The 56,239-nt window shown below is 71.6% G+C and carries 56 protein-coding genes (2 of these 56 only partly in view); 20 read left to right on the top strand and 36 right to left on the bottom strand.

Features of this window, described 5'->3' with window-relative positions:
- Positions 1-6, top strand: partial view of a transcriptional repressor LexA gene (gene lexA, locus BIV03_RS09165; RefSeq protein WP_070416502.1) — the 3' portion only. Its footprint begins 639 nt before the window's first position; only the last 6 of its 645 coding nucleotides appear in the window; its start codon lies beyond the left edge, outside the window; the stop codon is at positions 4-6.
- A 184-nt stretch (positions 7-190) separates the two neighbouring features.
- On the opposite strand, the gene hflX is transcribed toward lexA, so the two are convergent.
- Entirely contained in the window at positions 191-1,729 is a 1,539-nt protein-coding gene (gene hflX, locus BIV03_RS09160) for a GTPase HflX (protein ID WP_070419127.1), read from the bottom strand.
- 61 nt (positions 1,730-1,790) lie between these two features.
- On the opposite strand from hflX, the gene BIV03_RS09155 reads away from it, so the two are divergent.
- Positions 1,791-2,405, top strand: a complete 615-nt coding sequence (locus tag BIV03_RS09155; RefSeq protein ID WP_071295435.1) for a class I SAM-dependent methyltransferase — start codon at positions 1,791-1,793, stop codon at positions 2,403-2,405.
- Between the two features lie 369 nt (positions 2,406-2,774).
- On the opposite strand, the gene dapF is transcribed toward BIV03_RS09155, so the two are convergent.
- The 17 genes from dapF to BIV03_RS09070 form a co-directional block, all read right to left on the bottom strand.
- On the bottom strand, positions 2,775-3,665 hold the full coding sequence (gene dapF, locus BIV03_RS09150) for a diaminopimelate epimerase (RefSeq protein ID WP_070416504.1): 891 nt from the start codon (positions 3,663-3,665) through the stop codon (positions 2,775-2,777).
- Positions 3,662-4,612: a tRNA (adenosine(37)-N6)-dimethylallyltransferase MiaA gene (gene miaA, locus BIV03_RS09145; RefSeq protein ID WP_175475782.1), complete on the bottom strand. Its 951-nt coding sequence runs from the start codon at positions 4,610-4,612 to the stop codon at positions 3,662-3,664. The genes dapF and miaA overlap by 4 nt, the downstream gene beginning before the upstream one ends.
- Positions 4,599-6,098: a tRNA (N6-isopentenyl adenosine(37)-C2)-methylthiotransferase MiaB gene (miaB, locus tag BIV03_RS09140; RefSeq protein WP_071295434.1), complete on the bottom strand. Its 1,500-nt coding sequence runs from the start codon at positions 6,096-6,098 to the stop codon at positions 4,599-4,601. The genes miaA and miaB overlap by 14 nt, the downstream gene beginning before the upstream one ends.
- Positions 6,099-6,127: 29 nt before the next feature.
- The gene (locus BIV03_RS09135) at positions 6,128-6,994 is read right to left on the bottom strand and encodes a regulatory protein RecX (protein ID WP_083403319.1); all 867 of its coding nucleotides are present in this window, start codon (positions 6,992-6,994) and stop codon (positions 6,128-6,130) included.
- Entirely contained in the window at positions 6,991-8,058 is a 1,068-nt protein-coding gene (gene recA, locus BIV03_RS09130) for a recombinase RecA (protein WP_070416506.1), read from the bottom strand. Before recA ends, BIV03_RS09135 begins: the two co-directional genes overlap by 4 nt.
- A 262-nt stretch (positions 8,059-8,320) precedes the next feature.
- Positions 8,321-8,545, bottom strand: a complete 225-nt coding sequence (locus BIV03_RS09125) for a DUF3046 domain-containing protein (RefSeq protein WP_022907383.1) — start codon at positions 8,543-8,545, stop codon at positions 8,321-8,323.
- 100 nt (positions 8,546-8,645) lie between these two features.
- Complete coding sequence (locus BIV03_RS09120) at positions 8,646-8,954, bottom strand: helix-turn-helix domain-containing protein (protein ID WP_058742950.1); 309 nt, start codon at positions 8,952-8,954, stop codon at positions 8,646-8,648.
- A 154-nt stretch (positions 8,955-9,108) separates the two neighbouring features.
- The gene (locus tag BIV03_RS09115) at positions 9,109-9,684 is read right to left on the bottom strand and encodes a CinA family protein (RefSeq protein ID WP_302847417.1); all 576 of its coding nucleotides are present in this window, start codon (positions 9,682-9,684) and stop codon (positions 9,109-9,111) included.
- Positions 9,657-10,310, bottom strand: a complete 654-nt coding sequence (pgsA, locus tag BIV03_RS09110; RefSeq protein ID WP_083403317.1) for a CDP-diacylglycerol--glycerol-3-phosphate 3-phosphatidyltransferase — start codon at positions 10,308-10,310, stop codon at positions 9,657-9,659. Before pgsA ends, BIV03_RS09115 begins: the two co-directional genes overlap by 28 nt.
- Entirely contained in the window at positions 10,307-13,249 is a 2,943-nt protein-coding gene (locus BIV03_RS09105) for a DNA translocase FtsK (RefSeq protein ID WP_071295432.1), read from the bottom strand. The genes pgsA and BIV03_RS09105 overlap by 4 nt, the downstream gene beginning before the upstream one ends.
- An 83-nt stretch (positions 13,250-13,332) precedes the next feature.
- Complete coding sequence (locus BIV03_RS09100) at positions 13,333-14,565, bottom strand: ABC transporter permease (RefSeq protein WP_083403316.1); 1,233 nt, start codon at positions 14,563-14,565, stop codon at positions 13,333-13,335.
- On the bottom strand, positions 14,562-15,308 hold the full coding sequence (locus tag BIV03_RS09095; RefSeq protein WP_071295431.1) for an ABC transporter ATP-binding protein: 747 nt from the start codon (positions 15,306-15,308) through the stop codon (positions 14,562-14,564). Before BIV03_RS09095 ends, BIV03_RS09100 begins: the two co-directional genes overlap by 4 nt.
- Positions 15,305-16,306, bottom strand: a complete 1,002-nt coding sequence (locus tag BIV03_RS09090) for an HlyD family efflux transporter periplasmic adaptor subunit (protein ID WP_071295430.1) — start codon at positions 16,304-16,306, stop codon at positions 15,305-15,307. The genes BIV03_RS09095 and BIV03_RS09090 overlap by 4 nt, the downstream gene beginning before the upstream one ends.
- A 176-nt stretch (positions 16,307-16,482) precedes the next feature.
- Positions 16,483-18,159: a ribonuclease J gene (locus BIV03_RS09085; RefSeq protein ID WP_070416509.1), complete on the bottom strand. Its 1,677-nt coding sequence runs from the start codon at positions 18,157-18,159 to the stop codon at positions 16,483-16,485.
- 48 nt (positions 18,160-18,207) lie between these two features.
- A complete protein-coding gene (gene dapA, locus BIV03_RS09080; RefSeq protein WP_071295500.1) occupies positions 18,208-19,185 on the bottom strand; it encodes a 4-hydroxy-tetrahydrodipicolinate synthase in 978 nt (325 codons plus the stop codon).
- Between the two features lie 150 nt (positions 19,186-19,335).
- Positions 19,336-19,854, bottom strand: a complete 519-nt coding sequence (locus BIV03_RS09075) for a dihydrofolate reductase (protein WP_071295429.1) — start codon at positions 19,852-19,854, stop codon at positions 19,336-19,338.
- Positions 19,854-20,684 (bottom strand): thymidylate synthase, encoded by an 831-nt coding sequence (locus tag BIV03_RS09070; protein WP_071295499.1) that lies wholly within the window; start codon positions 20,682-20,684, stop codon positions 19,854-19,856. Before BIV03_RS09070 ends, BIV03_RS09075 begins: the two co-directional genes overlap by 1 nt.
- A 58-nt stretch (positions 20,685-20,742) precedes the next feature.
- Between BIV03_RS09070 and BIV03_RS09065 the strand changes: the two genes are divergently transcribed.
- Positions 20,743-21,654 (top strand): TIGR01777 family oxidoreductase, encoded by a 912-nt coding sequence (locus BIV03_RS09065; RefSeq protein ID WP_175475781.1) that lies wholly within the window; start codon positions 20,743-20,745, stop codon positions 21,652-21,654.
- A gap of 53 nt (positions 21,655-21,707) precedes the next feature.
- Here the strand turns inward: BIV03_RS09065 and BIV03_RS09060 are convergent, their stop codons facing one another.
- Both BIV03_RS09060 and BIV03_RS09055 read right to left on the bottom strand, forming a co-directional pair.
- The gene (locus BIV03_RS09060) at positions 21,708-22,121 is read right to left on the bottom strand and encodes a tetratricopeptide repeat protein (RefSeq protein ID WP_071295427.1); all 414 of its coding nucleotides are present in this window, start codon (positions 22,119-22,121) and stop codon (positions 21,708-21,710) included.
- Positions 22,122-22,174: 53 nt separating this feature from the next.
- Positions 22,175-22,921 carry a 4-hydroxy-tetrahydrodipicolinate reductase gene (locus BIV03_RS09055; RefSeq protein ID WP_070419133.1) on the bottom strand — a complete coding sequence of 249 codons (747 nt, stop codon included), beginning with the start codon at positions 22,919-22,921 and terminating at the stop codon, positions 22,175-22,177.
- A 23-nt stretch (positions 22,922-22,944) separates the two neighbouring features.
- On the opposite strand from BIV03_RS09055, the gene BIV03_RS09050 reads away from it, so the two are divergent.
- Both BIV03_RS09050 and BIV03_RS09045 read left to right on the top strand, forming a co-directional pair.
- Entirely contained in the window at positions 22,945-23,421 is a 477-nt protein-coding gene (locus tag BIV03_RS09050; protein ID WP_071295426.1) for a GNAT family N-acetyltransferase, read from the top strand.
- Positions 23,422-23,454: 33 nt separating this feature from the next.
- A complete protein-coding gene (locus BIV03_RS09045) occupies positions 23,455-23,946 on the top strand; it encodes a DoxX family protein (protein ID WP_071295425.1) in 492 nt (163 codons plus the stop codon).
- On the opposite strand, the gene BIV03_RS09040 is transcribed toward BIV03_RS09045, so the two are convergent.
- Together BIV03_RS09040 and BIV03_RS09035 are read right to left on the bottom strand one after the other, a co-directional pair.
- Positions 23,934-24,536 (bottom strand): histidine phosphatase family protein, encoded by a 603-nt coding sequence (locus BIV03_RS09040; protein WP_070419134.1) that lies wholly within the window; start codon positions 24,534-24,536, stop codon positions 23,934-23,936. The two genes, BIV03_RS09045 and BIV03_RS09040, sit on opposite strands and share 13 nt — an antisense overlap.
- An 8-nt stretch (positions 24,537-24,544) precedes the next feature.
- Entirely contained in the window at positions 24,545-25,879 is a 1,335-nt protein-coding gene (locus tag BIV03_RS09035) for a pitrilysin family protein (RefSeq protein WP_070416515.1), read from the bottom strand.
- A gap of 249 nt (positions 25,880-26,128) precedes the next feature.
- Between BIV03_RS09035 and BIV03_RS09030 the strand changes: the two genes are divergently transcribed.
- Both BIV03_RS09030 and BIV03_RS09025 read left to right on the top strand, forming a co-directional pair.
- Positions 26,129-26,776, top strand: coding sequence for a TetR/AcrR family transcriptional regulator (locus tag BIV03_RS09030; protein ID WP_071295424.1), 648 nt, complete (start codon positions 26,129-26,131; stop codon positions 26,774-26,776).
- Positions 26,777-26,903: 127 nt separating this feature from the next.
- Positions 26,904-27,431 (top strand): YbhB/YbcL family Raf kinase inhibitor-like protein, encoded by a 528-nt coding sequence (locus BIV03_RS09025; protein WP_071295423.1) that lies wholly within the window; start codon positions 26,904-26,906, stop codon positions 27,429-27,431.
- A gap of 70 nt (positions 27,432-27,501) precedes the next feature.
- Here BIV03_RS09025 and BIV03_RS09020 read toward each other — a convergent pair whose 3' ends face one another.
- Positions 27,502-29,775: a polyribonucleotide nucleotidyltransferase gene (locus BIV03_RS09020; RefSeq protein WP_071295422.1), complete on the bottom strand. Its 2,274-nt coding sequence runs from the start codon at positions 29,773-29,775 to the stop codon at positions 27,502-27,504.
- 279 nt (positions 29,776-30,054) lie between these two features.
- Here BIV03_RS09020 and BIV03_RS09015 point away from each other — a divergent pair, with 279 nt between their 5' ends.
- Positions 30,055-31,248 carry a hypothetical protein gene (locus tag BIV03_RS09015; RefSeq protein WP_071295421.1) on the top strand — a complete coding sequence of 398 codons (1,194 nt, stop codon included), beginning with the start codon at positions 30,055-30,057 and terminating at the stop codon, positions 31,246-31,248.
- On the opposite strand, the gene BIV03_RS09010 is transcribed toward BIV03_RS09015, so the two are convergent.
- The 5 genes from BIV03_RS09010 to BIV03_RS08990 all read right to left on the bottom strand — a co-directional run bounded on the left by BIV03_RS09010 (position 31,249) and on the right by BIV03_RS08990 (position 34,207).
- Positions 31,249-32,169, bottom strand: coding sequence for an FAD:protein FMN transferase (locus BIV03_RS09010; protein WP_217637363.1), 921 nt, complete (start codon positions 32,167-32,169; stop codon positions 31,249-31,251).
- Positions 32,166-32,492, bottom strand: coding sequence for a hypothetical protein (locus BIV03_RS09005; protein WP_071295419.1), 327 nt, complete (start codon positions 32,490-32,492; stop codon positions 32,166-32,168). The genes BIV03_RS09010 and BIV03_RS09005 overlap by 4 nt, the downstream gene beginning before the upstream one ends.
- Before the next feature lie 107 nt (positions 32,493-32,599).
- Positions 32,600-33,250, bottom strand: coding sequence for a CE1759 family FMN reductase (locus tag BIV03_RS09000; protein ID WP_071295418.1), 651 nt, complete (start codon positions 33,248-33,250; stop codon positions 32,600-32,602).
- 138 nt (positions 33,251-33,388) lie between these two features.
- The gene (gene rpsO / locus BIV03_RS08995) at positions 33,389-33,658 is read right to left on the bottom strand and encodes a 30S ribosomal protein S15 (protein WP_070416523.1); all 270 of its coding nucleotides are present in this window, start codon (positions 33,656-33,658) and stop codon (positions 33,389-33,391) included.
- 102 nt (positions 33,659-33,760) lie between these two features.
- Entirely contained in the window at positions 33,761-34,207 is a 447-nt protein-coding gene (locus BIV03_RS08990; RefSeq protein WP_175473608.1) for a VanZ family protein, read from the bottom strand.
- A gap of 112 nt (positions 34,208-34,319) precedes the next feature.
- Between BIV03_RS08990 and BIV03_RS08985 the strand changes: the two genes are divergently transcribed.
- From BIV03_RS08985 to BIV03_RS08975, 3 genes are read left to right on the top strand one after another with little or no spacing between them, the layout of a single operon-like run.
- Positions 34,320-35,366, top strand: a complete 1,047-nt coding sequence (locus BIV03_RS08985; RefSeq protein ID WP_083403315.1) for a glycoside hydrolase family 6 protein — start codon at positions 34,320-34,322, stop codon at positions 35,364-35,366.
- A 34-nt stretch (positions 35,367-35,400) separates the two neighbouring features.
- Entirely contained in the window at positions 35,401-36,450 is a 1,050-nt protein-coding gene (locus BIV03_RS08980) for a M4 family metallopeptidase (RefSeq protein WP_071295417.1), read from the top strand.
- A gap of 28 nt (positions 36,451-36,478) precedes the next feature.
- On the top strand, positions 36,479-36,751 hold the full coding sequence (locus BIV03_RS08975; RefSeq protein ID WP_071295416.1) for a protealysin inhibitor emfourin: 273 nt from the start codon (positions 36,479-36,481) through the stop codon (positions 36,749-36,751).
- Positions 36,752-36,904: 153 nt separating this feature from the next.
- Here BIV03_RS08975 and BIV03_RS08970 read toward each other — a convergent pair whose 3' ends face one another.
- Genes BIV03_RS08970 through BIV03_RS08960 form a run of 3 tightly spaced genes read right to left on the bottom strand, consistent with a single transcriptional unit; the run spans position 36,905 to position 40,415 of the window.
- On the bottom strand, positions 36,905-39,148 hold the full coding sequence (locus BIV03_RS08970; protein ID WP_175475780.1) for an ATP-binding domain-containing protein: 2,244 nt from the start codon (positions 39,146-39,148) through the stop codon (positions 36,905-36,907).
- Positions 39,149-39,207: 59 nt separating this feature from the next.
- Positions 39,208-40,044 (bottom strand): aldo/keto reductase, encoded by an 837-nt coding sequence (locus BIV03_RS08965; RefSeq protein WP_071295414.1) that lies wholly within the window; start codon positions 40,042-40,044, stop codon positions 39,208-39,210.
- Positions 40,044-40,415 carry an FKBP-type peptidyl-prolyl cis-trans isomerase gene (locus BIV03_RS08960; RefSeq protein ID WP_092094011.1) on the bottom strand — a complete coding sequence of 124 codons (372 nt, stop codon included), beginning with the start codon at positions 40,413-40,415 and terminating at the stop codon, positions 40,044-40,046. Before BIV03_RS08960 ends, BIV03_RS08965 begins: the two co-directional genes overlap by 1 nt.
- 79 nt (positions 40,416-40,494) lie before the next feature.
- On the opposite strand from BIV03_RS08960, the gene BIV03_RS08955 reads away from it, so the two are divergent.
- Positions 40,495-41,817, top strand: coding sequence for an MFS transporter (locus BIV03_RS08955; protein ID WP_083403314.1), 1,323 nt, complete (start codon positions 40,495-40,497; stop codon positions 41,815-41,817).
- A 102-nt stretch (positions 41,818-41,919) separates the two neighbouring features.
- Positions 41,920-43,011 carry a YihY/virulence factor BrkB family protein gene (locus tag BIV03_RS08950; RefSeq protein WP_070416528.1) on the top strand — a complete coding sequence of 364 codons (1,092 nt, stop codon included), beginning with the start codon at positions 41,920-41,922 and terminating at the stop codon, positions 43,009-43,011.
- Between the two features lie 146 nt (positions 43,012-43,157).
- On the opposite strand, the gene BIV03_RS08945 is transcribed toward BIV03_RS08950, so the two are convergent.
- The 3 genes from BIV03_RS08945 to BIV03_RS08935 all read right to left on the bottom strand — a co-directional run bounded on the left by BIV03_RS08945 (position 43,158) and on the right by BIV03_RS08935 (position 46,381).
- Entirely contained in the window at positions 43,158-44,630 is a 1,473-nt protein-coding gene (locus tag BIV03_RS08945) for an aspartate ammonia-lyase (protein WP_070419138.1), read from the bottom strand.
- A 198-nt stretch (positions 44,631-44,828) separates the two neighbouring features.
- On the bottom strand, positions 44,829-45,125 hold the full coding sequence (locus tag BIV03_RS08940) for a hypothetical protein (RefSeq protein ID WP_070416529.1): 297 nt from the start codon (positions 45,123-45,125) through the stop codon (positions 44,829-44,831).
- Positions 45,125-46,381 (bottom strand): inorganic phosphate transporter, encoded by a 1,257-nt coding sequence (locus BIV03_RS08935; RefSeq protein ID WP_083294992.1) that lies wholly within the window; start codon positions 46,379-46,381, stop codon positions 45,125-45,127. The genes BIV03_RS08940 and BIV03_RS08935 overlap by 1 nt, the downstream gene beginning before the upstream one ends.
- Before the next feature lie 116 nt (positions 46,382-46,497).
- Here BIV03_RS08935 and BIV03_RS08930 point away from each other — a divergent pair, with 116 nt between their 5' ends.
- The 3 genes from BIV03_RS08930 (at position 46,498) to BIV03_RS08920 (ending at position 50,391) form a co-directional block, all read left to right on the top strand.
- Positions 46,498-48,186 carry a sodium:proton antiporter gene (locus tag BIV03_RS08930; RefSeq protein ID WP_071295413.1) on the top strand — a complete coding sequence of 563 codons (1,689 nt, stop codon included), beginning with the start codon at positions 46,498-46,500 and terminating at the stop codon, positions 48,184-48,186.
- A gap of 61 nt (positions 48,187-48,247) precedes the next feature.
- Positions 48,248-49,858, top strand: a complete 1,611-nt coding sequence (locus tag BIV03_RS08925; protein ID WP_071295412.1) for an ABC transporter permease — start codon at positions 48,248-48,250, stop codon at positions 49,856-49,858.
- Between the two features lie 242 nt (positions 49,859-50,100).
- Entirely contained in the window at positions 50,101-50,391 is a 291-nt protein-coding gene (locus tag BIV03_RS08920) for a hypothetical protein (protein ID WP_071295411.1), read from the top strand.
- 25 nt (positions 50,392-50,416) lie between these two features.
- Here BIV03_RS08920 and BIV03_RS08915 read toward each other — a convergent pair whose 3' ends face one another.
- A complete protein-coding gene (locus BIV03_RS08915) occupies positions 50,417-50,941 on the bottom strand; it encodes an 8-oxo-dGTP diphosphatase (protein WP_175475779.1) in 525 nt (174 codons plus the stop codon).
- A 64-nt stretch (positions 50,942-51,005) separates the two neighbouring features.
- On the opposite strand from BIV03_RS08915, the gene BIV03_RS08910 reads away from it, so the two are divergent.
- Entirely contained in the window at positions 51,006-51,356 is a 351-nt protein-coding gene (locus BIV03_RS08910; RefSeq protein ID WP_070416534.1) for a tryptophan synthase subunit alpha, read from the top strand.
- 34 nt (positions 51,357-51,390) lie between these two features.
- A complete protein-coding gene (locus tag BIV03_RS08905; protein WP_071295410.1) occupies positions 51,391-52,281 on the top strand; it encodes an aminodeoxychorismate lyase in 891 nt (296 codons plus the stop codon).
- A 72-nt stretch (positions 52,282-52,353) separates the two neighbouring features.
- Here BIV03_RS08905 and BIV03_RS08900 read toward each other — a convergent pair whose 3' ends face one another.
- Positions 52,354-53,553, bottom strand: a complete 1,200-nt coding sequence (locus tag BIV03_RS08900) for an amidohydrolase (protein ID WP_071295409.1) — start codon at positions 53,551-53,553, stop codon at positions 52,354-52,356.
- 190 nt (positions 53,554-53,743) lie between these two features.
- Here BIV03_RS08900 and BIV03_RS08895 point away from each other — a divergent pair, with 190 nt between their 5' ends.
- Together BIV03_RS08895 and BIV03_RS08890 are read left to right on the top strand one after the other, a co-directional pair.
- Positions 53,744-54,952: a Fic family protein gene (locus BIV03_RS08895; RefSeq protein ID WP_071295408.1), complete on the top strand. Its 1,209-nt coding sequence runs from the start codon at positions 53,744-53,746 to the stop codon at positions 54,950-54,952.
- On the top strand, positions 54,949-56,239 hold the 5' portion of the coding sequence (locus tag BIV03_RS08890) for a S9 family peptidase (protein ID WP_071295496.1). The gene runs 854 nt beyond the window's last position; only the first 1,291 of its 2,145 coding nucleotides appear in the window; it begins with the start codon at positions 54,949-54,951; its stop codon lies beyond the right edge, outside the window. The genes BIV03_RS08895 and BIV03_RS08890 overlap by 4 nt, the downstream gene beginning before the upstream one ends.

Genomic DNA, 56,239 nt, shown 5'->3' with positions numbered 1-56,239 from the left:
ATCTGACGGCGCAGGCACCGCGTGCCTCTGCGCTGAGCACAACCAAAGCCGGTTCGAACCACACGATCACGTGGTTCGAACCGGCTTTCGTTGTGCGGCGCCGAACGGAACCGCGCAGCCGCGGTGGGTGCGGCGCGGGCGTGCGCCGCGCCTCCTGGACCGCACGCCGCGCGTCAGCGCAGGGCGCGCCTCAGGACGCGACGGGCGCGACCACGAACGGGTCGAGCTCCGCGACCTGCCGCTGGAACACGCGCACCCGCAGGCGCGTGCCGTCCTCGACGTAGTCCACGGTCTCGACCGCGCCTGCGTCGTGCAGCGACGACACCAGGTCACCGCGGTCGTACGGGACCACCACGGTGAGCTCGACGTCGGGTTCGGGGAGACGTGCCTCGATCACGTCGAGGAGGTCCTGGATGCCCTCGCCCGTGCGCGCCGAGACGAACACCGCGTCCGGCACGAGGCCGACGAGCACGAGCCGCTGCGACTCGTCGATGAGGTCGGCCTTGTTGAAGGCGACGATCTCCGGGATCTCGCGGGCGCCGACGTCGCCGATGACCTCGCGCACGGTCGCCAGCTGGGCGGCCGGGTCGGGGTGCGAGCCGTCGACCACGTGCACGATGACGTCGGCCTCGCCGACCTCTTCGAGGGTGGAGCGGAACGCCTCGACGAGTTGGTGCGGCAGGTTGCGCACGAAGCCGACGGTGTCGACGAAGGTGAACTCGCGGCCCTTCGCGCTCTCGGTCCGGCGGACCGTGGCGTCCAGCGTCGCGAAGAGCTGGTTCTGGACGAGCACGCCGGCGCTCGTCAGTCGGTTCAGCAGCGAGGACTTGCCCGCGTTGGTGTAGCCGGCGATCGCGACGCTCGGGACGTCGTTGCGGTGTCGGTCGGCCCGCTTCGCCTCGCGCGCGGGGCGGAACCCGGCGATCTGGCGACGGAGCTTCGACATCCGGGTGTGGATGCGACGACGGTCGAGCTCGATCTTCGTCTCACCGGGACCACGCGAACCCATGCCCGCACCGCCGGAGACCTGGCCACCGGCCTGGCGGGACATCGACTCACCCCACCCGCGGAGTCGCGGCAGGAGGTACTCGAGCTGGGCGAGTTCGACCTGGGCCTTGCCCTCGCGGCTCTTGGCGTGCTGGCTGAAGATGTCGAGGATCACGGCCGTCCGGTCGATCACCTTGACCTTCACCACGTCCTCGAGCGCGCGGCGCTGGGACGGGGCGAGTTCGGTGTCGGCGATGACCGTGTCGGCGCCGGTGGCCTTGACGACCATCGCGAGCTCTTCGGCCTTGCCCTTGCCGAGGTACGTGGAGGGGTCGGGGTTCGGCCTGCGCTGCAGGAGCCCGTCGAGCACCACCGCACCCGCGGTCTCGGCGAGGGCGGCGAGCTCACGCAGGGAGTTCTCGGCGTCCGAGGCGTCGCCGTGCGGGTACACGCCGATCAGGACGACCTGCTCGAGCCGGAGCTGCCGGTACTCGACCTCGGTGACGTCCTCGAGTTCGGTGGAGAGGCCGCCGACGCGGCGGAGGGCAGCCCGGTCTTCGCGGTCGTATTGGTCGCCGTCGCCCGTCCAGGCGTGGTCGTCGACCGATCGGGTCTGGATCGCCTGCGCGGGGGCGAAGATCGAGGAGCTCGCGCGGGAGTCGGCGTTGCGCAGGACCCGCTCGACGACACCAGCAGCGCTGTCGTCGGTGGTCTCTGCGTCTCGGTTCGTGGTGTCCGTCATCTTCTCCACAGGGTACCGCTCGGGGCCTCGGGACACACGGGGTTGCCGGTACGGTTCATCCATGGCGAACGACCACTACTTCTCCGCGAACCCGTCGTCGGACACCCGCGAACGCCAGATCCACGTCACCCTCGCCGGTCGCCCGCTCACGCTGACCACCGCCGCGGGTGTCTTCAGCCCGGACGGGCTCGACCGTGGCACGCGGGTGCTGCTCGGCTCGGTGCCGCCGCCCGCGCACGAGGGGGCGCTGCTCGACGTCGGCTGCGGCTGGGGTCCGATCGCCATCACCATGGCCCTCGACTCCCCGGCCGCCCAGGTGTGGGGCGTCGACGTGAACGAGCGGGTGCTCGGTCTCGCCCGGGCGAACGCTGCTGCTGCGGGGGCCGACAACGTCACCGTCGCACTGCCGGACGAGGTACCGGCCGACCTGCGGTTCCGGACGATCTGGTCGAACCCGCCGATCCGGGTGGGCAAGGACGAGCTGCACCAGATCCTGCTGACGTGGCTCCCCCGGCTCGAGGTCGGTGGGGACGCGTGGTTGGTCGTGTCGAAGGACCTCGGGGGCGATTCGCTGCAGCGGTGGTTGCGGGAGTCGCTGGACGCGGGGTTCCACGTGTCGCGGGCGTCGACGGACAAGGGGTTCCGGGTGCTGCGGGTGGACCGCGCAGCCGAGTAGGCGACGCGGGCCGCGTGCCGCGTGCAGCCGGCCGCCGGCGCGCGGGGCGCACGGCTGGCGCCGTCGCGCGAAGCGCGCGGTCCGAGTCGAACCACGGTTCCGACATCGAACCAGCGCAAACGGGCAGTTCGATGTCGGGAACGTGGTTCGACACGTCACGCGACCGGCCAGCGCGGCCAGCACGCCGCAGTCAGCGTGCCGCGACCGGGCAGCGCGGCCAGCACGCCGCGGCCGGCGCGCCGCTACCGGGCAACGCGGCCAGCGCGACCGACCCGCCCGTCCGCACCGCGGCAGTGGCCAGGAGGCGCGACCCACGTGACGAGCGTCGGCGCGCCGAACCGCGCCTCCTGGCCGGAAGCCCCGCCCGGCTCAGACCGTCAGGTCACCCGAGAACACGAGTTCCGCCGGCCCGGACAACGCGACGTGCTCGCCGTCCTCCGCCGCGAAGATGCGCACCGTGACGACCCCACCCGGCACGCGCACGCGCCACGTGTCCGGCGCCCCGTTGCCCGCCCAGTACCGCGTCGCGAGGGCCGCGGCGACGGCCCCGGTGCCGCACGACAGGGTCTCGCCGCTGCCGCGCTCGTGGACGCGCATCGTGATCTGACCGACGCCGTCCTGCACGAGCGGGTCGCCCGGCAGCACGAACTCGACGTTCGCGCCGGCCGCGGGGACCGGATCGAGCACCGGCACGTACGTGAGGTCGACCTCGGCGAGTTCGTCCTCGGTCGCGACGGCGACCACCACGTGGGGGTTGCCGACGTCGATGCCGAGCCCGGGGCGTGCTCCGTCGAGGTTCTTCGCCCGCACGAGCACGTCGTCCGCGCCGCCGCCCTCGATGCCGAGCCCCCAGCGCCCGAGGTCGGCGGAGAAGCCGTTGGTCGTCCGCTGGATGTCGACGAGTCCCTTGCGGCTGCCGACCGTCAGGGTCTCGCCGGGGGTGAGGTCGACGAGCCCGGACTCCGTGAGGTAGCGCGCGAACACGCGGATGCCGTTCCCGCACATCTCGGCGACCGTGCCGTCGGCGTTGTGGTAGTCCATGAACCAGGTCGCCGCGGGGTCCTCGGCGACGAGCGCCTGCCCTTCCGGCAGCGCCTCGGACCGGACCGCCCGGATGACGCCGTCGCCGCCGACACCGAACCGGCGGTCGGCGATGGCGCGGATCCGCTCGGGGGTCAGGTCGACCGACGCGTCGGGGTCGGCGAACAGGACGAAGTCGTTGCCGGTCCCCTGGCCCTTGGTGAAGTGCAGCTCGGTCACGGGACGATCCTACGGGCAGCCGCTGTCAGAGCCACTCGATCGGCGCCGGTGACGTCGAGGAGCTCCGCGTCGGCGTACCGCCGGAACCACGACACCTGCCGTCGGGCGTACTTGCGCGTCGCGATGCCCGTCGCCTCCACCGCATCTTCGACGGTCGCGTCCCCGCGGAGCACCTCGAGCGCCTGCGAGTACCCGATCGCCGCCCGCGCGGTCCGCCCCGACTCGAGGCCCTGCTCGCGCAGCCCACGGACCTCGTCCACGAGACCGGCGTCGAACATGCGCGCCGCGCGCTCGTGCAGCGCGGCGACGAGCTGCGCTCGGTCGCGGCGCAGGTGCAGGATCCGAGCGGGTCGCCAGGCGCGGGGCGCGGACGGGAGGCTCGGCGTGACCACCTCGGATCGGCTCGCGATCTCGAGTGCACGGATCAACCTCCGCGGGTTGCGTGCGTCGATGGTCGCCGCGGCCGCCGGGTCCAGACCGCGGAGTCGTTCCAGCAGGACGCCCGGCCCGAGTTCCTCGTGCTCGCGCTCGAGGTGGGCGCGGAGCTCGGGATCGGTGCCGGGGAACGCGAGGTCGAAGAGCACGGCCGAGACGTACAGCCCGCTGCCGCCGACGAGCAGGGCGACGTTCCCGCGGCCGTGGATGGCCTCGATCTCCGCCCGCGCATCACGCTGGTAGGCGGCGACACTGGCCTCGTCCGTGACGTCGAGCACGTCGAGCTGGTGGTGCGGGATGCCCCGGCGCTCCTCGACGCTGAGCTTCGCGGTGCCGATGTCCATGCCTCGGTAGAGCTGCATGGCGTCAGCGTTGACGATCTCGGCGGGGCGGCCTGCGGCACTGAGGCGTTCGGCGACCGCGATCCCGAGGTCGGACTTGCCGGTGCCGGTCGCCCCGACGACGGCGATCAGGTCGCCGGCGCCGGCGCGCTCCTCGTCAGCGGCCGACACGGATGCTGGGCAGACCGAGCGACACCGGCCGCGGGCCGTCAGCGGCCCCGGCGGAGGCCGGCGTCGGGACGCCACAGATCTCCGCCTGGGCACGGTCCCACGCGTCGCCGGCACGGGTGCGCCGGATCCGCAACGGTGCGTCCCCGTCGGCGATCAGGAAGTGCGGTGCCGAGCGGGTGACCTCGACGGTGACGACGTCCCCGGGCCGCGGGACGTCCGATCCGCCCGGCACCGAGAAGTGCACGAGTCGGGAGTCCTCGGCGCGGCCCGACAGCCGGTGCGTGGCGTCGTCCTTCTTGCCCTCACCGGTGGCGACGAGGACCTTGACCGTACGCCCGACCTGCTTCGCGTTCTCCTCTGCCGTGATGTGCTCCTGCAGGGCGACGAGGCGCTCGTACCGTTCCTGCACGACGTGCTTCGGCAGCTGCTCGTCCATCGTCGCCGCGGGCGTCCCCGGCCGGATCGAGTACTGGAACGTGAACGCCGAGGCGAACCGCGACTGCTCCACGACGCGCAGGGTGTCCTCGAAGTCCGCGTCGGTCTCGCCGGGGAAGCCGACGATGATGTCCGTCGAGATCGCCGCGTGCGGGATCTTCGCCCGGACGCGGTCGAGGATGCCGAGGAACCGTTCGCTCCGGTAGCTGCGGCGCATCGCCTTGAGGACGCGGTCCGACCCGGACTGGAGCGGCATGTGCAGCTGGGGCATCACGTTCGGCGTCTCGGCCATCGCGTCGATGACGTCGTCCGTGAAGGCGGCGGGGTGCGGGCTGGTGAATCGGACCCGCTCGAGGCCCTCGATCTGACCGGCGGCACGGAGCAGCTTGCCGAACGCCTGGCGGTCCCCGAACTCGACGCCGTAGGAGTTGACGTTCTGCCCGAGCAGGGTGACCTCGATCGCGCCGTCGTCGACGAGTGCCTGGATCTCGGCGAGCACGTCACCCGGGCGGCGGTCCTTCTCCTTGCCGCGCAGCGACGGCACGATGCAGAACGTGCAGGTGTTGTTGCAGCCGACCGAGATCGACACCCAGCCACTGTGCGTCGAGTCGCGCTTGGTCGGGAGGGTCGACGGGAAGACGTCGAGCGACTCGAGGATCTCGATCTGCGCTTCGTCGTTGTGCCGGGCACGCTCGAGCAGCGTCGGCAGCGACCCCATGTTGTGCGTCCCGAAGACGACGTCCACCCACGGCGCCTTCTCGAGGATGACGTTCTTGTCCTTCTGCGCCAGGCACCCGCCGACCGCGATCTGCATGCCGGGGTGCTCGCGCTTGATGCCCGCGAGCTGCCCGAGGTTGCCGTACAGACGGTTGTCGGCGTTCTCGCGCACGGCGCACGTGTTGATGACGACCACGTCCGCCTGCTCGCCGTCGGCGGCGACGTACCCGGCGGCCTGGAGCGACCCGCTCAGCCGCTCGGAGTCGTGCACGTTCATCTGGCACCCGTAGGTGCGGACTTGGTAGGTGCGGGGGCGCGCTGCGACGGTGGCCATGGTCGTCCCAGTGTAAAACCGTCGCGACGCTACTCGAAGCGGACGGAGCCGCGAGGTCCCGCCGGCGGACGCCCACCGCCGTCGAGCGCACGCTCGACCGCGATCCGCACGATGCCCCCGTTGTAGCCCTTGCGCATCAGGAAGCCCGAGAGCCGTCGCTCCGCCGTCGCTCGGTCGAGCCCGCGGAGCTGCCCGGCACGCTTCTGCGCGAGGTCGATCGCCCGGACGAACTCGTCGTCCTCGTCGTCGGCGGCTGCCTCGAGCGCCGCGTCGATCGCGACCTGGTCGATGCCGCGGCGCCGCAGTTCGGCGACGACGCCCTGGCGCCCCAGACCCTTGCGGTCGTGGAGGCGGTCGACGAGGTCGGTCGCGAGCGCCACGTCGTCCACGAGTCCGACGCGGGTGAGCCGCTCGATCTCGTACTCGACGACGTCCGGGTCGAGGTCGTTCTTGGTCAGCATCGTGCGCAGCTCGGACTCGCTGACGCCCTTGCGACCGAGCGCCCGCATGCTGAGCCGCTCGGCGTCGGCACGCTGTTCGTCGATCGGCCGTGGGGCGTCCGCGGGGTCGAGTTCGGCACCGCCGTCGATCGCGAACACGGACGCCGTCGTGGCGTCCGCCGTCCGGTCGTCGTCGTAGCCGTCCTGCTCGGCACGGGCACTGCGGCCACTGCCGTCCCCGACGACGGGCGAGAGCCACTCCGCCTGTGCCCGAGCGCCCTGGATCGGCAGCGGGACCGGTGCGTCGGCATCGGCTCCGCCGCCATCAGCCACGGCATCCGTGTCGCCCGCCGTCTCCGGCCCAGCCGCGGATCGGCGACGGGACCGCGCACCGCGCGCACCGAACAGGTCGGTGACCGGTGCGAGGTCCTCGTCGCCGTCGTGGTCGGTCGTCACGCGCCCTTGCGCTCCGCGATCTTCGGCGCGATCGACTCGACGGGAGCCTCGACCGCCTCGGCCGACGCGCCGCCGACACCGAGCTTCGCGAGGATCTTGCCCTCGATCTCAGCAGCGATCTCGGGGTTCTGGATCAGGAACGACCGCGAGTTCTCCTTGCCCTGCCCGAGCTGGTCGCCGTCGTAGGTGTACCAGGCACCGGACTTCTTGACGATGCCGTGATCCACGCCGAAGTCGAGCAACGAACCCTCGCGCGAGATGCCCGTGCCGTACAGGATGTCGAACTCGGCCTGCTTGAAGGGCGGGGCCATCTTGTTCTTGACGACCTTCACGCGGGTGCGGTTGCCGACCGCGTCGGTGCCGCTCTTGAGCGTCTCGATGCGACGGATGTCGAGGCGGACCGACGCGTAGAACTTGAGCGCCTTACCGCCGGCGGTGGTCTCGGGGCTGCCGAAGAACACACCGATCTTCTCGCGCAGCTGGTTGATGAAGATCATCGTGGTCTGCGTCTGGTTCAGGCCACCGGCGAGCTTGCGGAGTGCCTGCGACATGAGGCGGGCCTGCAGACCGACGTGCGAGTCACCCATCTCGCCCTCGATCTCGGCGCGGGGCACGAGCGCCGCGACGGAGTCGATGACGACGAGGTCGATGGAGCCGGAACGGACGAGCATGTCGGCGATCTCGAGCGCCTGCTCACCGGTGTCCGGCTGGGAGACGAGCAGCGCGTCGATGTCGACGCCGAGCTTCTTCGCGTACTCGGGGTCGAGCGCGTGTTCCGCGTCGATGAAGGCCGCGATGCCGCCAGCGCGCTGGGCGTTGGCGATGGCGTGCAGCGTCAGGGTCGTCTTACCCGACGACTCCGGGCCGTAGATCTCGATGATGCGGCCACGCGGGAGCCCGCCGATGCCGAGCGCGACGTCGAGGGCGACCGAACCGGTCGGGATGGTGGCGACGGGAGCGCGCTCGTCAGAGCCGAGGCGCATGACCGTGCCCTTGCCGAACTGACGGTCGATCTGGGCGAGAGCGGTCTCGAGAGCCTTCTCGCGGTCCTGGGGTGAGGGCATGGTGTGCTTCCTTCGTGCTCGGTGTCGGCCGCCTGTAGGCTGTCGCGTCCACCCGGCCGGTGGTGCAGGGCCGGTGCTTCAGCGACAAGGCTTCGGGCTGTTCCCGTTGACTCGAACCTAGGGCGGGCCACCGACATCACTGCCGACGACCGCGCGATCTGTGGACGAACTCTCCGGACAGCGCCGCTGTGGAGGAAGCTACCACCGATCGAACACCCGTTCGAGCAACACGCCGAACAGAGTTTCGGACGGAGACCGCGCGTCAGTCCCGCGGTTCCGCCAGCCCCTTGCCGTGCCGCTTCTCGAGCGGGACGTCCTGCGACTCGCACAGCGCCTCCCACACGCGGCGCGCATCGATGCCCGCGTCGAGCGCCTCGGCCGCCGAGCGTCCGCCGAGTTCCTCGAGCACCACGTCACGACTGACGACGGCACCGTAGGCATCGCCGAACACCTGGTCGACGGCCCGCCAGAACTCACTCACGCGCATCATCCCAGCGTAACCGCGCCGCCTCGCCGCCAGAGCACGGCCCCGGAACGCCGAACGCCCCCGCTGGCGGACCAGCGGGGGCGTTCGGGAAGCGGTGGTGTCAGCGCACCGCGAGGTCGTTGTCGAACTCGGCGACGAGGTCGTCCGGGAGCGTGTCGGGCACCGGGGTGAGCCCCTCGACCACCGCGAGACGGTCGCCGACCTCACGCATGATGGTCGAGATGGGGGTGTCCAGCGCGTCCGCGACGGACGCGAGGATCTCCGAGCTGGCTTCCTTCTGCCCACGCTCGACCTCGCTGAGGTACCCGAGAGCCACGCTGGCCTTGGACGCGACCTGACGGAGGGTCCGGCCCTTCTGCAAGCGGAAGTCCCGCAGAACGTCGCCGATTTCCTGACGAACGAGAACCATGAGAACTCCTCCTCTCTGTCGTCTCCGCGCCCGCTCGGTCCTGATGGCCGAGTTCGGGTTCAGCAACAGTAGCGTTGCCGGTTGCAGCATGCTAACCACGCCGGCTGCTCTACTGCTGGAGATTGCGTGAGATGTAACCCAGTGGAAACGGGACCTATTCCCGGGCCCGGATCGTGGACGACATCCGTGCCAGGAGTTCGGAGACGGTCGCCCAGCGGATTGCATCGCGATCGCCGTCGAGGTGCAACTCGTACGCCTGGGCACCGTCGGCGTCCGCGATGCCGACGAAGACCGTCCCCACCGGCTGACCGTCCTGCGGGTCGGGTCCGGCGACACCGGTCGTGCTGATGCCCCAGGTCGCGGGTGCTCCGTCGACCGCGAGTGCTGCTCGCACGCCCGAGGCCATCTGCCGAGCCACCTCGGGGTCGACCGCACCGTTGGACGCGAGCAGCGCCGACGAGACGCCGAGCACGGTGTGCTTCACGGGCGTCGCGTAGGCCACGACTCCCCCGCGCACCACGGCGCTGGCGCCCGGCACGCCGACGAGGGTCGCGACGACGAGTCCACCGGTGAGCGACTCCGCCACGGCGACGGTGTCGCCCCGTTCGGTCAGGCGCGCGACGAGGTCGCGAGCGGACGTCCGGACGTCGGGTCCGGTGTCGTGTCCTGGAGGCGCGGTGCCGGTGACGTCGTCGGCCGCCGTCACGCGGTGGTCCGGTTGTGCTTCCACGCCTGGTACACGTAGTCGATGCCGCTCAGGATGGTCGCCAGGAAGGCCGCGGTCATCAGGATGCCGTTCACCCAGTGTGCCCAGTCCCCCACGAGGTTCCACCACGGGAAGAGCGCGGCGGTCAACGCGACGGCCTGCAGCACGGTCTTGATCTTGCCGCCCCGGCTCGCCGGGATCACCCGGTCCGAGAGCACCGCGAACCGGAAGACCGTGATGCCGATCTCGCGCACCATGATCAGCACGGTCACGTACCAGGGGAGCTCGCCGAGGATCGACAGCGCGACGAGGGCGCCGCCGATGAGGACCTTGTCCGCGATCGGGTCGACGAGCTTCCCGAAGTCCGTGACGAGGTTCTGCCGGCGGGCGATGATGCCGTCGGCGCTGTCCGTGACGATGGCGACGACGAACACGACGGCCGCCCAGATGCGCAGCGGCCCGTCGGTGCCGGCGTCCGTCAGGAGCAGCACGAAGAACAGCGGCGCCATGAGGATGCGCACGACCGTGATGATGTTCGCGACGTTGCCCGTCGACGCCGGGCCGGGGCCCTTGCGCAGGAGTCGTCCGCGCCACGGGAAGCGTGCGCCGTGCGTGGTCTCCGTGCTGTCCGAGGCGGTCATCGCACTCACTCCCTGCCCGTCAGTCCCCACGCGTCCTCATCGGGCTCGTCGTCTGCTTCATCGTACCCGCGCGTCATGTCCGCCACCGGGTCGGCACCGTAGCGGTCGCCGTCGTCGGTCGGGGCCGACGCCGGAGCCGGCGCCACGGGAGCCGGACCGGCAGCGGGGGCTGCCGGGGCAGCACCCGCTGGTGGCTCCTCGCCCCGGAGCTTCGCGAGCACGGCCGGCAGCTGGTCGGTCGTCACGAGGACGTCGCGCGCCTTCGAGCCCTCGGACGGCCCCACGATGTCGCGGGACTCCATGAGGTCCATCAGACGGCCGGCCTTGGCGAACCCGACGCGGAGCTTGCGCTGGAGCATCGAGGTCGACCCGAACTGCGTCGACACGACCTGCTCGACCGCCGCGAGCAGCAGCTCGAGGTCGTCGCCGATGTCCGCGTCGATCTCCTTGCGCTCGACCACGGCCTGGACGTCCTGGCGGTACTCCGGACGGGCCTGGCGGGTGACGTGCTGGACGACCTCGGCGACCTCGCTCTCCTGCACCCAGGCACCCTGGACGCGGAGCGACTTCGACGACCCCATCGGCAGGAAGAGCGCGTCGCCCTGCCCGATGAGCTTGTCGGCGCCCGGCTGGTCGAGGATGACCCGGGAGTCGGTGACGCTGGTCACCGCGAAGGCGATCCGCGACGGCACGTTCGCCTTGATGAGCCCGGTGATGACGTCGACCGACGGACGCTGCGTCGCGAGCACCAGGTGGATACCGGCGGCACGGGCGAGCTGGGTGATGCGGACGATCGACTCCTCGACGTCACGCGGCGCGACGAGCATGAGGTCGGCGAGCTCGTCGACGACGACGAGCAGGTACGGGTACGGCTTGAGCTTCCGCTCGCTGCCGGCCGGAAGGACGATCTCGTTGTTCGCGATCGCCTTGTTGAAGTCGTCGACGTGCCGGAACCCGAACGACGCGAGGTCGTCGTACCGCATGTCCATCTCCTTCACGACCCACTGCAGCGCCTCGGCCGCCTTCTTCGGGTTCGTGATGATGGGCGTGATGAGGTGCGGGACGCCGGCGTAGATCGAGAGCTCGACGCGCTTCGGGTCGACGAGGACCATGCGGACCTCGGACGGCTTCGCGCGCATGAGCAGCGATGTGATCATCGAGTTGATGAACACCGACTTGCCGGACCCGGTGGAGCCGGCGACGAGCAGGTGCGGCATCTTCGCGAGGTTGGCCACGACGAAGCCGCCCTCGACGTCCTTGCCGACGCCGATCGTCATCGGGTGCTTGGACTTGCGAGCGGCGTTCGAGCGCAGGACGTCACCGAGGGAGACGGTCTCGCGGTCGGTGTTCGGGATCTCGACGCCGATCGCGCTCTTGCCCGGGATCGGCGACAGGATGCGGACCTCGTTCGAGGCGACCGCGTACGACAGGTTCTTCGACAGGGCGGTGACGCGCTCGACCTTCACGCCGGGGCCGAGCTCGATCTCGTACCGGGTCACCGTCGGCCCACGGGAGAACCCGGTGACCTTCGCGTCCACCTTGAACTCGGTGAGGACGCTCGTGATGGCGGCGACGATGTCGTCGTTCGCCTGGCTGCGTGCGACCGACGGCGTGCCGGAGCTCAGCGTCGTGGCGGCCGGCAGCCGGTAGGGCGCGGCCGGGTCTTCATCGGGGCCGGCCACCGGGGGCAGGCCGTCCGTGTCGTCGGCGGCGTCGACGGAGAGGTCCTCGGCCGGGAGCGACGGCGAGACCACCGGCGACACCGAGGCGTCCGGACGGACGACCTCGGCCGGCGCCGGGCGTTCCGGCACCGGGGTCCCGAAGTCGCGCAGGGCCTGTTCGGCGATCTGCAGGTCCTGCTCGACCGAGTCGTTGAGGTTGACCGAACCGGGCTCGGCCGGCGTGTGGTCGACCAGACCGGCGGCGGCACCGGCGTTCCGGCCGGGAGCCGGCGCGGCTGCGGCGGCCGGGGGCACGGTCGACGTCGCACCGCTGATCATGGGGCTGTCGTACGCCGGGTCCTCTTCGCGACCGGACTTGTTCCGGCGCCACCACGGGATGGTCCCGCCCTCGGCGTCGGACTCGGCGGCCTTGTCGTCCTCGAAGCCGAGGTCGTCGAACAGCTGGAAGTCGGTGTCGCCCTTCGCGCCGCGCTTCTTCGTCGGCTTGGTCCGTGCGGCGGGCGCCTCGGCGACGGGCTCGTCCGTCTCCGTCGCGGGGGCCGGCGCGCCGAACAGGTACGCGTAGAGCTCGTGCAGGCGCCGACCGATCTTGTTCGGCGGCGTCTTGGTGATGATGAAGAGCGAGAGCACGAGCAGCAGCACCGCGACCGGCACCGCGACCCACTCGGTGGCGACCGCGACGAGCCAGGCGATCACGACCCAGCCGATGACACCGCCGGCGGTCGCCAGCGCGGGCATGCCGTCCGAGGCGCTCGGCTGCCCGCCGAACACGTGGCAGAGCGCCGCGATGGACACGAGCAACAGGCCGAGCCCGATCCCGATCCGGGTGTTGTCGTGCACGGACGCCGGGTGCCGGAAGAGCCACCCGGCGAAGACGACCATGATGACGGGCAACGCGAAGGCCAGCCGGCCGAACAGCCCGCCGAACGTGTACGCGTCGAGCGCCACCGAGACGGCGTTCGACGGGTTGAGCCACTCGACCACCGCGCCGGCGACCGCCAGCACGAAGAGCAGGAACGGGAACCCGTCGCGCCGCTGGTCCTTCTCGAGCGTCTCCGTGCCGAGCAGGCGGAAGACCGCGCCGACGCCGTGCGCCATCGCGAGCCAGAACGTCACGAGGGGGTTCTGTTCGCGGAAGACCGGGGTCGGTGCGGCCTGCGGCAGCTTCTTCGTCGTGGCCTGGGTGCGCGACGAGCCACGCGTCCCGCTTCCACGGGACGACGAGGACGCGCGCGAGCGCGTGGTCGACTTGGTGCCTCCGGCCATGGGCAGAACCCTAATCCCCCCTCAGGACAAACCGAGCGCGGCCCGCCGCAGCATCCGCGACGGATGCCACGGCGGGCGCGGTGTCAGTACCGGATCGCGTCGATGACCTTCACCCGGACCGCGAGCACCGCGGGCAGGAAGCCGGCGAGCGCGCCGACGAACACGGCCGACCCGACGCCGATGAGCGCCGCCTCGAGCGGGAACGGCGCCCCACCGACCTCGACCCCGCTCGTGATCAGTCCGCGCACGGTGTCGTTCCCGAGGACCGCGGCGCCGACCATCACGCCGATGCCGCCGGCCACCGCGGTGCCGAGGACGTTCTCGAGCAGGACTGCCACGAAGATCCGCCCCGCCGAGGCGCCGACGCCACGACGGATGCCGATCTCACGGATGCGCTGGCGGACGCTCACGAGCGACACGTTGAGCAGGCCGAGGCCTCCGAGCACGAGGACGAGCACCGCGACGCCAGCGATGACGTAGCGCATCGCGCCGAGCGGGTCGCCGTCCACCGAGCCCGCGGCGTCCATGCGGCCGGCGTCCACCGACACGTCGCCACCGACCGCACGCTCCGCGTCGCTGGCGATCCGGTTCGCGAGCGCCTTCGCTCCGTGCTCGGGGATCCAGACCTCGAACGTCCGCTGGTTGCCGTCGTCCGCACCGGGCGTGACGCTCGCCGTCGCGACGGAGTTCGCCAGCTGGTAGAACATCGGGTCAGTGTCGTACTCCGACGACACGTACTGCCCGATGACGACCGCGGTGACGCCGGGGGTGCCCGGCATCCGGACGGTCGGGTGCGTGACCACGTCCGCGCCACCGAGCCGGTCGAGGAACGCCTGGTTGACGACGATCGCCGGTGCCAGGCGGTCCCGGTCGGACTCGGAGAACCAGTCCCCCGCGGCGATCCGCAGCCGGTGGATCTCGGCCCACGGCGGGTCGACCGTCATGCCCTGGACCTCGGCGACACCGTCCGGGAACTGGATGCGACGGGACGTGTACGACGCCTCGGTCGCGTACTGCACGTCGTACCGGTCCGCGGCCGCGCGGAGTTCCCGGTCGACCGCGTCCGCCGTGGCCGCCGCGGCCGCACCGGTGCCGGGCGTCCCGGTGATGCTGTAGGTCGCGGGACGTCCGCCGTACTGCTCGTTGAACGCCGCCGTCACGCGCTCCGCGAGCGACCCGAACCCGACGACGACGGCGAGCGAGGCCACCGCGATCGTGACGCCGACAAGGCTGAGCACGACCCGGCCACGGTGGACCCGGAGTTCCTGCCAGGACTCGACCAGCGTGCCGACGACGGTCGTCACGACCCGGTTCACGGCGTCACCCCGACGACCTCGGCGGCGATCCCGGCGACGGACACGTCCGTGGGGTCGACGACCAGGCCGTGGTCGATGCGGTGGACGACGTCCGCTCGTGCGGCGACTGCGGCGTCGTGGGTGATCGTCACGAGCGCCGCCCCGGTCTCGCCGGCGACGGTCTCGAGGAGCTCCATCACGACACGACCCGTGTCGACGTCGAGTGCACCCGTCGGTTCGTCCGCGAGGATCAGGCGCGGTGCACGCACGAGGGCACGTGCGATCGCGACGCGCTGCTGCTCACCACCCGAGAGGCGGTGCGGCTGCGTGTCGGCGCGGTCCGCGAGTCCGACCCGGTCGAGCATCTCGAGCGCGAGCCGACGCCTGGCCCAGAAGGCGCGTCCGGTCGCGTAGAGCAGGGGGACCTCGACGTTCTCGAGCGCGGTGCGCCCCTGCAGGAGGTTGAACTGCTGGAACACGAACCCGACGTCCTCCCCGCGGATCCGGTCCCGCCGGAGCGACCCGGCACGACCGACGTCGACACCGCCGAACTCGTGGACGCCGTCGGTCGGGGTGTCGAGCAACCCGAGCACGTTGAGCAGGGTGGACTTGCCCGACCCCGAGCGCCCGACGATCGCGACCCGGCTGCCCGCGTCGACGTCGAGGTCGACGCCACGCAGGATCTCGAGCTCGGACCCGTCCGGGAGCTCGACCGACTTGCGCAGCCCGCGCACCCGGACGAGGGACGCTGCCCGCGCGCTCATCCGACCACCACGGAGCCGTCGTCGGCGAACTCGTCGCCCTCGACCTGCTCCTTGCCCGGGACGAACTGCAGGACGGTGTCGCCCTCCGACAGCCCCGACCGGACCTCGACGCTCTCCCCGTCGTTGAGGCCGAGCGCGACGGTCTTCTCGGCACGCTTGCCGTCCTCGCCCACGACCGTGACGACGCCCTTCTGCGCCGTGCCCTGCACCGCGGTCGTCGGGAGCGTCAGGACGCCCTCCGCCTTCCCCGCGGGGACCGCGACCGTGACCTCGAGTCCGGGGAACACGGTGACCCCGCTCGGCACGTCGCACGCGAGTTCCGTGCCCCCGGCCGAGGCGTCACCGGAGCCGTCGTCGCCGGCGTCGCCGTCGTCCGCGGAGGACGCCGCAGCACTCGTCAGTGTGAGGTGGGTGCAGGTGAACGGCGCCGGGCCGTCGGTGACGGTGACGGTCGCCTCGGACGGACGCGAGGTGAGGCGGTAGAGCTGGGCGGCATCGAGGGTCGCGGTCGCCCGGTAGGCCTCCGGTGCCACGCGTGCCACGGTGTCACCGATGGCCACGGGCTGCTTCGTGACGAGGTCGAGTCCGGACACGGTGCCGGACGCCGGCGCGACGACGGTCGAGAAGGTCACGGTCGGGGGCAGCGGTTCGCCGTCGTCGGTCGTCCCCGTCGACGGGGTCTCGACCCGGACGTCGATCACCGGGGCGCCCTGCTCGACGTGCGCGCCGTTGCCGGCGAACACCTTGTTCACCGTGCCCTCGACCGAGGAGCGGACGGCCGTGGCGGCCACCGACCGGATCGTGCCGGTCGCCTCGACGTCGTTCACGATGTCGCCGGTCGCGACCGTGACGGTCGGGTCCTCGATCGCGCCGGTCGGGACGGTCTCCTCGCCCTCGGGCTGGGCTGCGAAGAACGCGAGGCGGACGAGGGACACCGCGATGGCGGCGAACACGAGGAACTTGAGGCCGGGCCACACCCAGCGACGCAGGACAGTCACCCCGGAACACTATTGTCTGACATACCGACAGAAGATCATCCTGTGGGATGAAACCGGTCAGCCGACAGGCCGGAACGTACCAGGAGGCGCGGTGCACGTCCGTCAGGAACGTGCACCGCGCCTCCTGGACACGGCCACTGCGACCACCGCGACGTCCGCGGTGGTCGCGACGAGCACTACGCCTCGATGACCACCGGCACGATCATCGGACGACGACGGTGCTTCGTGTTCACCCAGCGACCCACGGTCCGGCGGACGACCTGCCCGAAGGCGTGCCCGTCGCGCGTGCCGTTCGCGGCCGCCTCGGCGAGCGCCTTCGCGATCTGCGGACGGACGTCGTCGAAGACCGAGTCGTCCTCGGCGAAGCCGCGCGACTGGATCTCCGGGCCGACGACGCACTGGCCGGTGGTGAAGTCCACCGCGGCGAAGATCGAGATGAAGCCCTCTTCCGCGAGGACCCGGCGGTCCTTGAGGTCGGCGTCGGTGATCTCGCCAACGGTCGACCCGTCGACGTAGACGTACCCGATGTCGAGCTGGCCGGCGACCCGGACCTCGCCGTCCTTCAGGTCGACGACGATGCCGTCCTGGCCGAGGATGACGTTCCGCGGCGGCACACCGGTCTGGATCGCGAGGTCCGCGCTGGCGTACAGGTGGCGGTGCTCGCCGTGCACGGGCAGCACGTTCTTCGGCCGGAGGATGTTGTAGCAGTAGAGCAGTTCGCCGGCCGACGCGTGTCCGGAGACGTGCACCTTGGCGTTGCCCTTGTGCACGACCTTCGCGCCGAGCTTGGTGAGCCCGTCGATGACGCGGTACACGGCGTTCTCGTTGCCCGGGATCAGCGACGAGGCGAGGATGACGGTGTCGCCCTCGCCGATCTCGATCTGGTGCTCGAGGTTGGCCATGCGCGCGAGCACGGCCATCGGCTCGCCCTGCGACCCGGTCGACATGTAGACGATCTGGTCGTCGGGGACGTTCTTCGCCTTCTTCGTGTCGATGAGCACGTTCTCGGGCACCCGGAGGTAGCCGAGGTCGGCGGCGATCGTCATGTTGCGGATCATCGAGCGGCCCATGAACGCGACCTTGCGGTTCGCGGCGGCAGCGGCGTCGAGGACCTGCTGCACACGGTGCACGTGCGACGAGAAGCTCGCCACGACGACCTTCTTGCGGGCGCGCGTGATGATGTTCTCGAGTACGGGTCCGATGTCGCGCTCGGGCGCGGTGAAGCCCGGCACGTCGGCGTTGGTCGAGTCCGGCAGGAACAGGTCGACGCCCTGCTCCCCCAGGCGTGCGAAGGCACGGAGGTCGGTGATGCGGTCGTCCAGCGGGAGCTGGTCCATCTTGAAGTCGCCCGTGTGCAGGACACGACCGGCGGGGGTCGTGATCGCGACGGCGAGGGCGTCCGGGATGGAGTGGTTGACGGCCACGAACTCGAGGTGGAACGGGCCGAGCTGCTCGGTCTGGTCCTCGGCCACGACGAGCGTGTACGGCTTGATCCGGTGTTCCTTGAGCTTCGCCTCGACGAGGGCCAGGGTCAGCGTGGAGCCGATCAGCGGGATGTCGTCGCGGAGCTTCAGCAGGTACGGGACGGCGCCGATGTGGTCCTCGTGGCCGTGCGTGAGCACGACGCCGAGGACGTCGTCGAGGCGGTCCCGGATCGGCGCGAAGTCCGGCAGGATCAGGTCGACCCCGGGCTGGTGCTCCTCGGGGAAGAGCACGCCGGCGTCGACGATGAGCAGCTTGCCCTCGTACTCGTACACGGTCATGTTGCGACCGATCTCGCCGAGTCCCCCGACGGGGATGACGCGGAGGGTGCCGGCTTCGAGCGGCTGCGGTTCGGAGATCTGTGTGGGCATTCGGTCCTACGGATTCGGGCGACGCGCGTCCTGCGCGCCGCGTGTTCGCTAGCGGGTGGTGCCTGGCACCTTCGGAAGAGCACCGCCGGCCGCTGCGTTGCGGTCGGGGCGGAAGTTGGAGAAGTCGGCGCCCGGGATGTCCCGGACGGCTTCGAGCGAGGTCTCGATGGCGTACGCCTCGGAGTCCTCGGGGCCGACGAGCGGCAGCCGGACGCGCGGGCTGCCGATGCGGCCGAGCCCGTGCAGGATGTACTTCGCCGCCACGGTACCCGGCACGTGCGTCATCACGGCACGGACGAGGGGTTCGACGCGCTTGTGCTCGGCGGTCGCGGTGGCCAGGTCGCCCCGGTTCACGGCGTCGACGATCGTGCGGTACGGCGTCGACGTGATGTTCGCCGTGACGCCGATGAGCCCCGTCGCGCCGATCGACAGGTGCGGGAGCACGTTCGTGTCGTCGCCCGAGAAGTACATGAGGTCGGTGTTGTTGAGCACCCGGGACACCTCGGCGAAGTCGCCCTTGGCGTCCTTCACCGCGAGGATGTTCGGGTGGTGCGAGGCCCGCACGATCGTCTCGTACGTGATCGGGATGCCCGTGCGACCGGGGATGTCGTACAGGATCACCGGCAGGTCGGTCGCGTCGGCGATCATCCGGAAGTGGGTGAGCACACCGGACTGCGTCGGCTTGTTGTAGTACGGCGTGACGATCATCACACCGTCGGCGCCGGCCTTCTCGCTCTGCTTGTACAGGTGGATCGCGTGTGCGGTCTCGTTCGACCCGCCACCCGTGATGATCTTCGCGCGCCCGGCGGCGACGGACTTGCCGACCTCGACCAGCCGGAGCTTCTCGGGGTCGGTCAGCGTGCTCGTCTCACCGGTCGTGCCGGTGACCACGATGCCGTCGGCGCCGGCGGTGATGCAGTCGTCGATGTGCTGCTCGACGCCGGGCCAGTCGACCTCGCCGTCGGCCGTGAACGGGGTCACGAGGGCGACGAGGACCTGACCGAAGGGATTCTCACGCGGGGACACGGGCACCAGCGTACCGGGGATGCGCGCGAGGGCTGCCGTCCGCGTGGACGGTGCGTGCCCGGAACGTGTCGAACCAGGTTTCCGACGTCGAACCATCGCCGATGCCTGGTGCGATGTCGTTTCCGTGGTTTGACGCCGCGGCGCACGGCGCTACGCGCGCCGGCGCCACTCGAGGAAGCGGTAGCGCGTCCCGTCGACGCGCGACTCCTGCCACGGCCCCTCGTCGACGAGCGACCACCCGGCCACCCCGGCGAGCGTCGGCGCCACGGTGTCCCCCGGCACCTCGACGTCGATCACCGTCTCGGAGACCCGGTCGGCGAAGGGCACCCCCGCCGCGTACACCTGCCCGCCGCCCATGATCCACACGGGCTCGTCGGTGTCCAGCGCGGTCGCCAGGTCGTGCACGACCTCGGCCCCGTCGGCCGTCCACGAGCCGTCACGCGTCAGCACGACGTTCCGCCGCCCGGGCAGCGGCCGGAAGCGCTCCGGCAACGACTCCCACGTGCGGCGCCCCATCAGGACGGTCGCGTCGCCGGTGACCTGCCGGAAGTGCGCGAGGTCCTCCGGCACGTGCCACGGCATCCCGCCGTCGGCCCCGATCACGCCGTTGGTCGAGCGCGCCCAGACCATCCCGACACCACGGACGGGTTCGGTCCACGAGGACGACATCAGACGGCGACCGCGGCCGTGATCGCCGGGTGGTGGTGGTAGCCGACGACCGTGAAGTCCTCGTACTCGTAGTCGTCGATCGAGTCGCGCGGCGCGAGCTCGAGTGTGGGGAGCGCGTACGCGGTCCGGGACAGCTGCTCCTCCACCTGCTCGACGTGGTTGTCGTAGACGTGGCAGTCGCCGCCGGTCCACACGAACTCGCCGACCTCGAGCCCGGTCTGCGCCGCGATCATGTGGGTGAGCAGCGCGTACGAGGCGATGTTGAACGGGACGCCGAGGAACATGTCCGCGCTCCGCTGGTAGAGCTGGCACGAGAGCTTGCCGTCGTTGACGTAGAACTGGAAGAACGCGTGGCACGGGGCGAGCGCCATCTCGGGGATGTCGGCGACGTTCCACGCCGAGACGATCAGGCGGCGGCTGTCCGGGTTCGTCGTGATCTGCTCGATGACCTGGGAGATCTGGTCGACGTGCTCCCCCGACGGCGTCGGCCACGAACGCCACTGCACGCCGTACACCGGGCCGAGGTCGCCGTCCTCGTCCGCCCACTCGTTCCAGATCCGGACGCCGTGCTCCTGCAGCCAGCGGGCGTTGCCGTCGCCGCGCAGGAACCAGAGCAGCTCGTAGGCGACGGACTTGAAGTGCACCCGCTTCGTCGTGACGAGCGGGAAGCCCTTCGACAGGTCGTACCGGAGCTGTGCGCCGAACAGGCTGCGGGTCCCCGTCCCGGTGCGGTCGCCCTTCGGAGTCCCTTCGGTGAGGACACGCCGCAGCAGGTCCTCGTAGGGGGTCGCGACGGTGGGGTCGGGCTGCACGGTCTCGCTGTCGGTCACGACCACGAGCCTACGACGAGCCGGAGACATCCACGGGCAGTTGAGTAGCGTGAGCGACATGACGACAGCGCCGCTCTCGATCCTGCTCGCCGGTGCGTCCGGCTTCATCGGTACGCCCCTCGTCCACGCCCTGCGCGAGGCCGGGCACCACGTCACCACCCTCGTCCGACGCGAGCCGCGCACGGCGAGCGAGTTCCGCTGGTCCCCGGGCACCCGGAAGCTCGACCCGGCGATCCTCGACGGCGCCGACGTCGTGATCAACCTCGCCGGCGCGAACATCGGCAAGCTCCCCTGGACCGAGACCTACAAGCAGGAGATCCTGCAGTCGCGGGTGTCCGCCACCGAGACCCTCGTCGAAGCCATGCGCCACGCGACGAACCCGCCGCCGCTGTTCCTCTCGGGGTCGGCCTCGGGGGTCTACGGGGACCGCCCGGCCGACGTCCTGCAGGACGACGCGGCCGCCGGCACCGGCTTCCTCGCCGAGGTCTGCACCGCGTGGGAGGCCGCCGCGAGCGCCGCTCCCGAGGGCGTCCGCGTCGTGACGCTCCGCACCGGCATCGTCGTCGGGAAGGGCGGCGGCGCGCTCGCACCACTCGTCCCGCTCACGAAGACCGGGCTCGGCGGCCGCCTCGGCACCGGTGGGCAGCACTGGCCGTGGATCGCCCTCGAGGACGAGGTGGGCGCGATCGTGCACCTCGCGACCAGCCCCGACGCCGCGGACGTCGTCGGGCCGGTGAACCTCGCCGGCCCCGAGGCCGCCGTCGCCGACCGCATCACCAAGCGCGTCGCCGAGGACCTGCACCGGCCCTACCTCTTCCGGATCCCGGAGTTCGCGCTCCGGCTGCTCCTGCAGCAGGCGGCCGACGAGATGCTCCTGTCGAGCCAGCAGATGGTGCCGACGAAGCTGCTCGAGTCCGGCTACGCGTTCCGGTGCCAGCGCGCCGAGGACGCGGTCGACGCCGCGTTCTGACGCGACCGGCTGCGGGCCCGGAGGCGCGGTGCGGGCCTGCACCGCGCCTCCTGTCAGGACACGCGTGCCCTGCTGAGCGCTTCGCGCATCGCGGCCCGCGCCCGCTTGCGGTCACCCGCGGCGTCGTAGACGACGCCGAGTCGGTACCACCCGCGCCAGTCCGCCGGGTCGGACTCGACCGCGGCCTTGTACTCGGGGAAGAGCTCGTCGGCGGCCTCGCGCGTGGGACGCCCCGAGGGACGGACCGGGACGACGTCCGAGGGAGCGCCGCCCTCCTGCTCGAGTCGGGCGCCGAGCCGGGTGATGCGCAGGCCGAAGCGGAACTCGAGCACGAGCAGCAGCGCACCGATCGCCGCGACGACGAAGAGCGCGACGCCGATGCCGATGCCGATCGGGATGCCCGTCGCGATGAACGCCACGGCACGCTGCCCGACGAGCACGATGTACAGCGCCAGCAGCACCGCCATGAGCGCCGCGCCCCAGAAGGGCGAACGGAGGGACCGGGTCAGGCGCACGACGGTCAGCCGATGCCGAGGACGCTGCCGAGGCCGACCGTGAGGCCGCGCATCGACCCCACGGCGGACAGGGCTGCACGGATGCCGGCGACGTAGGCGACGTCGTCGTTCGTGTCGTGCCGGATGGTCAGGGTCTCGCCGGGGCCGCTCAGCACCACGTCCTGCACGGCCGTGACGCCCGGCAGACGGAGCGAGTGGATCGGGACGCTCGCGACCTGCTGCCCCCGCGCGCGCTGGTCGACGTGGGGTGCGTCGACCGGACCGACCTCGCGCCGGGCGTCGGCGATGAGCTCGGCCGTGCGGACCGCGGTGCCCGACGGGGAGTCGATCTTGCCGGCGTGGTGCGTCTCGACGATCTCGACCGAGGGGAACCACGGCGCGGCGATCGTCGCCAGGTGGGTGCCGAGCACGGACCCGATCGAGAAGTTCGGGACCACGAAGACGCCCTGCTCCGGACGCGACTCGAGCCCCGCGCGGAGCGTCGCGAGTCGGTCGCCGGACCACCCGGACGTGCCGACGAGCACGTTCGCGCCGCTCACGAGGGCGTTGTCGACGATCGCGGGGCTGAGCGCCGGGACGGTCACGTCCACCACGATCGCCGCGCCGCCGAACACGTCGGGACCGGCCTCGTGCGCCCCGTCCTTGGAGGACAGGCTCGCGACGAGCTCGAAGTCGGGCAGTTCCTCGACCACGGCGGCCACGAGGCCCCCGAGACGACCGGTGGCGCCGACGACGGCGACGGGAGTGACCATGTCCACCATCCTAGGATCGACGCATGACGCTCGAGGTCAGGACCGTGCCGGCAGACATCCCCGAGGTCGACGCCCTGCTCGACGCGTACCTCGACGAGCGCGAGGCCACGTTCCCGAGCGCGCAGGGGTCGTACTCGCGGAAGCGCACCCCGGCGGCCGAGTTCACGCCGCCGGTCGGCACCTTCGTCGTCGCGTACGACGGAGGTCGCGCGGTCGGGTGCGGCGGCCTCCGTCGGCTCCCCGACGACGGCGACGACGTCCGGTTCGAGGTGAAGCACGTCTTCGTGACTCCGGAAAGACGTGGACGCGGCGTGGCGACGGCGGTCATGGACGCGCTCGAGGCACGCGGTGCGCAGCTCGGCGCGACGGCGATCGTGCTGGACACGAACGACTCCCTCGTCGCCGCCGGTGCGATGTACCGCGGTCGGGGCTACGAGCGGGTACCCGCGTTCAACGACAACCCGAACGCGACCGCCTGGTACCGCAAGCCGGTGCGCTGAGGCGATCCGCGCCTCCGCTCCGAACGGCAGGGCATGGTCCTGCTCCTCCGTGCCCTCGACTCCCCGACCCGCCTGCCGTTCCTCTCGATCTCGCTCGTCCGGGTCGCGCTCGGGCTGTTCTTCGCCGCGTCCGGGTGGAACAAGACCGTGACCGCTCCGGGTCGCGCGGCGATGGCGGAGACGATCCGCTCGATCGGCGCGCCGGTGCCCGAGCTCACAGCTGCCGTGGTCGCGGGCTGCGAGCTCGTCTTCGGCGTGCTGCTCGCCGTCGGCCTCGTGACGCGGGCGGCTGCGGCCGTCCTCGGCGTGATCAGCACGGTCGCGCTCACGACCGTGGCGGTCCACCAGCTCGGGCCGGCGGACGCAGTGACCTGGTACGGCGACCTGCTCTACCTGCCCGAGGTGCTGTACCTGCTCCTCGCGGTGGTGCTGGTCGCGCTCGGCGGTGGGCCGTTCGGGCTGGACCGGGTGTTCCGAGCGCGGGTCGCCGCACTCCGGGCGCGCCGGGCCCGTCAGACGGGCTGACCGACCGGCAGGCCCGTCCTGAGTTCGACGGGCAGGTGCGCCAGGTCGTTGAGCGCGACGACCTCGGCCGGCTTGGCCGAGCGGATCCGGATGATCGTCAGCGCCGTGTGCGCCACGTTCGTCCCCATCCAGCGCCACTCGGGTGCCTGGAACGCCTCGCGCACGAACCAGCCGATGACGGCGTTGTGCGTGATGAGGAGGTCGTGCCGGTCTTCGCGGGCAGGGGTGAACCACTCCGCCACCGCGTCGCCCATCTGGGCCTGCCCGGCGACGATCTCCTCTTCCGTGATGCCGCCGTACCACCCCTGGTAGGCGTGCGGCATGTCCGGCGTCGGACCCGACGGGATGCAGTCGAAGAGCAGGGTCGACGGCTCGGGCTCGATCGCCGGGAGCCGCTGCGACAGGAACGACGCGGTCTCGCTCGGCGCTTCGAGCGGCGAGTGGTAGACGCCGTCGAACGGCACGCCCCCGAGACGGTCCGCGACGAGCATCGCCTGCCGCTTGCCGCGCTCGGACAGCTTGCCGTCCCGCAGCCCGTGTTCGGCGTCCTGGTGTTCTCCGTGCCGGACGAGGTAGAGGTAGTGCGACATGTCGGTGCTCAACCGCCGATCCCGATCGCGGCCGCGAGCTCGTCCTGCTGCACCGCACCGACCACCGAGGTGATCGTGGGCCGGGTCAGGAGGTCGCGGGCCAGGTCGAGGACGTCGTCGGTGGTGACCCGGTCCACGCGCTCGAGGGCGGTGGCCAGGTCGGTGAACTCCCCCGTGCCGAGCTCGGACCGGCCGAGTCGGGTCATCCGGGCGTCGGAGTCCTCGAGCGAGAGCGTGAGCGCCCCCTCGATCTGCCCCTTCGCGCGGCGGAGCTCGTCGCTGGTGATGCCGTCGTCGACCATCCGGCGGAACTCCGCGTCGACGATCTCGACGACCCCGGCGACGTTGTCGGGGGCGCACCCGGCGTAGACGCCGAAGGCACCGTTGTCGAGGTACGCGGGCGCGAAGGAGCTCACCGCGTAGGCGAGTCCGCGGCGCTCGCGCACCTCTTGGAAGAGTCGGGAGCTCATGCCGCCGCCGAGCACGGCGTTGAGCACGCTGAGGACCGGCCGCCGTTCGTCGCGGAGGTCGAGGCCCTGCGACCCGCGGAGCATCGAGACCTGTTCGGTCGGACGGTGCACGACCGAGAGCTTGGGGATCGCCGGGTCCGCCACCGGCTGCGGCGTGCGCCGTGCCAGCGGAGCAGCGTTCGGGGCGCCCTGGAACACGGCCTCGACGAGCTCGCAGAAGCGGTCGTGGTCGATCGCCCCGGCGGCGGTGACGACGATGCCGTTCGGCGCGTAGTGCTCGCGGTAGTGGGCGAGGACCTCGTCCCGCTGCACGGCGCGGATGCTCTCCGGCGTGCCGCCGATCGGCCGGCCGAGGGCGTGCCCGTCGAAGGCCGCGGCGAAGAACGCCTCGCCGGCGACGTCGGCCGGGTCGTCCGCCGCCATCGCCAGCTCTTCGAGGATGACCCCACGCTCGATGTCGAACGCCGCGTCGTCGAGGACGGAGCCGGTGACCATGTCCCCGATGACCGAGACGGCCATCGGGACGTCGGCGTCACGGACCCGTGCGTAGTAGCACGTGTACTCCTTGGCGGTGGCGGCGTTGTGCTCGCCACCGACGGAGTCGAACGAGATCGCGATGTCGAGGGCCGACCGGGTCCGGGTGCCCTTGAACAACAGGTGTTCGAGGAAGTGCGTCGAGCCGTACTGGCCGTCGCGTTCGTCGCGGGAGCCGACCCCGACCCAGAAGCCGAGGCTCGTCGAACTCGCTCCGGGCATGGCCTCGGTCAGGACCCGCACGCCGGACGGGAGGACGGTTCGGCGGACGAAGGCGCCCCCGGACGTCAGGAACGACGTGTCCGGGGCCTCGAGCGGCAACGGCACTGGGTGGTTCATCGCAGACGAGCCTACTGACCCCGGAGCGCCCGCCGCCCAGTTTCCACAGCCGCTCACGGTGTCACTCGAAGTGGGGTACAGATATGGAGGATAGAAAGACTCGTCTGTCTGTCCTCCTTGTGGTACAGTTCTCGTACCGGATCGGAAGCCCCCCTATATTCCGATCCGGTGGCTCGGGACATCAGTCCTCGCGCGGCACGAGTCCCCCCGCTCCGCCGCGGAGCCGATGAGCCCAAGGAGAGCCACGCTGTGACGGTCGATTCCCCCCAACCGACCGTCCAGCGTCTCCCTGGCCCGAGCACGAACCTCGCGTCGCCGGACGGGTCGAGCGTCCCCCCGGCTCCCCGTTCCGGCGGCGCGAAGGTCCGGATCCTCGAGACCGCCACGCGGCTCTTCTACGAAGAGGGCATCCACGGCGTCGGCGTCGACCGTCTCATCTCCGAGGCGAGCGTCACGAAGGCGACGTTCTACAAGCACTACGGGTCGAAGGACAACCTGATCCTGGCCTACATCCGGACGCAGCACGAGCGCGTGCAACAGCGGATGGAACAGCTCATCGCCGATGCCGGCTCGCCCGAGGCAGCCGTCCGGGCCTGGGTCACGGCCCTCGCCGACGAGGTCAACGACCCCGACTTCCGCGGCTGCGCGTTCCTCAACGCCGCCGCCGAGTACCACGACCCGCGCGACCCCGTGCGCGAGGTCGTCGCGATGCACCGCGACTGGTACACCGAGCGACTGGCCGACCTGCTGCAGGAGTCCGGCCACACCCTGCCGGGCGACGGTGCGGACGAGCTCATGCTCGCGCGCGACGGCGCCATGTCCGGCGCGTACGCCGGTGACGCGATCGCGGCGACGGCGGCCCTCGGCCGCGTCGTCGAGCGCGTGCTCGCCGCCTGACGACGCACGTCGCGTCGACGGACGCGACCGTCTGTCGGCCTGGAGGCACGGGTCGGCCCCGCACCGCGCCTCCCGTCCGCCGGTTGACACCGAGCGACATCCGAGCACGCGGGTGTTGGCTGGAGGCATGGCCAACGACCCCAACTGGAACCTCCCCGAGGTCCCGACCTTCACCCTGACCAGCCCCGACTTCACCGACGGCGGCGTGCTCCCGACGTCCGCCCGCGGCACCGACGCCGGCGGCGAGGACCGCTCCCCCGCGCTCGAGTGGTCCGGCGCTCCGGAGGGCACGCAAAGCTTCGTGCTCACGGTGTACGACCCCGATGCCCCGACGGGGTCCGGGTTCTGGCACTGGAGCCTCACGGACGTCCCGGCGTCGGCGACCTCGCTGCCGGCCGGTGCCGGGACCGACGACGCGCTGCTCCCCGCCGAGGCGCTGCGTCGCCGCAACGAGTTCGGGACGGACACGTTCCTCGGCGCGGCACCGCCCGCCGCGCACGGGCCGCACCGGTACTTCTTCACGCTGAGCGCGCTCGACGTGCCCGTCCTCGAGGCGCCCGCCGACGCGACGCCCGCGGTGGTCGGCTTCGTGCTCCGCGAGCACCTGCTCGGCCGCGCGCAGCTCGTCGGCACGCAGGAGACCCCCGCCGCGTAGTCCCACAACGGCGAACGGCCGCCGCCCCGGAAGGGACGGCGGCCGTTCGTGCGTCAGGACGCGGGAGGGATCAGCCCTCGGCCGGGGCCTCGGCGTGGGACTCGTGTCCCTTGCCGCCCTCGGTGTCCACCTCGTCGGCGACGACCGGCGCGAGCGACAGCTTGCCGCGGTCGTCCACCTTGGTGACCTCGACCAGGATCTTCTGGCCGACGCCGAGGACGTCCTCGACGTTCTCCACACGCTTGCCGCCGGCGAGCTTGCGCACCTCGGAGACGTGGAGCAGACCGTCGCGGCCCGGGAGCAGCGACACGAACGCACCGAACGTGGCGATCTTGACGACCGTGCCGAGGAACTGGTCCCCGATCTCCGGGTTCGTCGGGTTCGCGATCGCGTTGACCTGGGCGCGAGCGGCCTCGGCCGACGGACCGTCGACGGCGCCGATGTAGACGGTGCCGTCGTCCTCGATCGAGATGTCGGCGCCGGTCTCGTCCTGGATCCCGTTGATCGTCTTGCCCTTCGGGCCGATCAGCTCACCGATCTTGTCGACGGGGATCTGCACCGAGATGACACGAGGAGCGGTGTCCGCCATCTCGTCGGGGGCGTCGATCGCCTCGTTCAGCACACCGAGGATGGCCGAGCGGGCCTCCTTGGCCTGCTTGAGCGCGGCGTCGAGGACCGACGACGGGATGCCGTCGAGCTTCGTGTCCAGCTGGATGGCCGTGACGAAGTCCGAGGTGCCGGCGACCTTGAAGTCCATGTCGCCGAGCGCGTCCTCGGCACCGAGGATGTCGGTCAGCGCCGCGTAGCGGGTCTGGCCGTCGACGGTGTCGGAGACGAGGCCCATCGCGATGCCCGCAACCGGGGCCTTGAGGGGCACACCGGCGTTGAGGAGCGACAGGGTCGAGGCGCAGACGGAACCCATCGACGTCGAACCGTTGGAGCCGAGGGCCTCGGACACCTGACGGATGGCGTAGGGGAACTCCTCGCGCGACGGCAGCACCGGCACGAGGGCGCGCTCGGCGAGGAAGCCGTGCCCGATCTCGCGACGCTTCGGCGAACCGACACGACCGGTCTCACCCGTCGAGTACGGCGGGAAGTTGTAGTGGTGCAGGTAGCGCTTCTTCGTGACGGGCGACAGCGAGTCGATCTGCTGCTCCATCTTGAGCATGTTCAGCGTGGTGACGCCCAGGATCTGGGTCTCGCCGCGCTGGAAGATCGCCGAACCGTGGACGCGCGGGATCACGGCGACCTCGGCGTCGAGCGGACGGATGTCGGCGAGGCCGCGACCGTCCATGCGGACCTGCTCGGTCAGGATCCGGCCGCGGACGACCTTCTTCGTGACCGACTTGTAGGCACCGCTGACCTGGCCGTTGGCGCTCTCGGGGAGCTCGCCGGCCGTCACCTTGGCGGCGATGGCCTCCTTGACACGGGCCTTCAGGGCGTCGTCGGCGTCCTGACGCTCGAGCTTGCCGGCGATCTTGTAGACGTCGCCGAGCTCGGACAGCGCGATGGCCTCGACCGCGTCGTAGACCTCGGGGGCGTACGGCGGGAAGACCGGGTAGTCCTGGATCTCCTTGGCCGACTGGGCGGCCATCTTCGCCTGCGCCTCGACGAGCTGCTTGAGGAACGGCTTCGCCGCCTCGAGCCCCTGCGCGACGACGGCCTCGTCGGGCTTGGTCGCGCCGCCCTGGATGAGGTCCCAGCTGTGCTCGGTGGCCTCGGCCTCGACCATCATGATGGCGACGTCCTCGTTGCCGGCCTCGTCCGTGACGACACGTCCAGCGACGGTGAGGTCGAAGACGGCCTCGGCGAGCTGCGACGCCTTCGGGAACGCGACCCACTGGTCACCGATGAGCGCGAGGCGCACACCGGCGATCGGGCCGGAGAACGGCAGACCCGAGATCTGCGTCGACGCGGACGCGGCGTTGATCGCGAGCGCGTCGTAGAACTCGTCCGGAGCGATGCTCAGGACGGTGATGACGATCTGGACCTCGTTGCGGAGGCCGTCGACGAACGACGGGCGCAGCGGCCGGTCGATGAGGCGGCAGACGAGGATCGCCTCGGTGCTGGGACGGCCTTCACGACGGAAGAACGAACCGGGGATCTTGCCGGCGGCGTACGAGCGCTCCTCGACGTCGACGGTCAGCGGGAAGAAGTCGAACCCTTCACGCGGGTGCTTGCCGGCGCTGGTGGCCGAGAGGAGCATGGTGTCCTCGTCGAGGTACGCGGCGACCGCGCCCTGCGCCTGCTGTGCGAGCCGACCGGTCTCGAACCGGACGGTGCGCTTGCCGTACTTGCCGTTGTCGAGAACGGCCTCGGCGAACTTGATCTCGGGACCCTCCAAAAGGGTGCCTCCTTGATGTGTTCGGCAGGCTGGGGCCACGGCACCCGATGGTGCGTGCGCGCCGAAGGGATCGGGACGCATGTCTGGCCAGCAGTAGAAGCACTCGGGAAACCGTCCGGCCCGCGAGCCACCACCGATGACCAGCTCCGTGCCCGGCCTGCGCAGTGTTTGTCGTAACGCCCGGGGAAACGGTCCCTGGACGTGATGGACTTTACCAGTCCTCAGGGATTCGGCGGCGAGGCTCACGGCGAACCGGAGTGTCCTCGCTAGCCTGCTGCCATGCGCCTCACCCCCTCCCGGGGCTGGTTCGTCGCGGCCGCAGTGGTCGTCGGCGCGCTCGTCGCCCCCGTCGTCACCGCTGTCCCGGCGAACGCGACGGAGTACCCGAGCTGGCAGGACGTCGAGCACGCGAAGGGCAACGAGCAGACCAAGAAGGCCGAGGTCGCCAGGGTCCAGGCGGCGCTGGAGTCCGCCCAGCAGGCCGCAGCCGTGAAGTCGCAGGCGGCGCTCGTGGCGTCCCAGCGTGCGGACGCGGCCGAGTCGGCACTGGCGTCGGCCACCCAGGCCGCCACGAGCCTCCAGACCCAGGCGGACCAGGCGGCGAAGACCGCGGACCGCGCCCAACAGCGCGCCGGCCAGCTCGCCGCGAACCTCTACCGCGACGGCAGCTCGAGCCAGATGACCACGCGCATCGCGACGGCGAAGGACCCCTCCCAGCTGCTGTACCAGCTCGGCGCGCTCGACCAGCTGTCGTCGACGTGGGCCGGCGTGATGGACGACGCTTCGGTCGCCGCGAGGACCGCGTCCTCGCTGCACGACCAGGCCACCCGTGCCGAGGACGAACGCGCCGACCTGGCCGACGCCGCCGAGACGAAGGCGAGCGCGGCGAAGGACGCCGAGGCCGCCGCCGACGCCGCGGTCGACGACACGCAGCAGCACAGCGACGAGCTGTACGCCCAGCTGGCGTCGCTCAAGGACACCACCGCGAAGACCGAGCAGCGCTACCAGCTCGGCGTGCAGGTCGCGGCGCAGAAGGCCGAACAGCAGCGGAAGCGCGAGGAGGCGGCCGCGGCAGCAGCAGCCGACGCGGCACCGAGCCCCGCCGTCCCGTCGACGAGCGGCGGCGGTTCGTCCTACCCGAGCACGGGCGGCGTCGTGGTCGACCCGGCGGGTGCCCAGGCGTACGCCCGCAGCGCCATCGGGTCGTACGGGTGGGGGTCGGACCAGTTCTCGTGCCTGGTGTCCCTGTGGACGCAGGAGTCCGGCTGGCGTGCGAACGCCCTGAACGTCTCGAGCGGTGCGTACGGCATCCCCCAGTCGCTCCCGGCGGAGAAGATGTCCGTCGCCGGCGCGGACTGGCGGACGAACGCGGCGACCCAGATCAACTGGGGCCTCGCCTACATCCACGACGCCTACGGCTCGCCGTGCGGGGCGTGGAACCACGAGATGAGCGTCGACCCGCACTGGTACTGATCAGCCGTCGTCGGCGGGCCAGCCCCCGATCCGGACGACGGCGCCGTCCGCAGCGACCAGGCGTGCCGCGCGACCGCTCCGCCGGAGCATCTCGGTGGCACCGTGTCCACGGACGACCGCCGCGGTCGTCATCGTGTTCGCGGTGACGCACGACGGGGCGACGACGGTCACCGAACGCCAGACCGGTTCGGCCGGCAGCCCCCACCGCGGGTCGAGGATGTGGTGCCGGGCGTGGCCGTCCTGCTCCCACCGCCGCTTCCGGGTACTCGAGGTCGCGACGGACCAGCCGGAGGCGATCCGCACGTGGCCGGCGGGGTCGTCGTCGAGGTCCTGCACCCGGACCTGCCAGCCGCCGGACGGGTCGGGCCCGGCGGTCGCGACGTCCCCGCCGAGCGAGACGAGCGCGCCGATGCCGAGGCGGGCGGTGATGCTCGCCGCGGCCATGTCGGCAGCGGCGGCCTTGGCGGTGGCACCGAGGTCGAGCGTGACGCCCTCGGGCACGCGCAGGAAGGTGCCGGACAGCAGGACCCGCTGCCACGCCGGGCGACCGTCGAGCGCTCGGGCCACGGCCTCGGGCGTCGGCACGGGTGGGGCGTCGGCGAACGCGGCGTCGTAGCCCAGCGACGCCATGCGGGCGCCGAGGGTCGGGTCGACGTCGCCGTCGGAAGCACGTGCGGCGTCGAGCGCCTGGTGCACGAGTGCGGCGAGGAGCGGGGAGACCTCGGCGCCGCGCACCAGGTCGGCTGCGCGGGCGACGAGCTCGGAGTCGCTGCGGAAGCGGCTGCACGCCGCGTCGACGGCGGCGGTGACCTCGACGACGCACGCCCGTGCGGCGGCGAGGTGGCGGCGGTCACGGCGGTCGAGGACGACGCGGGCGGTGGTGGTCCAGAGGTCCCACTCGGCTGCGGCACGCACGGTCACGATCCCGTCGTGGTCGCGTCGGAGGCGCCGGAGCCACCGGTCGTGCCCTGGCTCACGCCCTGGTCGGTCGAGATCCCGGCGTCGGTCGAGCTCCCGGTGTCGGACGAGGTCCCGGAGTCGGTCGCGGTCCCGGCGTCGGACGAGGTCCCGGCGTCGGACGAGGTCCCGGCGTCACTCGTCGACGAGTCGGCCGAGCCCGTCGTGGCCTGCTCGTGCCCGAACCACACCCCGGCCCCGGTCAGCGCCGCGACCACGAGCCCGCCCACGCTGACGAGCGCACTCGTCGTCCAGCCGGGTCGCCGGCCGTTGCCCCTGGTGTCCATCGGTCCTCCTCGTCGTCGCGATCCGTCGTCACGACGAGGTTCCCGAGCCCACCGGTGAGCGGGCCGGGCGGAGGCTGCACCCCCGCCCGACGACCCCTGTGGCCGGCCTAAGAGCGCACGGCCGAGTGGCCGAGCCCACCGAGCAGGGACGCGAAGTCCGCCGTCTCGGGGAGCGCGTCGGCTTCCTGCGGGGTCCGACGGGAGGCGCGGATCGCCCAGGCAAGGTCTTCCCCGGCCCGGCGGATGCGACCGTCCAGTGCGGCCGAGTCGCCCTCGCTCCCCCAGTCGTCGGTGGCGGCGAACACACCGGTGGGGACGACCGCGGCGCGGAGGTACGCGAACACCGGACGCAGCGCGTGCTCGATCGCGAGCGAGTGCCGTGCGGTGCCGCCGGTGGCTCCGAGCAGGACCGGCATGTCGGCGAGCGAGTCCTTGTCGAGCACGTCGAGGAACGACTTCGCCAGACCGCTCACGCCGGCGGTGAAGATCGGCGTGACGAACACCAGGGCGTCGGCCTCGACGACCGTCGCCATCGCGGCGGACAGCGCCGGTGCGGCGAACCCGGTGAGCATCGCGTCGGTGATCTCGTGCGCCAGCGGACGCAGGTCGACGTGCAGGACGTGCGCCGCGCCTCCTGGCAGGCCGGACGGGCTCGGTGCAGCGAGCGCCGCGATCGTGGCCTCGCCCAGGCGGTCGGCGAGCAGGCGGGTGGAGCTGGGCTCGGAGAGCCCGGCGGAGACGACGGCGATGGTGGTCATGGTGAGTCCCGACTTTCGATGCGTTTGCATGAACATCGTACCCAACCGCACGTTCCCCGCAACCATTCCCGGGGAACGGAGAACGCCCCGGTCCTCGTGTGAGGGCCGGGGCGTTCGGTCAAGCCGTGGGTCGGTCGACTAGCGACGCAGGCCGAGACGCTCGATGAGCGCACGGTAGCGGGCGATGTCGACGTCGGAGAGGTAACCGAGGAGACGGCGACGCTGACCGACCATGAGCAGCAGACCACGACGCGAGTGGTGGTCGTGCTTGTGCTCCTTGAGGTGCTCGTTCAGGTCGTTGATACGACGCGTCAGAACGGCGACCTGGACCTCGGGGGAACCGGTGTCGCCCGGGTGGGTCGCGTACTCTTCGATGATCTCCTGCTTGACCTTCGCGTCAAGTGCCATGCGTAGATCCCCTTTCAGTCCGTTGCGCGGTGCCCGTGCCTGATGCACGAGCGCTCTTTGTCCGCGGCCGTTCGACGGCAACCGCGCAAGACTACCAGATCGCTAGACGGTCCTGGCGCGCAGCCGACGCCGACGCGGTGCCGGCAAGAGACTGCGGACGAGGCCGACGAGCGTCGCGCCGAGCAGACCGCCGAGGCCGTTCGACAGGACGTCGCGCGGATCGGCCACGCGGTAGGGCAGGTAGGTCGCCTGCGCGAACTCGATGCCGGTGGAGAGCACGACCGCGACGACCGCACCGAGGATCCACCACCGGCGCGGGAGCCACAGCGCGGCGAGCATCCCCACGGGCACGAACATCGCGATGTTGGCGAGGAACTCCACGCGGTCGTAGCTGAACCACGTGCCGTGCGGGAGCTGCTGCACCCAGGCGATCGCGTGCAGGACGAGGGAGTTCTGCGCCGCCGAGAAGACCTGCGGGGTCAGCGTCATCCGCCAGATCACCCAGGCGTACGCCGCGGTCAGGGCGAGGAGGAGGAGCTTCCGGAACATCCGGCCAGTCTGGGACACGGTCCTGGCAAGAAGCGGCGGCGACGCTGGGTGAACGCCCGGCGGGACGGGCCGGGCCTGGGCACGCCGGGGTCGCACCTGCGAGCATGGGCGCATGCCGAGTCTCGAGGGAACCCGTGCACGCCGCAGCCCCGGCCGTCGTCAGTGGACGTGGATCGGGCTCGCCGCGGTCGTCGTCGCCGCGCTCGTCGTGACGCTCGTGCTGGTGCTCCCCCGCGGCACCGAGCCCACCGGCAGGCAGGTCGCCGAGCGGAAGACGGCGTCCGAGGCGTTCCCCGGCGGCCTCGCGGAGCAGCCCGAGGCCGAGAACCAACCCGGCAAGCGGGAGTCCGAGGCCCGTGCCGACGGCGACGACACCACGGCCCGGAAGATCGCCGTCATCGCGGACGAGCCGATCGCCACCTGGCTGACGAACACCTCGGTGTCCGAGACGCGTCAGACCATCCGGGACGTCGTCCGCAGCGCCGAGCGGCAGCGGAAGACACCGGTGTTCGTCCTCTACAACGTCCCGGACCGCGACTGCGGCAGCTACTCCAAGGGCGGGACCGCCGCGGACGAGTACCTGCCGTGGGTCCGGTCGGCGGTGCGGGCCATGGCGGGTTCCCGGGCCGTCGTGCTCGTCGAGCCGGACGCCATCGCCCAGATCCAGGTGTGCAAGCGCCTCGAGCAGGACCGCCTGCCCCTGATCCGCAAGGCCGTCGACGAGCTCAGCGGCCACGGCCTCACCGTGTACCTCGACGGCGGGAACGAGAACCGCGTGCCGACGGCGACGATGGCGAAGTGGCTGCGCGAGGCCGGGGTCGACCGGGTGCAGGGCTTCTTCACGAACGTCTCGAACTTCTACCGGGTCGACCAGGAACGCGCCTACGCCGATCGGCTCGCGGACGCGATCGGCGGCGACCCGCACTTCGTCATCGACGTCTCGCGCAACGGTCAGGGCTGGCGCGGCACGTGGTGCAACCCGGACGGCGCCGGCCTCGGCCAGGCCCCGCACGTCACCCGCGGCTCCACCCGGCTCGACGCGCTGCTGTGGGTGAAGACGCCGGGACTGAGCGACGGCACCTGCAACGGCGGGCCGGCCGCCGGACAGTGGTGGGAGTCGTACGCCCTCGGGCTCGTGGAGAACCGCAAGCAGGACTGACCGCGGTGTCGGTGCCCGGTGGTTGCATGACGCCATGACCCCGACCGACCGCATCCGATCCGTCGTCCCGCCCTACCTGCTCCGCGCCGTCGCCGATGCCCGGGGCTTCCCACGCGCGGCCTCGGCGGCACGGACGGCGCTGGCGTCGCTCGACACCGTCCAGCGTCCGAAGCACGAGCACCGGGTCCGTCCGCAGGGCGTGAGCGGCACGGTCGACCGGTCGCCGCAGCGGACCATCTCCGACGCGCACGGCAGCACCACGCTCCCGGGCACCCCGGTCCGGCGCGAGGGCGACCCGGACTCCGGCGACCCCGCGGTGGACGAGGCGTACACGGGCCTCGGCGACACCCACGCCTTCTGGCTCGAGGTGTTCGGCCGGGTGTCGATCGACGGCGCAGGCCTCCCCCTCGACGCCACGGTGCACTACGGGCAGGACTACGACAACGCCTACTGGGACGGCAGCCGGATGGTGTTCGGCGACGGCGACGGCGAGGTCTTCAACCGCTTCACGATCGCGGTCGACGTCATCGGCCACGAACTCGCGCACGGCGTGACCCAGTACACCGCCGACCTCACGTACGAGGGGCAGTCCGGGGCGCTGAACGAGTCGATCAGCGACGTCTTCGGCTCGCTCGTCGCCCAGTACGCCCGACGCCAGAGCGCTGACCAGGCGTCGTGGCTCATCGGCGAGGGGCTCTTCACCCCGGCCGTGCACGGCGTCGCGCTGCGGTCGATGCGGGCTCCGGGCACCGCCTACGACGACCCGGTGCTCGGGAAGGACCCGCAGCCCGCGACGATGGCCGGGTACGTCGACACCACCGAGGACTCCGGCGGCGTGCACACGAACTCCGGCATCCCGAACCACGCCTTCTACCTGGCCGCCACGGCGATCGGCGGCAACGCGTGGGAAGGCGCCGGAGCCGTCTGGTGGGACGCCCTCACGTCCGACGCCGTCACCGCCTCGATCGACTTCGCCGGGTTCGCCACCGTCACCGTCGACGCCGCACGCACGCGCTTCGGGGACGGGTCGGCGCAGCACACCGCGGTGCAGGACGCCTGGCGCACGGTCGGCGTGCTCGACTGAGCCGGGCTGCCGGCGTACCGTCGGGGGCATGCACATCGACGTCCGCCGCAGTGGGGGCATCGCCGGCACCACCAGGGGTTGGCGCGTCGACACCGATGCCTGCGACGACCCGGGCGCGTGGTCGGCGCTCGTCGGTGCCCTGCCCCGCGACGCCCCGAGTGCCCCTGCGCCGGGCGTCCGCGACGACTTCACGTGGACGATCACCGTCGAACGGACGACGGTCACGATCCCCGGCACCCGCCTCGACGGCCCGTGGGCGGCACTGGTGACGCGCGTGCGGGCCGAGGGCACCCCGACCTGACGGACGTGCGCCGCGCCTCCCGTGCGCCCGCGCATCGCTTCGTGCGCTCGCGCGTTCGCTTCGTGAGCAGAAACGGTCGGGTCGCCGACGCGCACCCGACCATTCCTGTTCACGAAGTGACGCGCCGCGCTCAGGAAGTGACGCGCGCCGCGCTCAGGCGACGTCGACGACGGTCAGGCGGCGCGTCGGGCGCGTCATGGCGACGTACACGGCGGCAGCCGCACGCGCCGCGTCCGCACCGACCCGCTCCGGGTCGACCAGCAGCACCCCGTCGAACTCGAGCCCCTTCGCATCGGCGCCCGTGAGCACCGTGACGGACCCCGGCCGGGGCGACCCGAGCGACCGGACGTCCACCTCGGTCCGGGCCAACCGCTCGCGGACCGCGTCCACGTCCGCCTCGGGCACGATGACGCCGATCGTGCCCGCGCCGATGTGCTCCCGCTCGCTGCCGACGATCGCGGCGACCGTGTCGAGCACCTCGGCCCGGCCGGACGTGACGCGCACCACGGGGTCGCCGTCGCGCACGGCCTCGGTCCGAGTGACCGCGAGGCCGGCGGCGTCCGCGAAGGCCCCGGCGGCCTCGACGATCGAGCGCGGCGTGCGGTAGTTGACGGTGAGTTCCTCGACGCGGTGCTCGATCGGCACCTGGGGCGCACGGCCCCGACGACGGCGGGCGAGGGCGCCGACGACGTCGTCCCACGTGCGGGCGGCCCCGGGCGAGGACCCCTGCGCCATGTCCCCCACGATCGTGAACGAGCGGAGCGGGTTCCGGCGGGCGAGCACCCGCCACTGCATCGGGGAGAGCTCCTGCGCCTCGTCGACGACGATGTGGCCGTAGGTCCACTCGCGGTCCTCGGCGGCGCGCTCGGCGGTGGAACGGGGGTCGCCGCCCTCGGCGAAGGAGCCGGCGACCTGCTCGGCGGTGACGATGCCCTCGACGCCCATGTTCTCGATGGCCTGGCGGGCGTTCTCGATGTCGCGGTTGCGGCTGGCCTTCGCCGCGCGCTTGGCGGCACCGCCGGTGGGGTCGAACGGGCCGAGGAGCTCGGCGGCCTCGTCGAGGAGCGGGACGTCCTCGACCGTGAACGCGGCTCCCCGCTCACGCAGCAGCAGGGCCCGGCGCTCCGGGGTCCAGTGGGGGGTGAGCGAGGCGAGCCAGTTCGGCCGGGCGTACAGGTCCTCGAGGAGCTTCTCCGGCGGCAGCGGGAGCCACGCGGTGTTGAGGAGCACGCGGGCGTCGTACGACGACCGGATGTCCTCGCGCAGGACCTTCTCGTCCGCCTCGTCGACGGTGGTCCCGCGCTGGCGGAGCTGCTCGGCGAGCAACCGCGTCATGGCGTCGAGCGCGGTCTTGTTGAACGTGACGCGGGCGGCGTTGTGGGGCTTCCCACGGTCCTGCGCACGCTTCATGGCGTCGGCGACGAGCTCGGGCGGCACGACGAGCCGCTCCCCCTCGACGTCGAGCGTGACCGACTCGGTCGGGACGACCTGGCGGGACCGCACCGCGCGACGGAGCAGCTGCGCCATCTCGGCCGAGCCCTTCACCGCGGCGACGTCGCGCTGGTCGTGCTTCGTCGCGTGCACGCCCGGGTAGAGCGAGCCGAGCGAGGCCATCACCACGCCGGTCTCGCCGAGCGACGGGAGCACCTGCTCGATGTAGGTCAGGAACGCCGGCGACGGGCCGACCATGAGCACGCCGGACCCTCGGAGCCGCTCGCGGTACGAGTACAGCAGGTAGGCCGCACGGTGCAGGGCCACGGCGGTCTTGCCCGTACCGGGGCCGCCCTGGACGATGAGCACGCCCTCGAGCGGGGAGCGGATGATCCGGTCCTGCTCGCCCTGGATCGTCGCGACGATGTCGGTCATCCGGCCGGTGCGCTCGGCGGTGACCGCGGCGAGGAGCGCGCCCTCGCCCTGCAGGTGCGTGCGCTCGTCGTCGTAGAGCGTGGCGTCGAAGACCTCGTCCTCGATGCCGACGACGCTGCGGCCGTCGAGGGTCAGGTGCCGGCGGGCGCGCATGCCCATCGGGTGCGCGGCGGTCGCCTGGTAGAAGGCGCTGGCACCGGGGACACGCCAGTCGAGCAGGAGCGGTCGGTGGTCGCGGTCCCGCAGGCCCACGCGGCCGATGTAGCGGAACGAGTCCTCGTCGCTGTCCGGCTCGGACACCTCGAGCCGTCCGAAGACCAGGCGGTCGCCGACGCGCTCGAGCGTCGCGATGGTGTCCTCGTAGAGCCGGGCGTACGCGTCGCGTTCACTCCGGCTCTGGTGGTTCCCGCCGACCGCCTGACGACGGGTTTCGGCGAGACGCTGTTCGGCCTCGGCGGTCAGCTCGTCGAGACGGCCGAACAGGCCGTCCACGTAGCCGCGCTCGCGGTCGATCTCGGTCGGTTCTGACACACACAACCCTTCGGGACAGGGGAACCCAGTGTAGTCCCCCCATCCCGAAGTGAGGCTTCCTACATCTCTTCGTGCGTGTCCGGGTCGCCGTCCCAGAGGCGTCCGCGCTCGAGGCCGGAGATCGCCGCGACCTCGGCGTCGGTCAGCTCGAAGCCGAAGACGTCGAGGTTCTCGCGCTGCCGGGCCGCGTCGCCGGACTTCGGCACCGGGACGGCACCGATCTGGACGTGCCAGCGGAGCACGACCTGCCCGGGGGTGACCCCGTGCGCGGCGGCGGCGGCGACGATCGGCTGCTCCGTGAGGAGTTCCGACCGCTTCGCGAGGGGGCTCCAGCTCTCGGTCACGATGCCGAGCTCCTGGTGCACCTTCCGCAGTTCGCCCTGCGGGAAGTACGGGTGCAGCTCGACCTGGTTCACGGCCGGGGCGACACCCGTGGCGTCCACGATGCGACGCAGGTGCTCCGGGGTGAAGTTCGAGACGCCGATCGAGCGGACCTTGCCGCTGTCGCGGAGGTCGACGAATGCCTTCCAGGTGTCGACGAACTTGTCCACCGACGGGTTCGGCCAGTGGATCAGGTAGAGGTCGACCGAGTCGAGGCCCAGGTTGCCGAGGGTCTCGTCGATCGAGCGGTGCGCCTCGTCGTAGCCGTGGTGGCGGCCGGGGAGCTTCGACGTGACGACGAGGTCCTCGCGCGCCACCTCGGACTCGCGGACGGCCCTGCCGACGGCGTCCTCGTTGCCGTAGTTGAGCGCGGTGTCGAGCAGCCGGTAGCCGCCCGCGATCGCCGTCCCGACGGCCGCGGCGCCCTCGTCGCCGTTCAGCCCGTAGGTGCCGAGGCCGAGCTCCGGGAACCGGTGTCCGTCGTTCAGCTCGATGGTCGGTGCGCCGACCTGCATCAGCGGACCCCGAGCAGGTCGATCACGAAGATCAGGGTCTTGCCGGACAGGAAGTGGCCACCGCCGGCGGGGCCGTAGGCGAGCTCCGGCGGGACGACGAGCTTGCGGCGCCCGCCGACCTTCATGCCGGGGATGCCCTCCTGCCAGCCGCGCACCAGGGCGGCGAGCGGGAAGTCGATCGGCTCGCCGCGGTTCCACGAGCTGTCGAACTCCTCGCCGGTCTCGTACTCGACGCCGGCGTAGTGCACCTTGACGGTCGACCCGGCGGAGGCCACGTCGCCGGAGCCCTCGACGATGTCGGTGATGACGAGCTCGGTGGGGGCGGGGCCCTCGGGGGCGTCGAACTCGGGCTTGCTGTTCAGGTCAGTCATGCCCGCCAGTCAACCAGAGAGCGCGGACATGGCCCCGCACGTCCACGGACGGCGCCGCAGCCCCCAGAATGGTTCCACCGTGACATCATCCACACCGACCGGCGAGCGCCGACGCCGTCTCCTCGCCGACCTCACCCCGCTCCGCCGCTCCCCCGCGTTCGCCCGGCTCTGGCTCGGCACCGCCATCGCCGGCATCGGCACGCAGATGACCACCGTCGCCGTCGGCCTCGAGGTCTACGACATCACCGGCTCCACCTTCGCGGTCGCCCTCGTCGGCGTGATCGCGCTCCTGCCGATGATCGTCGCCGGCCTCTACGGCGGGATGCTCGCCGACGCGTTCGACCGGCGCACCGTCGCACTCGTGTCCGCCGTGATCGCCTGGGCCGCCGTGGCCCTGATCGCCACGCACGCCTGGCTCGGACTGCACAGCGTCGCCCTGCTCTACGTCCTCGCCACGGTCAACGCCGTCGCCGCGACCGTGAGCAACGCCTCCCGCTCCGCGATCGTGCCCCGGCTCGTGGGCACGGACCTGCTGCCGGCGGCGAGCGCCCTCGGCGGCATCGCGTCGGGGTTCCAGGTCACGGTGGGTCCCGCGGTCGCGGGCGTGCTCATCGCGGCCGTCGGCTTCGCACCGACGTACACGATCGACGTGGTCCTGTTCACGTTCGCGTTCCTCGGGGTGTTCACCCTGCCGCGGATGGCCGCCGACCGGGACGCGCTCCGTCCGGGGCTCAGCTCGCTCGTCGAGGGGGCGCGGTTCCTCCGACGGTCGCGGAACATCACCATGACGTTCGTGCTCGACATCGTCGCGATGACGTTCGGGCAGCCCCGCGTGCTCTTCCCCGCGATCGGTGCGCTCGTGATCGGCGGCGGGTCGATCACCGTCGGCACCCTCACCGCGGCGTACGCGATCGGAGCCCTGCTCTCGAGCGTCTTCTCCGGCCCGCTCGGCCACGTCCGCCGCCAGGGCGAGGCGGTCGGCTGGGCGATCACCGCCTACGGTGGCGCCATCGCGGCGTTCGGCGTGGTCATCGCCTGCGCCCACGCGCTCGGCGGCCGCGAGGGCGACGCGTTCAGCACCGGCATCCTGCCCGCGCTCGGCCTCGCGGCACTCTTCCTCGCGGCGGCCGGCGGCGCGGACAACGTCAGCTCGGTGTTCCGGAACACGATCCTGCAGGCCGCCTCCCCGGACGGCATGCGCGGACGTCTGCAGGGCATCTTCATCGTCGTCGTCACCGGTGGACCGCGGCTGGGCGACCTCTACGCGGGGCTGGTGGTCGCCGCCGGCATCGCGTACCCGCCGATCATCGGCGGCGTGCTGATCATCGGCCTGGTCGCGCTGCTCCTCCGCGCGGTGCCGTCCTTCCGCCGGTACGACGCACGGCACCCGCACGCGAACTGACGAGCGGAGCGGCCGCCGGACGCGACCGTCGACCGGACGGGAGGCGCGGTGCGGGCCGCCACCGCGCCTCCTGGCCCGCAGGTGTCGGGTACCGTACAACGCATGCCGGACAGCGCATCGCGCGACCTCCAGCGGACGGGAGTCCGCGCCGTGGTCCGGCGCACCTACCACTCGGTCATCCGGCACCGCGTCGTCGACGCGGCGGCGTCGCTGACGTTCTTCGCGCTGCTCACGGTGTTCCCGACGACGCTGACCGTGGTGTCGGCCCTGTCGATCGTGGACCGGCAGGGCGACAGCCTCGAGGACATCATCGGGATCCTCGGGTTCATCGTCCGCCCCGAGACGGCGTCGCACCTCGAGGGTCCGCTCCGGCAGCTCCTCACCCTGGACAACCCGTGGCTCGGCTTCGCGATCGGCGTCGTGCTGACGCTGTGGTCGCTCTCCGGGTACGCGACGGCGTTCGGCCGGGCGATGAACACCGCCTACGAGGTCGAGGAGGGGCGTCGCATCTGGAAGTTCCGCAGCATGATGCTCCTCGTCACGCTGCTCGTGATGGCCGGCGGTGCGATCGCGATCGTGATCCTGCTCGGCACCCCGACGATCTCCGCCGCGGTCATCCGGTCCTTCGGGTGGGCGCCGTGGATCGACGACCTCTGGAACGTGGTGAAGTGGCCGATACTCGCCGCCGACCTCGTCGTGATGGTCGCGGTGCTGTACTACGCGACGCCGAACGTGAAGACACCGCAGCTGCGGTGGGTGTCCGCCGGTGCCGGGTTCGCCATCGTGACGTGGGCGCTGGCGACGCTCGGGTTCTCGCTCTACGTCGAGACGATCGGCGGCGGCAACAAGGCGTACGGGTGGCTCGGTGGCGCGATCCTGCTGCTCGTGTACCTGTACATCTCGAACTTCGTCCTCGTGGTGGGCGGTGAGCTCGACTCCGAGGTGATCCGGATGCGCCAGCTCCTCGCCGGGATCGAGGCCGACGAGTCCATCCGGCTGCCGCTGCGCGACGTCACGCGGAACTTCACGCTCGCCCGGTGGCGGGACGCCGACATCGCCGCCGCGCACCACGTCCGGACGATCGCGGCGCAGCGGGCGGCCGAGGACGACGCCGATCCCGCCCGTGCCGAGGCGGCGGAACACCTGCGGGACCTGTCCCGGCAGGTGCGGGTCGGCGAGCCGCCGATGCCGTAGGCGCCGGGTGAACGCTGCTCGCACGGTGCGAGCCCGCGATCGCAGTGTGCGAGGTTCCGACCGGTGTGGGAGCGCGATTGCCCCGCACCGTGCGCGGAACCTCGCACACTGCGGAGGCGCGGCGCGGCGCGGCGCCGCGCCGCGCGTCAGCGCTCGCGCGCCGCCCGGTCGAGCATCTCCTCGGTGACGACCGGGATCGCCCCCGTGGCCAGCTCGATGCCCGACAGCCGCGCCGGGCTCAGGACGCGCTGGACCTGGTCCTCCTCCATGAGCCCCGCCGCGGTCACGAGCGTCGAGATGGGCGTCGAGGTCGTCAACGCCGTGTGCGCGATCGACGCCGCGGCCGCGTACCCGATGTACGGCGTGAGCGCGGTGACGACGCCGACGTTCGTGTCGACCTGGGCCGCGAGCTTCGCCTCGTTCGCCTCGATCCCGGCCACGCAGTTCACCCGGAGCGTCGCGCACCCGCTCGCCATCCACTGCAGCGACTGCAGGATCGAGTGGGCGATGATCGGCTCGAACGCGTTGAGCTGCAGCTGCCCGCCCTCGGCTGCCATCGTGACCGTGGTGTCCGCCCCCACGACCGCGAACGCGATCTGGTTCACGACCTCGGGGATGACCGGGTTCACCTTGCCCGGCATGATCGAGGACCCTGCCTGCCGCGCCGGGAGCGTGATCTCCCCCAGGCCGGCCTGCGGACCCGAGGCCAGCAGCCGCAGGTCGTTGCAGATCTTCGAGAGCTTCGCCGCGCTCCGCTTCACGGTGCCGGAGAGGGTCATGAACGCGCCGGCGTCGCTCGTCGCCTCGATGAGGTCCGGGGCCGTCACGATGTCGAGCCCGGACGCGACCTGCAGCTGGCGGCGGACCTCGTCGCGGTACTGGGGGTCGGCCGTGATGCCCGTGCCGATCGCCGTCGCGCCGAGGTTCGTCTCGGCGAGCAGCGGCATGACCGTCTTGAGCAGGAGGACGTCCTCCTGGATGGTGTGCGAGAAGCCGGTGAACTCCTGCCCGAGGGTCATCGGCACCGCGTCCTGCAGCTGGGTGCGCCCGATCTTCAGCACGTCCTGGAAGGCGTGCCCGCGCTCCGCGAAGGCGTCGGACAACGCCTCGAGCTGCGACACGAGCCGCCGCACGCCGAGGATCATCGCGAGCTTGATGCTCGTCGGGTACGTGTCGTTCGTCGACTGGCTGCGGTTGACGTGGTCGATCGGGTGCAGGTACCCGTAGTCGCCCTTCTCGCGGCCGAGGAGCTCGAGGGCGCGGTTCGCGAGCACCTCGTTCGTGTTCATGTTCGTCGAGGTACCGGCACCGCCCTGCACGATGTCGACGACGAACTGGTCCCGGAGCGAACCGTCGCGGACCTCCTGCGCGGCACGGTCGATGGCGTCGGCACGCTCGGCGTCGAGCACCCCGATCGCCTTGTTCGCCCGGGCGGCCGCCTGCTTGACGGTCGCGAGGGCCTCGATGAGGTCCGGGTAGACCGCGATCGGCACCGAGGTGATGGGGAAGTTCTCGAGGGCGCGGAGGGTGTTGATGCCCCAGTACGCGTCCGCTGGGACGTCACGCGACCCCAGGGAGTCGGTCTCGGTACGGGTCTGTGCTGCTTCGTTGCCGGTCACGCCCACGAGGGTAGCCCGTCCGGCCGGTCGGGGCCGGGCCCCGGCCCCGGCGGGCGCGTCGCGACGTGCGCGGACGTCGCGGGTGGCGCCGTGGACGCGCGCGGTGACGGCCTGGAGGCGCGGTGCGGGTCGGCACCGTGCCTCCAGGCCGTCAAGGGGTCGCGCCCAGGGCACGCACGCCGGTCGGCGCGGGATGCGTCAGTGGAACTGCGGGACGATGAGGTAGATGCCGTAGAGGACGGCCGCGCCGGAGACGACGAAGCAGGCGACGGACAGCGTCCGGAACCAGCGCACGGCGGTCGTGACGTTCGACGGGTGCGGGAACCCGACCGTCGCCGGACCGATCGTGCCGTCGTCCTTCACGGTGAACTTGCCGGCGCGGGTGTCGGCGGCGCTCCAGAAGCGGAGGCCGATCGAGTACACGGTGACCACGAAGCACGCGCCGACGAGCGACACGATCGCCACAGTGAGGAACGCGAACCAGTCGATGCTCATCAGCGTCGTCCTCCCTTGCGGCCGGCCATGCGGCGCAGGGTGCGCTCGCGGCTCAGCTCGGCTCGACGCGCGGCGACGGTCTCGGCGCGCTTCTTCCGCTGCAGGTCACGCAGCTCCTTGCGGGTGAACACCGCGTTGGCGGCGACGTCCACCTCGATCGCGGCGGCCTGCTCGTGCGGCTTGCGGAGCGACCACAGGTAGAGCCCGAGGATCACCGCGGCGCCGACGACCGCGTCGATGACGAGGCCCGTGACGCCGAGGCGGGCGATGCCGGACGCGACCGCGCCGACGGCAGCGGCTGCCGGGAGGGTGATGAACCAGGCGATCACGATCTTGCCGGCGGTGGACCACTGGATCTTCGACCCGCGGCGGCCCAGACCGGCGCCGATGATCGATCCGGAGGACACCTGCGTGGTGGACAGCGCGAAGCCGAGGTGGCTCGAGGCGAGGATCGTCGCCGCGGTCGACGCCTCGGCCGCGAACCCCTGCGTCGCGCGGATCTCGGTGATGCCGGACCCGAGCGTGCGGATGATGCGCCACCCGCCGGTGTACGTGCCGAGGGCGATCGCCAGGGCGCAGGCGATGACGACCCAGAACTGGACGCCCTGCTCGGACGACTGCGCACCCGAGGCGATGAGGGTCAGCGTGATGACGCCCATCGTCTTCTGCGCGTCGTTCGTGCCGTGCGCGAGCGACACCATCGAGCTCGTGAAGACCTGGCCGATGCGGAAGCCGCCGCGCTCGTTCGGGAAGACCGGGCGCCGGGTGATCCGGTACGCGATCCGCGTGGACAGGAACGAGACCAGCGCGGCGATCACCGGCGAGAGGAACGCGGGGATGATCACCACCGTCAGCAGGGCCGCGTAGTTGACGGCGTTGAACCCCGCACCGACGATCGCGGCACCGATGAGCCCGCCGAACAGCGCGTGCGAGGACGACGACGGCAGGCCGCGCAGCCACGTGATCATGTTCCAGACGACCGCCCCGATGAGCCCGGCGAAGATCATCTCCGGGCTGATCGCCACGCCTCCGGGCCCCTCGTTGATGAGGCCGTGCGAGATCGACGTCGCCACCGCGGTGCTGAGGAACGCACCGACGAGGTTGAGCACCGCGGCGACCGTGACGGCCACCTTGGGCTTCATCGCACCGGTGGCGATCGGGGTCGCCATCGCGTTGGCGGTGTCGTGAAAACCGTTTGTGAAGTCGAAGAAGAGGGCCAACGCGATGACCAGGACGACTATGAGTGTGATGTCCACCGCGGGCAAGTGTCCCAGGCTGGACGCCGCCTGGCAAACCCTGTCGGACACCTGCTGTTCATGTCGCCTTCGGACTCGTTCAGATCCGGAACCATTCCGATGGGAGAATGGACGGTATGGACACCGTCGAGCTCCTCATCCTGTTGGTCGGATCGCTCGCGGTGACGGGGTTCGCTCGGGCCAAGGGACTGCCGGCGCCACTGCTCGTGACGGCCGTCGCCCTGGCCGCGTCGTTCCTGCCGGGCCTCCCGCCGATCGAGATCGACTCCGAGGTCATCCTGACGATCATCCTGCCGCCGCTGCTCTACTCGGCGGCGCTCGACGTGTCGTGGCAGAGCTTCCGGCAGTCGATCAAGCAGATCCGTCGACTCGGCATCTTCCTCGTGATCATCACGGCACTGGCCGTCGGCCTCGCGGCGTACATCATCATCCCCGACATGGACTGGCCCGCGGCGATCCTGCTCGGCGCGATCGTCGCCCCGCCGGACGCGGTGTCGGCCGCCGCGATCGGCCGGAAGCTCGGGCTCCCCCGCCGCGTGATGACGGTGCTGTCCGGCGAGAGCCTCATCAACGACGCCGCGTCCCTGACGCTCGTGCGCGTCTTCACCTTGATCGCGGCGGGCACCTCGCTGACGATCTGGCAGGACCTCGGGATCTTCGGCCTCGCGATCGGCGTCGGGCTGGCGGTCGGCATCGTCCTCGGCGTCGCGGTGCACTGGATCCGGATGCGGATCAACGACCCGGTGGTCGAGACGATCATGAGCATCCTGCTGCCGTTCGTCGCGTACATCCTCGCCGAGGACCTCTCCGGCTCCGGGGTGATCGCGGTGGTGACCGCCGGCCTCTACATCGGCTACAACTCGCCGAAGGAGGGCTACGCGACCCGGCTGCAGGAGCGCCCGCTCTGGACGAGCATCGACGTCATCCTCGAGGGGTTCGTCTTCGCCCTCATCGGCCTCCAGCTCAACACCGTCGTGCAGGACCTCGTCGAGAGCGAGCGCAGCCTCGGGCAGACCCTGACCGCCGCGGCCGTGGTGCTCGTGGTGGTGATCCTCGTGCGGCCGCTCTTCGTGTTCGAGTCCTACGTGCGCAACCGCTTCAACGGCAGGTGGTTCCGACCCCTGCGCATCCGGCTGTCCCGCGGCCACCCGTCCCTGCGGTGGATGCGCGGCTCGGCGGAACCGAAACTCAACTGGCGCGAGCTGACCGTCATCTCGTGGACGGGCATGCGTGGCGTGGTGACCCTCGCCGCCGCCGTGTCGGTCGTGGCGAACCCGGTCGACATCAAGGCCCAGGACACCATCTTCATCATCGCGTTCATCGTGACGGTGGGGACCCTCCTGCTCCAGGGACTCACCCTGCCGTTCGTGATCCGGTCGCTCAAGGTGCAGGACCCGGCCGAGGGCGAGGAGGACGTCCGCAGCGAGATGCGCCTCAACCAGCGCACGACCGAGGCCGCGATCGAGCTGCTCGAGAAGCGACGTCCGGACTGGTCGAAGCAGTACGGCGACGAGGCCGTCGATGCCGTCGTGAACCGGCTCAAGGCCCGGCTCGAGCGCCAGGCGGAGACGTTCCGCCGCGACGCCGAGGAAGAGGAGGACGAGGAGCGCAACGCCCCGGTCCGCCTGCGGGGTGCCCAGATCCAGGACATCCGGCGGGAACTGCTCGACCGTCGCCGCGAGATCGTGCTCGAGGAACGCGAGAAGGGCAACCTCGACGAGGAGGTCATGCGCCGCGTGCTCGTGACCCTCGACGCCGAGGAACTGGCGATGGACTCGGCGCAGGCGTCGCGCAGCCGGTCCTGACCGCGACCAGGATCCCGGGCGTATCCTGGCGGCCCGACCCAGAACAGGAGCGCATCGCCGAGTGAGCACGCCGCGGAACGACGTCCCCAGGAACAACGACCTCCCGGATCGTGACGGGGGGCCGCGGCAGTCATCCGCTCCCAAGCAGCGCACGACACGTCCGTCCACCCGCGGTGGCTCGAAGCCCCGACGCGGTGCCCCGGTCGCCGGCACCCGGCCGACCCGCACCGGCTCCGGTGGTCCCGGTCGCGTCCGGCAGGCACCCGTCCCGGAACCGCAGCGCATCAGCGGCTACCGGCGCTGGTTCGGGACGCTGCACCCGTCGCTCCAGTTGATCGGCCTGCAGCTCTGGATGCCGCTGTTCTTCATCGTCGGCTTCTGCCTCTGCTACGTCTTCGCGTTCCACGCCCCGCACCCGCACGACGTCCCCGTGGCACTCGTCGGCAGCGACCCGACCCTGGTGGCCGCGATGCAGAAGGCGCTGCCGGGCGAGTACCTCTTCCACACCTACGACTCCCTCGCGCAGGCCAAGCGCGACGTGCTCGCCGGCACCATGGCCGTGGCGTACGACCCCTCGACGAACGAGGTCTTCAAGGCCACCGCGCACCAGTTCCAGGTCGCCTCGCTCGTCCCCGCGACGCTGACAACCGTCCTGACCGGCATCGGGGTCGCCGCCCCCACCGTGACCGAACTGGCTCCGCTGCCCGCCTGGGACGAGTACGGCACCGTCGCCATGTACGTCATGCTCGCCTGGTGCATCGGCGGCTACATGGTCGCGATGTTCATCGGCATCATGGGCGGCCCGCTCCGGCACCGCACCCGCATGGCCGTCATCGTCGTCGGTGGCCTGGTCATCTCGCTCATCACGAACACCCTCGCCGGGCCCGTGGTCGGCGCCATCCACGGACACTGGATCGAACTCGTCCTCATCGCCTGGGGCTGGATCGTCGCGATCGGCCTCGCCGTCAACGGGCTGAGCTACTTCGTCGGCCGGTTCATCGCCGCGCCGGCCATGATCTGCTTCGTCTTCCTGTCGATGCCGTCGTCCGGCGGCGCCTACCCGAAGTGGTTCATGCCGGAGCCGTTCGCGTGGCTCAACAACGTCGTCGTCGGCTCGAGCATGGTCGACATGATCAAGCACCAGATCTACGGCGTCGGCCCGTCGTACTCGCGCGGCCTCATCACGATGGCCTGCTACGCCGGCGCCGGACTCGTCCTCATGTACTTCGGCAAGCAGTGGTGGGAGCGCCGACGCATCCGTGCCATCGTCACCGGCCGCACGACGATGTTCCAGGACGCCCAGACCGCGAACCGCGAGTTCCTCGGCAAGCAGCGCGACGCCGAGCTCGAGCGCCACGGGCTCACCTCGACCGAGACCGGCACGCTGAGCGTCCTCCACGACGACGACTGGGAGGACGAACGCGTCGGCGGCGACGTCTTCATGGGCGGTCGCGACGGCCTCGAGACCGAGACCACGCCCACGGGTCGCATCCCCGTCGTCCGTGGGGACCGCACCGGTCCGGTGCAGCGTCCAGGAGGCGCGGCGACCGGCCCCCGCACCCGTCCCGTCCCACGGGCGGACGGGTCCAGGGCACCGGGTCGCGCCGACGCCACGGGTCGCCCCGCCGACGGCGCCGGCGAACGACCGCACGGTCGGCACGCGGACCGCTGAGCCCCGGGCGCCTCGCCGCGCGCGCCTCCGGCGCCCGTGCGTGTGCGGCGCCCGTGCGTGTGCATGTTCCGACATCGCACGCGTCGATCGACGGGCACGATGTCGAACGGTGCACACGCATCCGATGCACGTGCACACTTCGACACTGTGCGAGTCGATCGACGCGCGCAGTGTCGCACGGTACACGCGCATCGAGACGACCGACGCCCGGACCGCGTCCGCACGGCGCGTATCCTGGGGGCATGAACCCGCGCATCGCCTGGCACCGCGTCCTCGTCACCGTCGTCGTCGTGTTCCTCGTGCTGACGGTCGGGTTCTACGCGGCGAGTGTGCTGCTCGCCCCCGCCGACGGCCGCAACGTCGCCGGGCTGTTCGTCGGCTGGGCGATGTTCGCGATGATCGGCGCGATCGTGTTCGGCATCATCGACTTCTTCGTGCGCCCACTCGGCGGTCGGAGCGGTGACGCCGAGGTCATCGCCGCGGCCGAGGAAGCCCGCACCGGCAGCACCCGCACGCAGACCCCCACCCGGTAGGACGACGCGCTGGGACGGCGACGGGTCAGGGTCCGGACGGCGCTGCCACTCCGGTGCCGGTGTAGCCCGACACCGTGGCATCGTCCTCGGCGAACGTGAACCGCGCCCGCACCGATCCCCCGCCGAGCACGCCCGGCAGCCAGTACTTCGCGTCGTCCCACATCGCGTCGAACGGCACGGCGTCGACCGGGATCCAGCGGGGTTCGAGTTCGTCGCTGCCCGACGGGCTGCCCTGCCAGCGGCGGCAGACGAAGACGTCCGAGACCTGGGACCAGGACGGGCGGTACGGGAACCGGTAGTCCAACGTGCCCCGCGCCTCCAGGTCCGCCGCGTCGATCCGCAGGCCGACCTCTTCCGCGACCTCGCGCACCGCCGTCTCGACGGCGGACTCCCCCGGTTCCCGCTTGCCGCCGGGTCCGACGAGCCGGCCGGTCCCGAGGCCGCGTCGCTTCTCCCCGAGGAGCACCTCGGGACCCTGTTCGCCGTCGCGCACGAGGTAGACGACGACCACGGCGGGGTGCTGGGACTTGCTCGGGTCGCGTGGGGTCACGCGTCCAGTCTGGCCGAAGTTCTGGCGTAGGCTTTTTCCATGGCGGGCACGCTGCGGGGGCACCATGGCTGAGCCGGGCAGGACCGGGCGCAGCCTCGAAGTGCTGCGCGCCGAGGCAGCCGAGGAGATCTCGATGATCGTCGAGCACCGCAGCCGCCAGGGCGAGGACCCGTGGGAGTTCATGCCGACGCTCCCCACCGTGGACGAGCAGGTCGTGCTCATCCTCCGCGCCGACGCCGTCGAGCTGGACGCCGCGATCGGGCAGCGGAGCGCGCAGTGGTCGATGCACCCCGCCTCCGGGCAGGGCACCCGCCTCGGCGAGGAGTACCACCGGCTCCGTCGCATCGCGCTGCAGCACCCCGAGCTGACGCCGGCGGTGTGGAAGCTCATGGGCGCGCTCCCCGAAGCCGGCTAGGTCGTTCCCGGCCGGGCTGCGGTTGGATGGCCCCATGACCGAAACCGTGCTCGCCGTCCTGAACCAGCCCTCCCGCGACCGCGCGCCGCACGACCCCGCGGCGGACGCGTTCACGTGGGCGAAGCCCCTCGAGGAGCACGTCCAGGTGCAGGACCTCGGCATCATCCGCGGCGACGGGGTCTTCGAGACCGTCACCGTGATCGACGGGCACCCGCAGGCGCTCGAGGCGCACCTGGCGCGCTTCGGCCGCTCGGCCGCGATGCTCGACCTGCCCGCACCCGACACCGACGCCTGGCGCCGGGCGATCGAGGCGGTGTGCGCCCGGCTCGACCCGGTCCGCGAGGCCTTCGTCAAGACCGTCCTCACCCGCGGCGTCGAGGGCTCGGACCGCCCGACGGGGTGGGTCTACGCGGCACCGTCCGGCGACTCGACCGCCGCACGCACCGAGGGCATCTCGGTCGTCACGCTCGACCGCGGCTACCGGCACGACGTCGAACGGACGTCCCCGTGGCTGCTGCAGGGCGCGAAGACGCTGTCGTACGCGGTGAACATGGCAGCGCTCCGCGAGGCCGGCAGACGCGGTGCGGACGACGCCGTGTTCGTCTCCACGGACGGCTACGTGCTCGAGGGCACGCGCGCGAACCTCGTCCTCTCCGTCGGCGGGCGGCTCGTGACACCGCGCACCGACATCGGGATCCTCGCCGGGACGACGCAGGCGGACGTGTTCCGCTTCGCCGAGGAAGCGGGCATCGAGACCGCCTACGAGCTCCTCACGCTGGACGACTTCCACGCGGCGGACGCGGCCTGGCTCGTCTCGAGCGTGCGCCAGGCGGCGCCGATCCGGTCGGTGAACGGTGTCGCGCGGGCGATCGACGCGGAACTCACGACGCGCATCAACGACTTCCTGCTGGCGCGCGAGGTCTGAGACCCGCCTGCGGGCGGCGGACGGGAGGCGCGGTGCGGGCCCGCACCGTGCCTCCCGTCCGGAACCTGGTCGCTACCAGCGCGGCGTGGTGACGCCCGTGCCGTCGGCCCACTCGAAGACGGACTCGCCCTCGATCCAGACGCGCGTCGCGCGGCTGGTCGCGTCGAGCGGGTCGCCGTCCCACAGGACGAGGTCGGCGTCGTAGCCCTCGGCGAGGCGGCCGACGCGGTCCCCGAACCCGAGGAAGTCGGCGGGGTTCGTCGTGAGCGCCTCGAGCGCGGTCTGGCGGGGCAGCCCCTCCTTCACCGCCGCGGTGGCCTGGTCGACGAGCATGCCGATCGGGACGACCGGGGCGTCGGTCGTGATCGCCACGCGGACCCCGGCCGCCGCGATCGCCGCGAGGTTCGGGATCCCGCGGTCGCGGAGCTCGACCTTCGAGCGGCTCGTGAAGAGCGGGCCGTAGATGACGGGGATGTCCTTCTCGGCGAGGACGTGCGCGATCTTGTGCGCCTCGGTGCCGTGGTTCACGACCAGGCGGTACCCGAACTCCTCGGACAGCCGGATCGCGGTGGCGATGTCGTCGTGGCGGTGCGTGTGCTGGTCCCACGCGAGCTCGCCGTCGAGGACGCGGACGAGCGCCTCCTTCGTGAGGTCGCGGGCGAACGGCTCGCCCTTCGCGGCGGCGGCGTCGCGGGCGGCACGGTAGTTCTGGGCCTCGACGAAGGCATCGCGGATGATCTTCGCGACGCCGAGACGGGTGGACGGGGTCTGTCCCTTGCCGCCGTACACGCGCTTCGGGTTCTCGCCCAGCGCGCTCTTGATGCTCACCGCGTCGGAGATGAGCTGCTCGTCGATCGTGCGGCCGCCCCAGGTCTTGATCGCGACGGTCTGGCCGCCGATCGGGTTTCCGGACCCGGGCTTGACGACGATCGAGGTGATGCCGCCGGCGAGGGCGTCGCGGAAGCCCTCGTCGTCGATGTCGATCGCGTCGATCGCGCGCACCCCGGCCATGTTCGGGCCGGTCATCTCGTTCGTGTCGTTGCCCGCCTCGCCGTTCGCCTCCTCGTGGATGCCGACGTGCCCGTGCGACTCGACGAAGCCCGGGACGAGCCACGCGCCAGCGGCGTCGACGACCGGCAGCCCGGCCGGGGGCGAGACGTCCGGGCCGATCGCGGTGATGCGACCGTCCTCGACCACGACGGAGCCGCCGTCGAACTCGGGGGCGGTGACGGGGACCACGTGTGCGTTCGTCACGACGAAGGAGTTGCTCATGCCACCACGGTACCGACGGGGGCGGACACCGCGGCCGTGCACACGACATGCAGATTCCTGGCGGCGGTGGCCGACGCCGCTCTAGCGTCGAGCCGTCGTCCCGTCGTCCCGTCGTCCCGTCGACCCGTCGTCCCGTCGTCCTGTCGTCCCGTCGTCCCGTCGTCCCGTCTCGTCCACCGTGGAGGAACCGATGCCCCGCACCGAGCACCCCTGGCCGTCCCACACCACCGTCACGCTGCCCTGGCGCAGCAGCGTGCGCGGCCCGCGGCACGACCGCGAGACGACGTCGGTGGTGGCGTCGGTCCCGCCGCGCATCGCCCGGCTCCCCTGGTCCCCGGACGCCGACACCGCAGCGCTGCTCGACCGCGCCGCCGCCGCGCTCGTGCACCTCGACGAGCACCACGGCGACCGGCTCGCCGTGCTCGGTCGCGTGCTCGACCGGACCGAGGCCGTCGCGACCTCCCGCATCGAGGACGAGCACGCCACGCTCGACGACCTCGCGCGTGCCGTGGTCGGCGTCCGGGCGAACCGCAGCGCGACGGCGATGGTCCGGGCCGGCGAGGCGATCGAGACGCTCGTGTCCTCCGCGGCGTCCGGCACGATCACGGAACGGGCGCTGCTCGCGGCCCACCACCGGCTCCTGCGCGACGACCCGGTCGACGGCCGGTACGCCGGACGCTGGCGGGACGTGCAGAACTGGATCGGCGGCGGCGCCACGCCCCGGCTCGCGCGCCACGTCCCGCCGCCGGCCGCGCTCGTGCCCGAGCTGATGGACGACCTGTTCGCGTTCCTCCACCGCGACGACCTGCACCCGATCGCGCAGGCGGCCATCGCGCACGCGCAGTTCGAGTCGATCCACCCGTTCACCGACGGCAACGGGCGGATCGGCCGCGCGCTCGTCGCCGCCGTGCTCCGCCGTCGTGGCCTCGCTCGGATCGTCACGGTGCCGGTCGCGACCGCCCTGGTCGCCGAGCGGGACCGGTACTTCTGGCACCTCGACCGGTACCGTCGCGGTGTCGTCGACGAGTGGGTCCGTGACCTCGCGATCGCGATCGGCACGGTGTGCGACGAAGCCACGGTCACGGCGCTGCTCCTCGACGAGGCCGCCGTCCCCCGCGGGTCGCGGTGGTGGCCGACCCGGGCGCACGACGCCGTCGCCCGGACCCTCCTCGACGATCCCGTCGTCACCGAGGACCACCTCGAGCAGCTGCTCGGCGACGACGCCCGCTCGATCGACACCGTGACCGACGACCTCTGCCGCGCCGGGGTGCTGCGGCCGGTGACCGAGCGGCGCCGTCGCCGAGCGTGGCTCGCGGTGGCCGTCGCCGACGAGGTGACGGCCTTCACCGACCGCGTCCACGACGCCGTCACACACCGGGCGAATAGGGTGGGGTGGTGAGCACCGAGCACGCCCAGGCCACCCCGCCCACCGCCGCCAAGCGGCCCGTGACGCGGACCCACCACGGCATCGACTTCGTCGACGACTACGAGTGGCTGCGCGACAAGGAGTCGCCGGACACCCTGGCCTACCTCGAAGCCGAGAACCGCCACACCGAACAGGCGACGGCGCACCTCGACGGACTGCGCGACCGGATCTTCGCCGAGGTGAAGAACCGCGTGCAGGAGACCGACCTCTCGGTGCCCGTCCGCATGGGCGACTGGTGGTACTTCACGCGCACGGCCGAGGGCAGCCAGTACGGCGTGCACTGCCGTGCGCCGATCAGCGGCCCGGACGACTGGACCCCGCCGGCGGTGACCGAGGGCGAAGCGACGCTCCCCGGCGAGCAGGTCGTCCTCGACGGCAACGCGCTCGCGGACGGGCACGACTTCTTCTCGCTGGGTTCCTACGACATCAGCGACGACGGCACGCGGCTCGTCTACGGCATCGACGTCGAGGGCGACGAGCGGTACACCCTGCACGTGCGGGACCTCACGACCGGCACCGACCTCGGCGACGAGATCCCGAACACCGGGTCCGGGGCGACGTTCGACCCGTCCGGCCGCTTCGTGTTCTACCCGACCGTCGACGACTCCTGGCGTCCCGACCGCATCTGGCGGCACACCGTGGGCAGCCCGGCGGCCGATGACGTCGTCGTGTTCGAGGAGCCGGACGACCGCTACTGGGTCGGCGTCGGGGTCACCCGGTCGTCGCAGTACATCGTGATCGAGCTCGGGTCGAAGATCACCTCCGAGGCGCTCGTCCTCGACGCGGCCGACCCCACCGGCGAGTTCCAGGTCGTGTGGCCCCGGCGCGAGGGCGTCGAGTACGAGATCGAGCACGCGATCGTGGGCGGCAGCGACCGGTTCCTCGTCCTGCACAACGACGGTGCCGAGAACTTCGAGCTCGTCGACGTCCCCGCGGACGACCCCACGTCGGAGCGCGACCGGCGGGTCGTCGTCGCGCACCACGCCGAGCGTCGGATCGAGGCGGTGGACGCCTTCGCCGGACACCTCGCGCTCGAGTACCGGTCCGAGGCGCTCCCCCGCGTCGCGATCATCCCGATCGAGGGCGACGGCTACGGCGACGCGCACGAGGTCCCCTTCGACGAGGCACTGTTCTCGGCCGGGCTCGGTGGCAACCCGGAGTGGGACCAGCCGACGCTCCGGATCGGGTTCACGTCGTTCGTCACCCCGTCCGAGGTGAGCGACCTCGACCTCGCGACCGGCGAGGTCACGGTCCTGAAGC

Origin of the sequence: Curtobacterium sp. MCBA15_016, from assembly GCF_001865105.1 — a bacterium.
Classification (GTDB): domain Bacteria; phylum Actinomycetota; class Actinomycetes; order Actinomycetales; family Microbacteriaceae; genus Curtobacterium.
Note: the sequence above shows the minus strand (reverse complement) of the source record. Positions and strands in the feature narration are given on the sequence as shown.

Excerpts from the sequence above, each read along its gene's own strand:
- hflX (WP_070419127.1), bottom strand. The coding sequence starts at position 1,729 with ATGACGGACACCACGAACCGAGACGCAGAGACCACCGACGACAGCGCT.
- BIV03_RS09155 (WP_071295435.1), top strand. The coding sequence starts at position 1,791 with ATGGCGAACGACCACTACTTCTCCGCGAACCCGTCGTCGGACACCCGC.
- miaB (WP_071295434.1), bottom strand. The coding sequence starts at position 6,098 with ATGGCCACCGTCGCAGCGCGCCCCCGCACCTACCAAGTCCGCACCTAC.
- recA (WP_070416506.1), bottom strand. The coding sequence starts at position 8,058 with ATGCCCTCACCCCAGGACCGCGAGAAGGCTCTCGAGACCGCTCTCGCC.
- BIV03_RS09125 (WP_022907383.1), bottom strand. The coding sequence starts at position 8,545 with ATGCGCGTGAGTGAGTTCTGGCGGGCCGTCGACCAGGTGTTCGGCGAT.
- BIV03_RS09120 (WP_058742950.1), bottom strand. The coding sequence starts at position 8,954 with ATGGTTCTCGTTCGTCAGGAAATCGGCGACGTTCTGCGGGACTTCCGC.
- BIV03_RS09105 (WP_071295432.1), bottom strand. The coding sequence starts at position 13,249 with ATGGCCGGAGGCACCAAGTCGACCACGCGCTCGCGCGCGTCCTCGTCG.
- BIV03_RS09095 (WP_071295431.1), bottom strand. The coding sequence starts at position 15,308 with ATGAGCGCGCGGGCAGCGTCCCTCGTCCGGGTGCGCGGGCTGCGCAAG.
- BIV03_RS09085 (WP_070416509.1), bottom strand. The coding sequence starts at position 18,159 with ATGCCCACACAGATCTCCGAACCGCAGCCGCTCGAAGCCGGCACCCTC.
- BIV03_RS09075 (WP_071295429.1), bottom strand. The coding sequence starts at position 19,854 with ATGTCGTCCTCGTGGACCGAACCCGTCCGTGGTGTCGGGATGGTCTGG.
- BIV03_RS09065 (WP_175475781.1), top strand. The coding sequence starts at position 20,743 with ATGACGACAGCGCCGCTCTCGATCCTGCTCGCCGGTGCGTCCGGCTTC.
- BIV03_RS09060 (WP_071295427.1), bottom strand. The coding sequence starts at position 22,121 with ATGGCGGTGCTGCTGGCGCTGTACATCGTGCTCGTCGGGCAGCGTGCC.
- BIV03_RS09055 (WP_070419133.1), bottom strand. The coding sequence starts at position 22,921 with ATGGTCACTCCCGTCGCCGTCGTCGGCGCCACCGGTCGTCTCGGGGGC.
- BIV03_RS09050 (WP_071295426.1), top strand. The coding sequence starts at position 22,945 with ATGACGCTCGAGGTCAGGACCGTGCCGGCAGACATCCCCGAGGTCGAC.
- BIV03_RS09045 (WP_071295425.1), top strand. The coding sequence starts at position 23,455 with ATGGTCCTGCTCCTCCGTGCCCTCGACTCCCCGACCCGCCTGCCGTTC.
- BIV03_RS09040 (WP_070419134.1), bottom strand. The coding sequence starts at position 24,536 with ATGTCGCACTACCTCTACCTCGTCCGGCACGGAGAACACCAGGACGCC.
- BIV03_RS09035 (WP_070416515.1), bottom strand. The coding sequence starts at position 25,879 with ATGAACCACCCAGTGCCGTTGCCGCTCGAGGCCCCGGACACGTCGTTC.
- BIV03_RS09025 (WP_071295423.1), top strand. The coding sequence starts at position 26,904 with ATGGCCAACGACCCCAACTGGAACCTCCCCGAGGTCCCGACCTTCACC.
- BIV03_RS09015 (WP_071295421.1), top strand. The coding sequence starts at position 30,055 with ATGCGCCTCACCCCCTCCCGGGGCTGGTTCGTCGCGGCCGCAGTGGTC.
- BIV03_RS09005 (WP_071295419.1), bottom strand. The coding sequence starts at position 32,492 with ATGGACACCAGGGGCAACGGCCGGCGACCCGGCTGGACGACGAGTGCG.
- BIV03_RS09000 (WP_071295418.1), bottom strand. The coding sequence starts at position 33,250 with ATGACCACCATCGCCGTCGTCTCCGCCGGGCTCTCCGAGCCCAGCTCC.
- rpsO (WP_070416523.1), bottom strand. The coding sequence starts at position 33,658 with ATGGCACTTGACGCGAAGGTCAAGCAGGAGATCATCGAAGAGTACGCG.
- BIV03_RS08990 (WP_175473608.1), bottom strand. The coding sequence starts at position 34,207 with ATGTTCCGGAAGCTCCTCCTCCTCGCCCTGACCGCGGCGTACGCCTGG.
- BIV03_RS08985 (WP_083403315.1), top strand. The coding sequence starts at position 34,320 with ATGCCGAGTCTCGAGGGAACCCGTGCACGCCGCAGCCCCGGCCGTCGT.
- BIV03_RS08980 (WP_071295417.1), top strand. The coding sequence starts at position 35,401 with ATGACCCCGACCGACCGCATCCGATCCGTCGTCCCGCCCTACCTGCTC.
- BIV03_RS08975 (WP_071295416.1), top strand. The coding sequence starts at position 36,479 with ATGCACATCGACGTCCGCCGCAGTGGGGGCATCGCCGGCACCACCAGG.
- BIV03_RS08965 (WP_071295414.1), bottom strand. The coding sequence starts at position 40,044 with ATGCAGGTCGGCGCACCGACCATCGAGCTGAACGACGGACACCGGTTC.
- BIV03_RS08960 (WP_092094011.1), bottom strand. The coding sequence starts at position 40,415 with ATGACTGACCTGAACAGCAAGCCCGAGTTCGACGCCCCCGAGGGCCCC.
- BIV03_RS08950 (WP_070416528.1), top strand. The coding sequence starts at position 41,920 with ATGCCGGACAGCGCATCGCGCGACCTCCAGCGGACGGGAGTCCGCGCC.
- BIV03_RS08940 (WP_070416529.1), bottom strand. The coding sequence starts at position 45,125 with ATGAGCATCGACTGGTTCGCGTTCCTCACTGTGGCGATCGTGTCGCTC.
- BIV03_RS08930 (WP_071295413.1), top strand. The coding sequence starts at position 46,498 with ATGGACACCGTCGAGCTCCTCATCCTGTTGGTCGGATCGCTCGCGGTG.
- BIV03_RS08920 (WP_071295411.1), top strand. The coding sequence starts at position 50,101 with ATGAACCCGCGCATCGCCTGGCACCGCGTCCTCGTCACCGTCGTCGTC.
- BIV03_RS08910 (WP_070416534.1), top strand. The coding sequence starts at position 51,006 with ATGGCTGAGCCGGGCAGGACCGGGCGCAGCCTCGAAGTGCTGCGCGCC.
- BIV03_RS08905 (WP_071295410.1), top strand. The coding sequence starts at position 51,391 with ATGACCGAAACCGTGCTCGCCGTCCTGAACCAGCCCTCCCGCGACCGC.
- BIV03_RS08900 (WP_071295409.1), bottom strand. The coding sequence starts at position 53,553 with ATGAGCAACTCCTTCGTCGTGACGAACGCACACGTGGTCCCCGTCACC.
- BIV03_RS08895 (WP_071295408.1), top strand. The coding sequence starts at position 53,744 with ATGCCCCGCACCGAGCACCCCTGGCCGTCCCACACCACCGTCACGCTG.